At 36.4% G+C, this 57,671-nt stretch carries 67 protein-coding genes (2 of these 67 cut by a window edge); 43 read left to right on the top strand and 24 right to left on the bottom strand.

The window, feature by feature from the left end; genetic code table 11:
- From hisD to CRN97_RS00565, 6 genes are all read left to right on the top strand, one after another.
- Positions 1–52 carry the end of a histidinol dehydrogenase gene (hisD, locus tag CRN97_RS00590; RefSeq protein WP_097075472.1) on the top strand. 1,235 nt of this gene lie to the left of the window's left edge, so 52 of the gene's 1,287 nt are visible here — the last part of the coding sequence; the start codon falls outside the window, past its left edge; the stop codon is at positions 50–52.
- 75 nt (positions 53–127) lie between these two features.
- A complete protein-coding gene (hisB, locus tag CRN97_RS00585; RefSeq protein WP_097075471.1) occupies positions 128–721 on the top strand; it encodes an imidazoleglycerol-phosphate dehydratase HisB in 594 nt (197 codons plus the stop codon).
- Positions 722–743: 22 nt separating this feature from the next.
- On the top strand, positions 744–2,024 hold the full coding sequence (hisIE, locus tag CRN97_RS00580) for a bifunctional phosphoribosyl-AMP cyclohydrolase/phosphoribosyl-ATP diphosphatase HisIE (RefSeq protein WP_074788918.1): 1,281 nt from the start codon (positions 744–746) through the stop codon (positions 2,022–2,024).
- A gap of 7 nt (positions 2,025–2,031) precedes the next feature.
- The gene (locus tag CRN97_RS00575) at positions 2,032–3,897 is read left to right on the top strand and encodes a TIGR03960 family B12-binding radical SAM protein (RefSeq protein ID WP_097075470.1); all 1,866 of its coding nucleotides are present in this window, start codon (positions 2,032–2,034) and stop codon (positions 3,895–3,897) included.
- A complete protein-coding gene (locus tag CRN97_RS00570; RefSeq protein ID WP_097075469.1) occupies positions 3,887–4,603 on the top strand; it encodes a TIGR03936 family radical SAM-associated protein in 717 nt (238 codons plus the stop codon). Before CRN97_RS00575 ends, CRN97_RS00570 begins: the two co-directional genes overlap by 11 nt.
- On the top strand, positions 4,593–5,477 hold the full coding sequence (locus CRN97_RS00565) for a ribonuclease E/G (protein ID WP_097075468.1): 885 nt from the start codon (positions 4,593–4,595) through the stop codon (positions 5,475–5,477). The genes CRN97_RS00570 and CRN97_RS00565 overlap by 11 nt, the downstream gene beginning before the upstream one ends.
- A 13-nt stretch (positions 5,478–5,490) precedes the next feature.
- On the opposite strand, the gene CRN97_RS00560 is transcribed toward CRN97_RS00565, so the two are convergent.
- Complete coding sequence (locus CRN97_RS00560) at positions 5,491–6,570, bottom strand: GGDEF domain-containing protein (protein ID WP_097075467.1); 1,080 nt, start codon at positions 6,568–6,570, stop codon at positions 5,491–5,493.
- A gap of 233 nt (positions 6,571–6,803) precedes the next feature.
- On the opposite strand from CRN97_RS00560, the gene CRN97_RS00555 reads away from it, so the two are divergent.
- From CRN97_RS00555 to rsfS, 8 genes are all read left to right on the top strand, one after another.
- The gene (locus CRN97_RS00555) at positions 6,804–7,172 is read left to right on the top strand and encodes a hypothetical protein (RefSeq protein ID WP_097075466.1); all 369 of its coding nucleotides are present in this window, start codon (positions 6,804–6,806) and stop codon (positions 7,170–7,172) included.
- Positions 7,173–7,309: 137 nt separating this feature from the next.
- On the top strand, positions 7,310–7,618 hold the full coding sequence (gene rplU, locus CRN97_RS00550) for a 50S ribosomal protein L21 (protein ID WP_028236391.1): 309 nt from the start codon (positions 7,310–7,312) through the stop codon (positions 7,616–7,618).
- Positions 7,619–7,620: 2 nt separating this feature from the next.
- Positions 7,621–7,947, top strand: coding sequence for a ribosomal-processing cysteine protease Prp (locus tag CRN97_RS00545; RefSeq protein ID WP_033154120.1), 327 nt, complete (start codon positions 7,621–7,623; stop codon positions 7,945–7,947).
- Between the two features lie 3 nt (positions 7,948–7,950).
- On the top strand, positions 7,951–8,235 hold the full coding sequence (rpmA, locus tag CRN97_RS00540; protein ID WP_015549701.1) for a 50S ribosomal protein L27: 285 nt from the start codon (positions 7,951–7,953) through the stop codon (positions 8,233–8,235).
- A gap of 68 nt (positions 8,236–8,303) precedes the next feature.
- The gene (gene obgE / locus CRN97_RS00535; protein WP_033154119.1) at positions 8,304–9,590 is read left to right on the top strand and encodes a GTPase ObgE; all 1,287 of its coding nucleotides are present in this window, start codon (positions 8,304–8,306) and stop codon (positions 9,588–9,590) included.
- A 12-nt stretch (positions 9,591–9,602) separates the two neighbouring features.
- Positions 9,603–9,890 carry a ribosome assembly RNA-binding protein YhbY gene (yhbY, locus tag CRN97_RS00530; protein ID WP_033154118.1) on the top strand — a complete coding sequence of 96 codons (288 nt, stop codon included), beginning with the start codon at positions 9,603–9,605 and terminating at the stop codon, positions 9,888–9,890.
- Positions 9,891–9,900: 10 nt separating this feature from the next.
- Positions 9,901–11,088, top strand: a complete 1,188-nt coding sequence (gene nadD / locus CRN97_RS00525; protein ID WP_097075465.1) for a nicotinate-nucleotide adenylyltransferase — start codon at positions 9,901–9,903, stop codon at positions 11,086–11,088.
- A gap of 14 nt (positions 11,089–11,102) precedes the next feature.
- Positions 11,103–11,450, top strand: a complete 348-nt coding sequence (gene rsfS / locus CRN97_RS00520) for a ribosome silencing factor (protein WP_033154117.1) — start codon at positions 11,103–11,105, stop codon at positions 11,448–11,450.
- Positions 11,451–11,498: 48 nt separating this feature from the next.
- Here the strand turns inward: rsfS and lexA are convergent, their stop codons facing one another.
- On the bottom strand, positions 11,499–12,113 hold the full coding sequence (gene lexA, locus CRN97_RS00515; protein ID WP_044934479.1) for a transcriptional repressor LexA: 615 nt from the start codon (positions 12,111–12,113) through the stop codon (positions 11,499–11,501).
- A gap of 170 nt (positions 12,114–12,283) precedes the next feature.
- Here lexA and CRN97_RS00510 point away from each other — a divergent pair, with 170 nt between their 5' ends.
- The 29 genes from CRN97_RS00510 (at position 12,284) to CRN97_RS00380 (ending at position 33,498) form a co-directional block, all read left to right on the top strand.
- Entirely contained in the window at positions 12,284–12,613 is a 330-nt protein-coding gene (locus tag CRN97_RS00510) for a LysM peptidoglycan-binding domain-containing protein (protein WP_090393944.1), read from the top strand.
- A 67-nt stretch (positions 12,614–12,680) separates the two neighbouring features.
- On the top strand, positions 12,681–13,427 hold the full coding sequence (locus CRN97_RS00505; RefSeq protein WP_097075464.1) for a lysophospholipid acyltransferase family protein: 747 nt from the start codon (positions 12,681–12,683) through the stop codon (positions 13,425–13,427).
- A 27-nt stretch (positions 13,428–13,454) separates the two neighbouring features.
- Positions 13,455–14,003 carry a DUF3990 domain-containing protein gene (locus tag CRN97_RS00500; RefSeq protein WP_097075463.1) on the top strand — a complete coding sequence of 183 codons (549 nt, stop codon included), beginning with the start codon at positions 13,455–13,457 and terminating at the stop codon, positions 14,001–14,003.
- Between the two features lie 76 nt (positions 14,004–14,079).
- Entirely contained in the window at positions 14,080–14,817 is a 738-nt protein-coding gene (locus CRN97_RS00495; RefSeq protein WP_097075462.1) for an alpha/beta hydrolase, read from the top strand.
- A gap of 23 nt (positions 14,818–14,840) precedes the next feature.
- Positions 14,841–15,023, top strand: a complete 183-nt coding sequence (locus CRN97_RS00490) for a hypothetical protein (protein ID WP_097075461.1) — start codon at positions 14,841–14,843, stop codon at positions 15,021–15,023.
- 152 nt (positions 15,024–15,175) lie between these two features.
- The gene (locus CRN97_RS00485) at positions 15,176–16,186 is read left to right on the top strand and encodes a LytS/YhcK type 5TM receptor domain-containing protein (RefSeq protein WP_097075460.1); all 1,011 of its coding nucleotides are present in this window, start codon (positions 15,176–15,178) and stop codon (positions 16,184–16,186) included.
- Between the two features lie 120 nt (positions 16,187–16,306).
- Positions 16,307–17,767, top strand: a complete 1,461-nt coding sequence (locus CRN97_RS00480) for a carbon starvation CstA family protein (protein WP_097075459.1) — start codon at positions 16,307–16,309, stop codon at positions 17,765–17,767.
- 284 nt (positions 17,768–18,051) lie between these two features.
- The gene (locus tag CRN97_RS00475; RefSeq protein ID WP_143483222.1) at positions 18,052–18,420 is read left to right on the top strand and encodes an amidohydrolase; all 369 of its coding nucleotides are present in this window, start codon (positions 18,052–18,054) and stop codon (positions 18,418–18,420) included.
- 57 nt (positions 18,421–18,477) lie between these two features.
- Complete coding sequence (locus CRN97_RS00470) at positions 18,478–19,002, top strand: 2'-5' RNA ligase family protein (RefSeq protein ID WP_097075457.1); 525 nt, start codon at positions 18,478–18,480, stop codon at positions 19,000–19,002.
- A 469-nt stretch (positions 19,003–19,471) separates the two neighbouring features.
- Positions 19,472–20,830: a sugar ABC transporter substrate-binding protein gene (locus CRN97_RS00465; protein WP_097075456.1), complete on the top strand. Its 1,359-nt coding sequence runs from the start codon at positions 19,472–19,474 to the stop codon at positions 20,828–20,830.
- Positions 20,831–20,943: 113 nt separating this feature from the next.
- Complete coding sequence (locus tag CRN97_RS00460) at positions 20,944–21,840, top strand: carbohydrate ABC transporter permease (protein ID WP_097075455.1); 897 nt, start codon at positions 20,944–20,946, stop codon at positions 21,838–21,840.
- Between the two features lie 12 nt (positions 21,841–21,852).
- Complete coding sequence (locus CRN97_RS00455) at positions 21,853–22,698, top strand: carbohydrate ABC transporter permease (protein WP_097075454.1); 846 nt, start codon at positions 21,853–21,855, stop codon at positions 22,696–22,698.
- Between the two features lie 94 nt (positions 22,699–22,792).
- Positions 22,793–23,779 carry a LacI family DNA-binding transcriptional regulator gene (locus CRN97_RS00450; RefSeq protein ID WP_097075453.1) on the top strand — a complete coding sequence of 329 codons (987 nt, stop codon included), beginning with the start codon at positions 22,793–22,795 and terminating at the stop codon, positions 23,777–23,779.
- A 41-nt stretch (positions 23,780–23,820) separates the two neighbouring features.
- The gene (locus CRN97_RS00445) at positions 23,821–25,293 is read left to right on the top strand and encodes a glycoside hydrolase family 32 protein (protein ID WP_097075452.1); all 1,473 of its coding nucleotides are present in this window, start codon (positions 23,821–23,823) and stop codon (positions 25,291–25,293) included.
- 242 nt (positions 25,294–25,535) lie between these two features.
- On the top strand, positions 25,536–26,099 hold the full coding sequence (locus CRN97_RS00440) for an HD domain-containing protein (protein WP_097075451.1): 564 nt from the start codon (positions 25,536–25,538) through the stop codon (positions 26,097–26,099).
- 33 nt (positions 26,100–26,132) lie between these two features.
- A complete protein-coding gene (locus tag CRN97_RS00435; protein ID WP_097075450.1) occupies positions 26,133–26,732 on the top strand; it encodes a hypothetical protein in 600 nt (199 codons plus the stop codon).
- Complete coding sequence (locus CRN97_RS14300) at positions 26,725–26,853, top strand: hypothetical protein (protein WP_272867637.1); 129 nt, start codon at positions 26,725–26,727, stop codon at positions 26,851–26,853. The genes CRN97_RS00435 and CRN97_RS14300 overlap by 8 nt, the downstream gene beginning before the upstream one ends.
- Positions 26,854–26,881: 28 nt before the next feature.
- Positions 26,882–27,259: a hypothetical protein gene (locus tag CRN97_RS00430; protein WP_097075449.1), complete on the top strand. Its 378-nt coding sequence runs from the start codon at positions 26,882–26,884 to the stop codon at positions 27,257–27,259.
- A complete protein-coding gene (locus CRN97_RS00425; protein ID WP_097075448.1) occupies positions 27,210–27,602 on the top strand; it encodes a hypothetical protein in 393 nt (130 codons plus the stop codon). Before CRN97_RS00430 ends, CRN97_RS00425 begins: the two co-directional genes overlap by 50 nt.
- A gap of 1 nt (position 27,603) precedes the next feature.
- On the top strand, positions 27,604–27,858 hold the full coding sequence (locus CRN97_RS00420; RefSeq protein ID WP_074792306.1) for a TIGR04076 family protein: 255 nt from the start codon (positions 27,604–27,606) through the stop codon (positions 27,856–27,858).
- Between the two features lie 29 nt (positions 27,859–27,887).
- Positions 27,888–28,046, top strand: coding sequence for a hypothetical protein (locus CRN97_RS14075; protein WP_179670630.1), 159 nt, complete (start codon positions 27,888–27,890; stop codon positions 28,044–28,046).
- Between the two features lie 107 nt (positions 28,047–28,153).
- Positions 28,154–28,366 carry a hypothetical protein gene (locus CRN97_RS00415; protein ID WP_090165670.1) on the top strand — a complete coding sequence of 71 codons (213 nt, stop codon included), beginning with the start codon at positions 28,154–28,156 and terminating at the stop codon, positions 28,364–28,366.
- Positions 28,367–28,480: 114 nt separating this feature from the next.
- Positions 28,481–28,924, top strand: a complete 444-nt coding sequence (locus CRN97_RS00410) for a GNAT family N-acetyltransferase (protein ID WP_090478953.1) — start codon at positions 28,481–28,483, stop codon at positions 28,922–28,924.
- A 30-nt stretch (positions 28,925–28,954) separates the two neighbouring features.
- Positions 28,955–29,257 (top strand): nucleotidyltransferase domain-containing protein, encoded by a 303-nt coding sequence (locus CRN97_RS00405; protein ID WP_207653192.1) that lies wholly within the window; start codon positions 28,955–28,957, stop codon positions 29,255–29,257.
- 288 nt (positions 29,258–29,545) lie between these two features.
- Positions 29,546–29,980, top strand: coding sequence for an Rrf2 family transcriptional regulator (locus CRN97_RS00400; protein WP_029070341.1), 435 nt, complete (start codon positions 29,546–29,548; stop codon positions 29,978–29,980).
- A gap of 91 nt (positions 29,981–30,071) precedes the next feature.
- Positions 30,072–30,425, top strand: a complete 354-nt coding sequence (locus CRN97_RS00395) for a cupin domain-containing protein (RefSeq protein WP_097075446.1) — start codon at positions 30,072–30,074, stop codon at positions 30,423–30,425.
- A gap of 65 nt (positions 30,426–30,490) precedes the next feature.
- On the top strand, positions 30,491–31,189 hold the full coding sequence (locus CRN97_RS00390) for a radical SAM mobile pair protein A (protein WP_097075445.1): 699 nt from the start codon (positions 30,491–30,493) through the stop codon (positions 31,187–31,189).
- Positions 31,165–32,088: a radical SAM mobile pair protein B gene (locus CRN97_RS00385; RefSeq protein WP_022755164.1), complete on the top strand. Its 924-nt coding sequence runs from the start codon at positions 31,165–31,167 to the stop codon at positions 32,086–32,088. Before CRN97_RS00390 ends, CRN97_RS00385 begins: the two co-directional genes overlap by 25 nt.
- A gap of 345 nt (positions 32,089–32,433) precedes the next feature.
- Positions 32,434–33,498, top strand: coding sequence for a tyrosine-type recombinase/integrase (locus CRN97_RS00380; RefSeq protein WP_097075444.1), 1,065 nt, complete (start codon positions 32,434–32,436; stop codon positions 33,496–33,498).
- A 19-nt stretch (positions 33,499–33,517) separates the two neighbouring features.
- Here the strand turns inward: CRN97_RS00380 and CRN97_RS00375 are convergent, their stop codons facing one another.
- From CRN97_RS00375 to CRN97_RS00270, 22 genes are all read right to left on the bottom strand, one after another.
- Complete coding sequence (locus tag CRN97_RS00375) at positions 33,518–34,432, bottom strand: RluA family pseudouridine synthase (RefSeq protein ID WP_097075443.1); 915 nt, start codon at positions 34,430–34,432, stop codon at positions 33,518–33,520.
- Positions 34,425–34,955, bottom strand: a complete 531-nt coding sequence (gene lspA, locus CRN97_RS00370) for a signal peptidase II (protein ID WP_044934390.1) — start codon at positions 34,953–34,955, stop codon at positions 34,425–34,427. Before lspA ends, CRN97_RS00375 begins: the two co-directional genes overlap by 8 nt.
- Complete coding sequence (gene aroB / locus CRN97_RS00365; RefSeq protein ID WP_097075442.1) at positions 34,955–36,046, bottom strand: 3-dehydroquinate synthase; 1,092 nt, start codon at positions 36,044–36,046, stop codon at positions 34,955–34,957. Before aroB ends, lspA begins: the two co-directional genes overlap by 1 nt.
- 77 nt (positions 36,047–36,123) lie before the next feature.
- Positions 36,124–36,636, bottom strand: coding sequence for a cell division protein SepF (locus tag CRN97_RS00360; RefSeq protein WP_074790535.1), 513 nt, complete (start codon positions 36,634–36,636; stop codon positions 36,124–36,126).
- A gap of 17 nt (positions 36,637–36,653) precedes the next feature.
- Positions 36,654–37,358 (bottom strand): YggS family pyridoxal phosphate-dependent enzyme, encoded by a 705-nt coding sequence (locus CRN97_RS00355; protein WP_097075441.1) that lies wholly within the window; start codon positions 37,356–37,358, stop codon positions 36,654–36,656.
- Positions 37,359–37,393: 35 nt separating this feature from the next.
- A complete protein-coding gene (locus CRN97_RS00350) occupies positions 37,394–38,785 on the bottom strand; it encodes an HlyD family efflux transporter periplasmic adaptor subunit (RefSeq protein ID WP_097075440.1) in 1,392 nt (463 codons plus the stop codon).
- Between the two features lie 56 nt (positions 38,786–38,841).
- Positions 38,842–39,264: a cupin domain-containing protein gene (locus tag CRN97_RS00345; protein WP_044934379.1), complete on the bottom strand. Its 423-nt coding sequence runs from the start codon at positions 39,262–39,264 to the stop codon at positions 38,842–38,844.
- 78 nt (positions 39,265–39,342) lie between these two features.
- Positions 39,343–40,323 carry a D-alanyl-D-alanine carboxypeptidase family protein gene (locus tag CRN97_RS00340; RefSeq protein ID WP_097075439.1) on the bottom strand — a complete coding sequence of 327 codons (981 nt, stop codon included), beginning with the start codon at positions 40,321–40,323 and terminating at the stop codon, positions 39,343–39,345.
- Positions 40,307–40,702: a methylglyoxal synthase gene (locus CRN97_RS00335; protein ID WP_028236218.1), complete on the bottom strand. Its 396-nt coding sequence runs from the start codon at positions 40,700–40,702 to the stop codon at positions 40,307–40,309. Before CRN97_RS00335 ends, CRN97_RS00340 begins: the two co-directional genes overlap by 17 nt.
- Entirely contained in the window at positions 40,703–41,818 is a 1,116-nt protein-coding gene (locus tag CRN97_RS00330; protein ID WP_097075438.1) for an FtsW/RodA/SpoVE family cell cycle protein, read from the bottom strand.
- Positions 41,818–42,501, bottom strand: a complete 684-nt coding sequence (locus CRN97_RS00325) for a septum site-determining protein MinC (protein ID WP_074790526.1) — start codon at positions 42,499–42,501, stop codon at positions 41,818–41,820. The genes CRN97_RS00330 and CRN97_RS00325 overlap by 1 nt, the downstream gene beginning before the upstream one ends.
- 32 nt (positions 42,502–42,533) lie before the next feature.
- Positions 42,534–45,356: a penicillin-binding transpeptidase domain-containing protein gene (locus CRN97_RS00320; protein WP_242961979.1), complete on the bottom strand. Its 2,823-nt coding sequence runs from the start codon at positions 45,354–45,356 to the stop codon at positions 42,534–42,536.
- A 7-nt stretch (positions 45,357–45,363) separates the two neighbouring features.
- The gene (gene mreD / locus CRN97_RS00315; protein ID WP_074790522.1) at positions 45,364–45,909 is read right to left on the bottom strand and encodes a rod shape-determining protein MreD; all 546 of its coding nucleotides are present in this window, start codon (positions 45,907–45,909) and stop codon (positions 45,364–45,366) included.
- On the bottom strand, positions 45,902–46,765 hold the full coding sequence (gene mreC, locus CRN97_RS00310) for a rod shape-determining protein MreC (protein ID WP_097075437.1): 864 nt from the start codon (positions 46,763–46,765) through the stop codon (positions 45,902–45,904). Before mreC ends, mreD begins: the two co-directional genes overlap by 8 nt.
- Entirely contained in the window at positions 46,765–47,778 is a 1,014-nt protein-coding gene (gene mreB / locus CRN97_RS00305; protein WP_044934366.1) for a rod shape-determining protein, read from the bottom strand. The genes mreC and mreB overlap by 1 nt, the downstream gene beginning before the upstream one ends.
- A gap of 44 nt (positions 47,779–47,822) precedes the next feature.
- Positions 47,823–49,109 carry a methionine gamma-lyase family protein gene (locus CRN97_RS00300; RefSeq protein ID WP_097075436.1) on the bottom strand — a complete coding sequence of 429 codons (1,287 nt, stop codon included), beginning with the start codon at positions 49,107–49,109 and terminating at the stop codon, positions 47,823–47,825.
- Positions 49,102–50,049, bottom strand: a complete 948-nt coding sequence (gene miaA / locus CRN97_RS00295) for a tRNA (adenosine(37)-N6)-dimethylallyltransferase MiaA (RefSeq protein WP_097075435.1) — start codon at positions 50,047–50,049, stop codon at positions 49,102–49,104. Before miaA ends, CRN97_RS00300 begins: the two co-directional genes overlap by 8 nt.
- Positions 50,049–51,953, bottom strand: coding sequence for a DNA mismatch repair endonuclease MutL (mutL, locus tag CRN97_RS00290; protein WP_097075434.1), 1,905 nt, complete (start codon positions 51,951–51,953; stop codon positions 50,049–50,051). Before mutL ends, miaA begins: the two co-directional genes overlap by 1 nt.
- The gene (mutS, locus tag CRN97_RS00285; protein WP_179670647.1) at positions 51,953–54,544 is read right to left on the bottom strand and encodes a DNA mismatch repair protein MutS; all 2,592 of its coding nucleotides are present in this window, start codon (positions 54,542–54,544) and stop codon (positions 51,953–51,955) included. The genes mutL and mutS overlap by 1 nt, the downstream gene beginning before the upstream one ends.
- A 36-nt stretch (positions 54,545–54,580) precedes the next feature.
- On the bottom strand, positions 54,581–56,167 hold the full coding sequence (locus tag CRN97_RS00280) for an NAD(P)/FAD-dependent oxidoreductase (protein ID WP_097075432.1): 1,587 nt from the start codon (positions 56,165–56,167) through the stop codon (positions 54,581–54,583).
- A complete protein-coding gene (locus tag CRN97_RS00275; RefSeq protein WP_097075431.1) occupies positions 56,164–57,378 on the bottom strand; it encodes an aminoacetone oxidase family FAD-binding enzyme in 1,215 nt (404 codons plus the stop codon). The genes CRN97_RS00280 and CRN97_RS00275 overlap by 4 nt, the downstream gene beginning before the upstream one ends.
- Before the next feature lie 4 nt (positions 57,379–57,382).
- Positions 57,383–57,671, bottom strand: partial view of a putative polysaccharide biosynthesis protein gene (locus CRN97_RS00270; RefSeq protein ID WP_242961978.1) — the final stretch only. It continues 1,355 nt past the right edge of the window; only the last 289 of its 1,644 coding nucleotides appear in the window; its start codon lies beyond the right edge, outside the window — the gene reads right to left on this strand; it ends in the stop codon at positions 57,383–57,385.

Below are 57,671 nucleotides of genomic sequence, written 5' to 3'. Positions count from 1 at the left end.
CAACGAGCAGCTCACAGCTCATGCAAACTCAATTAAAGTGCGTTTTGAGTAATATAGTTACTTTAATATTTTGTAATATTTAGGTATAATAAAAAAGGTTGTAAAAATAATTATTTGGGGCGGTGTTATGTCGGAAGAACGTAGAGCACGTGTTGCTAGAAAAACAAAAGAAACAGACATTACCATCGATTTTAAAATAGATGGTTCAGGTAACTGTCAGGTAAATTCAGGCATTGGATTTTTTGATCATATGCTTGATGCATTTACAAGACATGGCTTATTTGATATGACTGCAGAAATCAGAGGGGATTTGCAGGTAGATTGCCATCATACCATCGAAGATACAGGTATAGTTTTAGGCAATGCTATCAAAAAAGCATGCGGCAGCAAAAAGAGCATGAAGCGATACGGTAGTTGCATTCTTCCTATGGATGAGACTTTAGTTCTTGTTGCAGTAGATTTATGCAATCGCCCATATTTATCCTTTGAAGCAGATTTTCCTACAGAAAAAATAGGATATATGGACACAGAAATGATAAAAGAATTTTTCTATGCGATTTCATATTCTGCAGCTATGAACCTTCACATCAAAGTTTTAACACCAGGCAATTCTCATCATATGTGTGAAGCGATTTTTAAAGCTTTTGCAAAAGCCTTAGACGAGGCAACCACAATTGATCCTAGAATTGCAGATACTATGACAACAAAGGGTTCAATCTAGTATTAAAGGAGCGGTATTTACAATGGAGCACAAAAATATAGTTGCCACCATCTACATCAAAGATGGAATGGCAGTTAAAAGTCCAACAGAGCTTGAAAATAAAAAGGACGTCTTAGAGCTTGCATCTGTTTATGATGATAGTGGAATCGATAAAATCATTTGCTACGATTTATCATCTACAGATGAAGAGCACGAGAAAAACATTTTAGCAATCAGAGAGATTAATCGAAACGTTCAGGTTAAGACAGCAGGCGGTGGAAATATTAAGCGTCTTGAGGACGTTAAAAAGCTTTTGTATGCAGGCTGTATCGAAGTCATTTTAAATGGTTCAAAGCCTGAGACAATCGACTTAATAAAAGAAGCATCTGCAAGATTTGGTGCTAACAAAATGCTTGTTTCACTTTCAACTGTAGATTTCCTTTTTAAAACAAAGGATTTCCTTCAAGATAATGTTCACGAGCTTTTAATCATGAACACCACTCTTTTAGAGGGTCTTGAAAATATCACAAGCATTCCATACATTGTCCAGGTTGATAACAATGATTTCAGTTATGTTGAAAAGCTACTTAAGTCAGATCAAATCAGAGGAATCTCCGGTGCATTTATAAATGATACCGATACAGATATCATGCAGTTAAAGAGTGAACTTTCAGATTCTGGCATCAAAATGGACAATTTTGAGCCAAAGCTTAGCTGGTCAGATTTAAAACCAAACTCAGATGGCCTTGTACCAGTTGTAGTTCAGGATTTTCAGACAGGCGAAGTTCTCATGCTTGCCTACATGAACGAAGAGTCATTGAACTCTACAATACGTACTGGCAAGATGACATATTATTCTCGTTCAAGAAAAGCTCTTTGGGTTAAAGGAGAAACAAGTGGCCATACACAGTACGTCAAGTCATTGACTGCTGATTGTGATTTTGATACTATTTTGGCGAAAGTTTCTCAAGTTGGAGTAGCATGTCATACTGGCGCACCAAGCTGCTTCTTCAACGAAATAGTTAAAAAGGAGTATGTTGAGCGAAATCCACTTAAGGTTTTCGAAGATGTTTATGCCATCATTTTGGATAGAAAAAAGAATCCAAAGGAAGGCTCATACACAAATTATTTATTTGATAAAGGACTTGATAAAATCCTTAAAAAGGTGGGAGAGGAAGCTACAGAAATCGTTATTGCAGCTAAGAATCCTGACCCTGAGGAGACTAAATACGAAATATCTGATTTCCTTTATCATATGATGGTTCTCATGGCTGAAAAAGGTGTAACATGGGAAGACATCACATCGGAGTTAGCTCAAAGATAATTTATTTATGAAGAAATTAGCATTACCAGACGATATACTGATGCAGATTGATAAGCCTGCACGTTATATCGGCAATGAATTTAATAGCGTAATCAAAAATCCTGCTGACGTAGACATCAGATTTGCCATGTGCTTTCCTGATGTCTATGAAGTTGGCATGTCTCATTTAGGAATTGCCATCCTTTACGATATGCTTAACAAGCGTCAGGATACATATTGTGAAAGGGTATATTCGCCATGGCCAGATTTACATAATCTGATGAAGGAGCGTAATATACCTCTTTTTGCGTTAGAATCACAGGACCCTATCAAGGGCTTCGATTTTATCGGTATGACACTTCAGTACGAAATGTGTTATACAAACATTTTGCAGATTCTTGATTTAGCTGGAGTTGCATTATTAAACAGCGAAAGAGAAAATGACGATCCTATCGTTATTGTTGGCGGTCCTTGCGCCACAAATCCAGAGCCAATCGCCGATTTTGTTGATTTGGTATACGTTGGCGAGGGCGAAACTAGCTATCCAACACTTCTCGAGCTATACAAAGAACACAAGAAAAAGGGCTTCGATAGAAATTCTTTTCTTAGAGAAGCCAGTCATATTCCAGGCATCTATGTACCATCACTTTATGAAGTATCATACAAGGAAGATGGCACAATTGCTGAATTCAAGCCCATCTATGATGATGTTCCTGCAACTGTTGAAAGACAGGTTGTTAAAGATATGGATTCATCTAGCTATCCAACAAAGATGCTCATCCCATTTGTACGTGCTATTCAGGACAGAGTTGTGCTTGAGATACAGCGCGGATGTATTCGTGGATGTCGTTTCTGTCAGGCAGGAATGATTTATCGTCCAAATCGTGAGAAATCAGTTGATGTTTTGAAGGCACAGGCCAAAGAATTATTAGCATCTACTGGCCACGAAGAAATCAGCCTTAGCTCCCTTTCATCTAGTGATTACCATGCACTTGGTGAGCTTATGGATTTCCTTATTGATGATTGCTTGTCAGAGGGTGTTAATGTATCATTACCATCTTTACGTATTGATGCATTTTCTTTGGATGTAATGAGCAAGGTTCAGGATGTTCGTAAATCAAGTATTACATTTGCTCCAGAGGCAGGCTCTCAAAGAATGCGTAATGTCATTAATAAAGGACTTACAGTAGAAGACATTATCGGCGGTGCTACACTTGCATTTAAGGGCGGATGGAACAAGGTCAAATTCTACTTTATGTTAGGTTTGCCTGGTGAAACAGACGAGGACATGAAAGCTATTCCTCAGCTTGCAAATGAAGTTGCTGCTGCATACTATGATACAGTTCCAAAGGAACAGCGTCAGGGCAGATGCCAGATTACTATATCTACATCTTTCTTTGTTCCAAAGCCATTTACACCATTCCAGTGGGCTCCAATGTACGAAGCAGGAGAATATCTCCGTCGCGCAAAGGTTGTAAATGACGAAATGAAGGCACAGCTCAATCAAAAGTCGCTTAAATACAATTGGCATCATTCTGATGTTACTGTACTTGAGGGCGTATTTGCCCGCGGAGACAGACGTCTTTGCCCAGCGATTTTAGATGCATACAATAGCGGCTGTTTCTTTGATGCGTGGGGCGAGTACTTCGATTTTGATAAGTGGCTTGCTGCATTTGAGAAAAACAATATTTCAATTGATTTTTATGCATACAGACAGCGTGATTTAGACGAAATCTTCCCATGGGATTTCATCGATTGCCATGTAACAAAAGAATTCTTAAAAAGAGAGTGGAATAACGCCATGGCTGGCAAAGTTACTCCAAATTGTAAGATGGGCTGCAGTGGATGTGGCGCAAAATCTATAGGTTCGGGGGTATGTCACAATGCGCGTTAGAGTTAAATTTGAAAAAACAGGAATAATGAGATATGTTGGCCATTTGGATTTAATGAGATTTTTCCAGAAGGCTGTAAAAAGAGCAAATCTCCCAATAAGATATTCAGAAGGTTTCAACCCACACCAGATAATGTCTTTTGCAGCACCTCTTGGTGTAGGACTTACATCTACTGGCGAATATATGGATATCGATTTAAAACAAGAAGTATCTTCCAAAGAAGGCCTTGAAAGCCTTAATCAAAACATGGTAGAAGGCTTGGCAATTACAGGCTTCAAATATCTTCCAGATGATGCAGAAAAATGCATGAGTGCTGTGACTGCTGCCAGCTATATGGTTACTTACAAAAATCCTAAGGATGATGCTTGCTATATCGATAACATCATCGATTTAAAAGAAAAGTTTTTTGATGAAGCTGCTTCTATAAACATTGTTAAGAAAACAAAAAAGGGCGAAAGAGAGCTTGATTTAAAGCCATTAATTTATCGCTTCAACCTTGAAGTAAAGGATAACGTTCCTGTATACGACTTGCTACTTTCAAGTGGTAGTACAGATAATATCAAGCCAGAGCTTGTTATTAAGGCATTTCACGAGTATTTAGGTTTGCCTGAGTTTGACGAGCTTTCCTTAGATATTCAGCGTGTAGATATGTACACAGGTGAGCCAGAGAGCTTTGTTTCTCTAGGAGAAATAGGAGATGAACATTAAAAAAGTTGTAATTACAAAAGGAATATATTTAGATAAGGAGCTTCGGCTCCTTGTTTCTTTTGATGAATTTGATAGGCCTGTAGATTTAATCAATCTGGATGTTACCAAAATCGGCGAGGTATACCTTGCTACAGTAGAAAAAGTGCTTAACGATGTAGACGGTTGTATCCTTAAGCTTGATTCAAACACAAAAGGATATATCGAGAATAAAAAGCTTATTCCAGATTCTTATGTAACAAGGCATTCCGACAAGAAAAAAGTTTGCCAGGAAGATCAATTCTATGTACAGATATATCAGGATAGAAAAGGAATTAAGCCATATTCTTGTAACTTCATAAAGCAGGAAGACTATACTGAGAATCCTACATTCATAAACTATTATTTAGGTAAATATTGTAATTCTGACACCGAAGTTATCACTGATATGCAGGACATCCATGAAGCTAATCCATCATTTAGATATTACATCGATGATTCCTTATCATTATGGAATCTCTATGGATTAACTAAACTATTAGATAATATTTGTTCTAGAATCTGTCATTTGAAATCTGGTGGGAACATCGTAATTGAACCAACAGAAGCTTTGACTGTAATCGATGTTAATTCCGGCAAAAACTACGGAAAACAAAATCCTTATGAGATTAATGTAGAAGCACTGGAAGCAGCTTTCAGGGAAATCAGATTACGTTCTATATCAGGAATAATCCTAATAGACTTACTTAAAGTATCAAAAGCAGAAGAGGAGAAATTGATTGAAGTAGCCAATAGTTTAACCACTGACGATATTTCTCGGATTACAATCCATGGCTTTTCAAATCTGGGGCTTCTTGAGGTTACCCGCAGTAAAATCTTTTCAACCTTTACAATATAAAAAGAAATAGAGCCTAAAAAACGACTCTATTTCTTCCTGCTTGTTTTCCGAAGTATAATTTTTTATCAGCCGCTTCAATGGTTGATACCGTTCCGATGGTTCTTGAATATTCTTCCAAGCCAAAGGTCATTGTCACATTAAAGCTTTTATCTTTATATTTAAAATCAAAATTTCTAACCTTATTTCTCAAATCTTCCAATAGCCTAAGAGCTTCATCCCCATTTTTATTTACAAACACAAATAAAAATTCTTCTCCGCCCCAACGTGCCACAAAATTTGGAAGAGTCATAGAAGACTTGAATAGCTCAGCCAACTCCGAAAGAACATAATCACCGCAATCATGGCCATAGGTATCATTAATGCTTTTGAAGAAATCTATATCACCAATTGCGATAGAGATAAATGATATATCCTCAGCTTTCTCTATATCTTGTAACTCATTCTGTGCGAACCGTCGATTCATAAGACCTGTCAGTGTATCTGTTTCAGACATCAACTTAAGCTGCTTATTATTAATACGAAGTGTTCTTTCAACATCTACATATAAGGTGCAGTAGAAGTATGCCGTGAGAGAAAGACAAATAGAAAACTCTATGATATTTGCCCAAACTAAAAATCTAAATTCTAATGATTCAGGATCTAAGATTGTACCTCCAAAAGGAGTTAAAGTTGATAGTGAAAGAAATATAGCTGTTATTATCAAGCTCAGACTTATTTTTACTTTTAATGAACTCATAGCATCATACCAGAGAACGAGGAAAGCAATATATATCATATTTTGAAAAGAACATCGCCATCCAAATCCATAAGTAAGAATATAAGTAGATGCTATTGTTGTAAGAATAACTATGAAAGCACATGTACGAACTCTAATTTTATAGGAAAGATTTAATGCAATAGCATATATCACAACAGCTATTGCTAAAACTGCTGAATATAAAAAGTAGCCTCTTATAACGGTATAAATCAGAACAGCACAATAATAAGGAATCCACGCAAAAAGAAGATATCTAACAAGAGATATCATACTACTGGAATCTTCACTATGAGCTGGCGCTTTTTTTATCCATTGATTAATCTTTTTAATAGGCATCTTTTATACTCCGCTGTTGTATAAATTATATATTTTATTATAATTTTAGTTGTATGCAATGTAAATAACGTTAGCCTCTACTTTTTTAACAATAAATAGCAATTGGAACTATGAATTATCACAAATTCCAGGCTATAACAGATTAAACATAATATGATGATATAATTCTTATGATTTGGTGCAAAACATTGATTCAGAAAGGAATAATCCTTATCATAGGATAGGCATCTATTATGGAACTAAACGAAATAATTCCTGTAGTAGAGAAAAAGGCTGAACAGATTGCAGACCAGGAGATTGTAAAATATAACAAAGATTTTCCTGAAGTAAACTTAACTGACGATTCTAGAAATGCTGTTAAACAGCGTGCAATTTCACAGCTTACTTTGCAATTGAGCAAGTTTAGATTTAAATCAGACACTGACCTAGAAGAACAATTCGATAAATGGTTTGAAACTACGGAGCAGGATGATTTGCACAGAGCATGTAGACATTGTCTTGAAGATGAAGCTAGAAAAATAAGAGAAAGTAATGGTCATAATCTTTCATCTTTAGATCAATATCTAAAAAAACATCTTGGAGATGTACATACAGTAGAGTAATCTTTAATTAAATTATTGACGATAGCCAATTGCTGTGCTATTATACTTGAGTATGCCGCTCAGTGTGGTTTTTGAAGTGTGTTTCATTCCGAAGCACCACCGAAACTGGCGAGTAATGATAAAAAGGAGGAGCAACCATGTACGCAATTATTGCAACAGGTGGTAAGCAGTACAAAGTTTCTGAAGGCGATATCATTACCATTGAAAAGCTTGGCGTTGAAGCTGGTGAGAAGGTTACTTTTGATCAGGTTCTTGCTGTTAGCGACAAGGATCTCAAGGTTGGTGACCCTACAGTTAAGGGCGCAACAGTAGAGGCTTCTGTTGTTAAAGAAGGCAGAGGTAAGAAGGTAATCGTTTACAAGTACAAGAGAAAAACAGGTTACCACAAGAAGAATGGCCACAGACAGGCTTTCACACAGGTTAAGATTGAAAAGATTAACGGTTAATTATGGTTTCCGTGATTATTTCCAAGCAAGCAGCAGATATTAAACAGATTTCTTTGGACGGTCATGCCGGTTCCGAGGAAGCAGGACAAAACATTGTTTGTGCTGCAGTTTCAGTACTAGCTATTAACACATTTAACAGCATTGAGCGTTTTACTGATGATGCTTTTAGTGTTGAAGCAGCTGAAGATGGAGGACATTTAGTTATGTCTTTTTCAGAAAAGCTATCTGATAGAGCTCAGCTTTTGATTGACTCTATGTTGCTTGGTTTGGGCGAGATTCAAAAACAATACGGTGATGAGTATATTTCACTAGAAATTAAGGAGGTGTAAGACATGCTACAGATGAACCTTCAGTTCTTCGCTCATAAAAAGGGTGTAGGCTCTACAAAGAACGGTAGAGATTCTGAGTCTAAGAGATTAGGTGCTAAAAGAGCAGATGGTCAGTTCGTTAAGGCTGGCAACATTCTTTATAGACAGCGCGGTACAAAGATTCTTCCAGGCAATAATGTAGGTCTCGGTGGAGACGATACACTTTTTGCTTTAGTTGATGGAGTACTTCGTTTCGAGAGAAAGGGAAGAGACAAGAAGCAGGCTTCTGTCTATCCTGTAGAGCAGTAATTATTTGACCCGACTATACGTGTTACGTAAAGTCGGGTCGTTTTTCATTTCAGTATAAGGAGATTTTTATGGCATTTGCTGATAGAGCAAAGATTATTATAAAATCAGGTAAGGGTGGCGATGGTCACGTTAGTTTCCGTCGCGAAAAATATGTACCAAACGGTGGTCCAAATGGTGGCGACGGTGGTAAAGGTGGAGATGTAATTTTCGAAGTAGATCCAGGCCTTAACACACTTACAGATTATAGACATCGTAGAAAATTTGCTGCAGCTCCAGGTCAGGAGGGTGGCAAAGACAATTGTCACGGCAAAAATGGAGAGGATTTAATCCTAAAGGTTCCAGAAGGAACAGTTATCAAAGATGCCGAATCAGGAAAGGTTATTGCAGATATGTCTGGCGATAACAAGCGTCAAATCGTTCTTCCTGGTGGTAAAGGCGGACTTGGAAATCAGCATTTTGCAACTTCTACAATGCAGGCACCTAAGTATGCAAAGCCAGGTGTAGATGCAATTGAATTAGAGGTTATCCTTGAGCTCAAGGTTATAGCTGATGTAGGTCTTGTAGGTTATCCAAACGTTGGTAAATCAACATTTTTATCACGTGTAACAAATGCAGACCCTAAAATTGGAAATTATCATTTTACAACACTTAGCCCAAATCTTGGTGTTGTAGATGTTGATGATATAAATGGTTTCGTTATTGCTGATATTCCAGGCCTTATCGAAGGTGCATCTGAAGGAATCGGACTAGGTCACGAATTCCTTCGTCACATCGAACGAACAAAAGTTATCATTCATATGGTTGATGGCGCTTCAGTAGAAGGCCGAAATCCTGTTGAGGATATTAAAACTATCTCAGCTGAGCTTGAAGCATACGATTCAGCTCTTCTTAAAAAGCCACAGGTTATCGCAGCCAACAAAATGGATGTGATCGGAGAGGAATCTAATCAGGTTCTTGAAGAATTAAAAGCAGAATTTGAGCCTAAGGGCATCAAAGTATTTGCTATTTCTGCAGTTAGCGGTCAGGGCATTAAAGAGCTTTTATACGAGGTTGTAAGACTTCTTGATACATGTGATGATGCTCCAATCGTTTATGAGCAGGAGTTTGATCCTACAATCAGAGCATTCAATGATGAGCCTTACACAGTAGAAATTAACGATGAAGGCGATTACGTTGTTGAAGGACCACGTATTGAAAAAATGCTTGGATACACTAACCTTGAGTCTGAGAAGGGATTCTTATTCTTCCAAAACTTCCTCAAAGAGCAAGGCATCTTGAAGGAGCTTGAGGAAAAGGGTATTCAGGAAGGCGATACAGTTCGTATGTATGGTCTAGTATTTGATTACTACAAATAAAGAGGTATAGAAATGACAAATAAACAGAGAGCTTATTTATCATCTTTAGCAGCCGATATGAGTCCTATTTTACAAATCGGCAAGGCTTCACTTACACCAGAATATACAAATGCTGTTGATGAAGCTTTAGAGGCTAGAGAGCTTATAAAGATAAATGTATTAAAGAATTGTTTTGATGATCCTAAGGAAATCGCTCAAGTATTAGCTGAGCGTACACGTGCAGAAGTTGTTCGTGTTATCGGTCGCAAGATCGTGCTTTACAGAGCTGCTAAAAAGCCTGTTATTAAGCTTCCACAGTAAAGGAGACATCATGAGAATTGGCATTTATGGTGGTACATTTAATCCGATTCATAACACTCATATAGAAATTGCGCAGGCTGCTAAAAGGCAGTTTGACTTAGATATTGTCTATTTCCTTATTTCAGGCACGCCGCCTCACAAGGATACTAGTGAGACAGTTGCTGATTTATGCAGATACGATATGGTGCGCCTTGCTATCGAAGGCATCGACGGGCTAGAAATAGACGACAGAGAAATATATAGAGCTGGAAAAAGTTATTCTTATATTACATTTACAGAATTACATCAAGAGCACCCTGATGATGAATTATTCTTTATTATGGGTAGCGATAGCCTTATCAATTTCAAAAATTGGGTTAAGCCTGAAATCATTTCCCAGTATTGCAATGTGCTTGCAGCACCTAGAGCCGGGGATGATATGGATAAAATAGAGCAATCTATCCATGAATGCAAAAATATCTTTGATGGTGATTTTTTCTTAATTGATTATATTGCAAACGATATTGCATCATCATCAATAAGAGACAAAATCAGAATAAATCCAGATATTAAAAATCAGATGCCTGAAGCAGTCTTTAATTACATAATTGAGCATAATCTATACACTCAAGATTCATACACCATGGAAGACGTTATGCGTCTTGATGATGAAATGAAAAAGGAGTTAAAAGTAAGTAGATATGTTCACACCATAGGAGTAGCTCAAACAGCATACAGCTTAGCAATAAGATGGAATTATCCTGCTGTAAACGCTATGGTTGCTGGTATGCTTCACGACTGCGCAAAATGCATCTCAGATGAAAAACGTATCAGCGTATGTGAGAAAAACAATATTCCTATCACTGATATAGAGTATAAATATCCTCACTTACTTCACGGCAAGGTTGGAGCCTATTACGCCAAGGAAAAGTATAACGTAAAGGACAAACAAATCGCTCATGCGATTGAAGTTCACACTACTGGATGTCCAAATATGAGTTTATTAGATAAAATCATATTTTTAGCAGATTATATTGAACCTGGTCGTGATAAACAACCTCGACTTGATATTATCCGCTCAGTGGCATATAGTGATTTAGATTTATGTGTATATATGATTCTTGAGGATTCTGTTAACTATCTTAATAGCAATCCTGATATGGTAGATCCAACCACAATAGATACGTTTAATTATTATCGTAAATTACTTAATAAATAGAAGAGAGGTACAATATGGATTCAAGAGAAATGGCAAAACTCGTTTGCAAAGCACTTGACGATAAGAAAGCTATCGATGTTAAAGCTATCGATATTTCAAATGTAAGTATCATGGCTGATTATTTCATCGTTGCTTCTGCATCAAACCAGAGTCAGATGAATGCAATGCAGGACGAAGTAGATAGAATTCTTTACGAAAACGGAATTCACGCTAAATCTATCGAGGGTAACAGACAAAGCACATGGGTACTTATGGACTACGAAGATGTAATTGTTCACTTATTCTCTGAGGAAGATAGATTATTCTACGATTTGGAAAGAATTTGGAAAGATGGCATCCTTATTGATGCTGCAGACTTATAGAATTAATAAAAGCCAATCCGAAAGGATTGGCTTTTTTCATAGCTAACATTAGAAGAAACGGAAAACACCGAATACTTTACCAAGGATTTGACAGTCTGGAACAATGATAGGATCCATAGTGTCATTTTCAGGCTGTAAACGAATGTGTCCATCCTCTTTATAGAATGTCTTAACAGTAGCACTGTCATCTACGAGAGCAACTACCATATCACCATTTTTAGCAGTGTCTTGCTGCATAACAATAATAGTGTCTCCATCAAGAATACCAGCATTAATCATTGACTCACCCTTGACACGAAGCATGAAAGCCTGCTGATTAGGCATGTGCTCAGCTGGAATAGGGAAGTATTCATCGATGTTCTGAACTGCAAGAAGTGGCTGACCAGCAGCAACATTTCCAACTACAGGAACATTGACTACCTCACGACGAACAATATTAAAATTATCATCAACGATTTCAATAGCACGTGGCTTTGATGGGTCACGCTTGATATATCCGTTCTTTTCAAGAGTCTCCAAATGAGAGTGAACAGATGATGTAGATTTAAGATTACATGCATCACAAAGCTCTCTAACAGTAGGAGGATAACCTTTATTTAAAATTTCTTTTTTAATAACTTCAAGGATTTCGCGCTGTTTTGCAGAAATTTTTCCGTATGCCATAGGAAAGGCTCCTTTCTTTTTTATTAATTTTACAATAGCACAAAGAACATACTTTTGCAAACACATTTTCCGAAATTTTGTTCGAAAAAAGTATTGACAAAACGAACGTTCGGATTTATATTGATACCAGAACAAAGGTTCCGAACATTTATTTTGGAGGGTTTGATATTATGAAGGTATATAACAAGTCAGAACGTATCGTTAGAAATAGAAAAATCATGTTATTAGCAGCTATCATTGCTTCTTTATTATTTGGCTTTATCTTCTTTTCAAATAGAGCAGCAGCTGAAACAAATCGTCAGGTTTACACCTATTACACTAGCTACGAAATCCAGCCTGGAGATACTTTGTGGTCTATAGCAGATCAGTTCATGGGCCCAGATTATACTGACAAACAGGATTTCATCAGTAATATCAAATCCATGAATCATCTTCTGGACGATGATATTACAGCTGGGAATTATCTCGTTATCGAATACTCTTCATACGATATGTTGTAGTAAGTATTCACAGGGCTCCCCCATTTATGGTACTATCATATATAGAGAATATGGATAGGGAGTTATTATGATTCGTTTTTTTATAGCAATTCTGTTTAACGCAAAGCGTGGACCTGAAATTGTTCCTACTATGCGTAAAATGATAAAACATAAAGAAAAATACCCAGAGAAAACAAGATACGCATATGCACTCCGACTTATACGTTATCTTAAGAAATCTGCCAGAATCACCACAGAGGTATATGGCACAGAAAATCTTCCTGAAGAGGGCGGATACGTGATGTATCCAAACCATCAGGGCAAATATGACGCTCTTGGAATCATGTATGCGCATCACAATCCTTGTACCTTCGTTATGGACAAAGCCAAATCATACGGTTTTCTTGTTCGTGAGATGGTTGATTTGCTTGGAGCCAAGCGCCTAGCATTGGATGACGTACGTCAAAACATTCGCATCATGGCTCAAATAGAAGAGGAAGTAAAGGAAGGAAAACGCTTCATTCTCTTCTCCGAAGGTGGATACGCCAGCAACGGTAATATTGTCCAGCGTTTCAAGCCAGGCAGTTTCAAATGTGCAATGAAGGCTCAGGTGCCTATCATTCCTGTTACACTTATCGATTCTTACCTTGCTTTTAATAGCTTTAAGCCTGGTCCAGTTACCACAAAAGTAATATTTGGTGAGCCTATTTATTATGAAACCTACAAAGATATGAAGACCTATGAGGTTGCAGATATCGTTAGAAATACAATTATTTCTACCATGGAAGAATTTGGAGTATATGTAAATAATCCAGAAAAGGATCCTGAGTATTAATCTGCATTTGAAGTACAGGTATATGATATGAAGTTACAACTTTTCCATACATCCTACGAAGAAATCAAAAATCCAGACATTCATTACGGTCGCAAAAACGCCGATTTTGGTCAGGGTTTCTATACCTCTGATGATTCAGACTTTGCAGGACGTTGGGCTCGTGAAAAGGCAGGATATGACATCATAATTAATAAATACGAAATGGAATTAGACGGACTGCATATTAAGGAATTCAGTCGTAGCTCAGAGTGGGCCGACTATATTTTCAACAACCGCGCCGCCAAGGATGACTATTTATCTGAATACGACGTTATAAAGGGACCTATTGCAAACGATACTTTGTACAATACCTTTGGCATTATAACTAGTGGCTTTCTTTCCAAAAAAGAAGCTCTTGAGCTACTTCTTCAGGGAGGATGTTACTATCAAATAGTATTAAAGACTGATAAAGCAGCAGCTCATCTGAAATGGGTTGGTTCAGAAATTCTCAGTCACGAGAAAGCCCTCTGTTATCAGGATATTGTTAAAAAGGAAGAGGAAGAATACCAGGAAGCAATATCTCAAATACTTTCATAAAATACTGTAAATATGCTCCGCAATCATTTAAAATGGTTTCGGAGTTTTTTTTATTAAAATATAAAGGGGGACAATAATGTTTATTACTGATGACGGCATTAAGCTAAATGCAAAGCTTGATATGCCTACAAATGGGGCTGCTAAATGTCCACTATGTTTAGTATTTCATGGATTCACAGGACACATCGAGGAGGACCACATCCTTGCAGTATCTAAGGGATTAAATGAAATAGGAGTTGCCACTTTAAGAGTAGATTTATATGGCCACGGCAACAGCGACGGTGAATTCAAGAATCACAATCTCTATAAATGGCTTAATAACATTCTTACAGTTGTAGATTACGCTAAAACTCTTGATTTTGTTACAGAAATGTATATGTGTGGCCACTCACAGGGTGGTCTTGCAGTTACACTTGCTGCAGCAATGGAAAGAGATGTAATTAAGGCTTTAATTCCACTTTCTCCAGCCTATGTTATAATAGAAGGAGCAAAAAAAGGCGAATTATTGGGGCAGCCTTTCGATCCTGAAAACATCCCAGATATGCTTCAGTCATGGGATGGAAGAGAGCTTAGCGGCAATTATATAAGAGTTGCTCAGTCCATTGATTTGGATGCAGCAATTAAAAAGTATACCGGCCCAGTTCTAATTGTACATGGCGATGCCGATGAAGCAGTTCCTGTAGAATATGGAATTGAAGCATCGAAGAAATTCGCTAATTGCACATTGAAGCTTATACCTGGTGATACTCATTGCTATGATTACCATCTTGATCAAGCTGTTGAAGCTGTACAGGAGTTTGTTAAAGGTTTATGATTTAATCGCAAGGAGGATAAGTTATGAATGTAGCTCTAATTTATTTAATTGGTTTACTTGTTCTATTAATTGCAGTTGTATTTATCGGATGGATTGCAAGAAAGATTGATTATACACTGCAGGTTAAAGGTAAAATACCCGAACACAAGATTAAAGAAGATATACCATTTGAAAATTCTTCAGAAGAAATAAATGCACAAAAATGATATGACATTTGCAATTGAGGGACAAAGAGCTGCACACCCTCAACCACCAAGATAATACTTTAGGACCTATTCATAGAATAGGTCCTTTTTTCACACCTATTGCAACTTGTGGCGCTGGGACGTAAAATAAAATATGTAAAAGGAGACGGCTTATGGAATTATGTTATGACATGGTTATAAATATAGGGCTGTTGGCTTTAATTGCTCTAGCTTTGACAAAAATTCCATATATTGACCATATTTTATGTCAGGATAGCGGTCACGCCAAGCTAGGACGGTTTGTGCTGGGCGGAATTTTTGGTGGATTTTGCATATTTTCAACCTGCACTGGAGGTGTCGTCCAAGGTGCCATCCCAAATACAAGAGTATTGGGAGTATTAGCTGGCGGGCTACTTTGTGGACCAATAGTTGGCATTACAGCAGGAACGATAGGCGCAATTCATCGTTTTCTATTTGACCCACATGGATTAACCACATTTGCTTGCGCATATTCTACATTTTTAGAAGGAATACTGTCAGCTGTCATATATCAGATTCTTAAAAAGAAGAATTATACATTAAAATGGACCACGCTACTTGTAATTACAGCTGCTGCGGAAGGGTTTCATATGATAAATCTTTTAGTATTCGTGAAACCATTTTCCATAGCAATAGAAATCGTAAAGACGTTAACAATACCAATGGTAATAATTAATTCCATAGGTATGCTATTATTCTTTTCTATTTTTAAAGATGTATATATGAGACAAATGCTTCAAGCAGATAATGAAAGGCTTGAAACAATAAACAACGATTTACTTGAAAAGACAAAAGCCAAGCAAAAGATTGGCCCTTTTGGATTGCAGGCAGGAGATCACACAGAGCTTGTAGAGGCTGATAATATCTATTACATCGAGGCCATTCATAAAGGAGCAAAAATATATTGTAAAAACCAGGCTTATTATAGCAATGAGCCACTAATTGAATGGGAGAAGAAACTAGCATCTGACGACAACTCATTTGTAAGAATTCATAGAAGCTATATTGCAAATCTTACAAAAGGTGATTCCTTACAACCAGATGCCAATAACGGATATGCACTTTGTATGAAGGATGATAATCATACAATTATTCCAATCAGCAGAAAGATAATCCACGAAATTAAGGACTATTATGGCATGTAAATCAGTACCTGTTTTTAGCATTTCAGTCCGAACCCGTTGTTGTAGGTAAAATTAGATACTATACTCCAAGTTAAGAGATGTCCTTATAGGACAAAATAAATGTAACGGGGGTGAATGTATATGATTAGTTTTATTATTTGTCTGGCAGTACTTATAGGAGGGTACTTTGTCTACGGAAGGGTAATAGAAAAACTCTACGGACCAGATGATAGACAAACGCCAGCCGTGAGAATCAATGACGGCGTCGATTTCGTTGTAATGCCAAAATGGAAGCTATTTTTAATCCAACTTCTTAATATTGCAGGACTTGGTCCAATTTATGGTGCATTAGCAGGAGCGCAGTGGGGCACATCAGTTTTTCTTTGGATTACACTAGGTACCATTTTAGCTGGTGGTGTTCATGATTTTTCTGTAGGATTTATGAGCATGCGTCACGATGGGGCCAGCGTATCAGAGCTTACAGGCTTATACCTTGGAAATGTAATGAAGACTGTTATGCGCATATTCAGCGTCGTACTTCTTGTAATGGTAGGTACAGTATTTGCAGTTGGTCCTGCTGGTTTGATTTCTTTATTAATTGGAAATCAGGGTGGTTCAGGTCTTCTGACGAACACGTATTTTTGGTTGGCAATAATCTTAATTTATTATTTCATTGCCACATTTATTCCAATCGATAAAATCATCGGAAAGTTTTATCCAGTATTTGGTATATGCCTTATCGTTATGGCTTTTGGTGTAGCCATAGGTATTTTTACACACGGTTACACAATTCCTGAGATTCATTTAGCAAACTTACATCCAGATAACACACCAATCTGGCCAATGATGTTTGTTTCTGTTGCTTGTGGTGCTATTTCAGGTTTCCATGCAACTCAGTCACCACTAATGGCTCGTTGCTGTTCTTCAGAAAAAGAAAGCCATATGGTATTCTACGGTGCTATGGTTAGTGAAGGTATCATCGCTCTTATCTGGGCAGCAGCAGGTAGTGCAATTTATGCAACGACAGGAGGTCTTACAACTGGTTTAACAGCAATGCTTGCAAATGGCCAGGCAACATGTGTATATGATATTTGTACAAAAACAATGGGTGGTTTCGGTATCGTATTAGCAATGCTAGGTGTTATAGCATGTCCTATTACATCTGGTGATACAGCTTTCAGATCTGCACGACTTGTAATCGCTGACTGGTTCAAGATTGACCAGAAGCCATACCTTAGCCGTCTGTATATTTGCGTTCCACTTCTTGCAGCTGGTGCACTGATTAGCCAATTAAACTATGGTGTAATCTGGAGATATTTCAGCTGGTCAAATCAGACACTTGCAATGATAGCTCTTTGGACCGCATCAATGTATCTATATAAAAATGCAAAGAATTACTGGTTCACAGCAGTTCCTGCAACATTTATGTCAGCAGTTTCTGTCACATATTTCTTCTGTGCGCCAGAGTGCTTACATCTATCTACAAAAATAGCTTATCCAATAGGAATAATTGCAGCCGCTGTTTTCCTTGGATTATTTATAAGAGCTACATTAAAGCAACATGATACAGTTTCTCATTTCAAGATGATGCATCACGTATGATATAATATGAATAAATAGGAGCCGATAAGGTAAGCATATAGTACAAATCAAAACACTTATGGTTGATTAGAAATTTTCAATCATAAGTGTTTTTTAATATACATCTCTCAAAAATATGGTAATTTACGCTTTAAATAATTCCTAAAAACAACTAAAATAAAGACAATTAATGATAAATGAGGTATATGATGACTAAAAATATTCTCAACAACGTATTGAGTATAATCGGTATAATAATTGCGATTATTCTCACTATACCATTATTATTTATATGTTTTATATTAATGCTCACATTTTTACAAGGCGACACAAGAAGAGTTAATGAAGTTTTTGTATCACCTGACGGGTCGTATCAGGTTGAAAGTATCAATAACTCTGCCGGAGCAATGGATTCCGGTGAGAGTTTCCTTTGCATCGAATTTGCTGAAGATGTAAAAAAATATTCAGTAGAAGAGAAAAAGCCAGCAAAAAAAGCAATAGAACTCGATGGTATTCATAGTACTTATGGGGCCGATTACGACATTGAATGGACTAGTAATACATGCTTTACTGTAGAATGGACAGATTGGAAAGCCGAACATATTGTTGATGTGGAGATAGATGGCAAAGAATATACAATAGTGTCAGAGCAGACATTAGAAGACGAGAAATAGGATAATCTCTAAAGCAAATTGAGAATCATAAATCAGATAATCATGTAAGAGGTGTAAATGTATTTAATATCAGCATATTTTGATAAAAATACAACTGAAAAGCTTCAGGAATATATTTGCAAAATAGCAGAGGCATCAGGTAATAGTTTTATGCTAGATAATAATGTGCCGCCACATATGACGCTAACCGCAATAGAAGCTAGAAGCATAGATATACTGGTGCCTACTTTTGAAAACCTTAATAACAAATTACATGGCGGTGATATATCAATAATATCTGTAGGCCAGTTTATGCCGAAGGTAATATATGCAGCGCCATATTTAAACCAGTACTTGTTTAATCTTCAGCAGGATATATGCGAAGCTTTTGCTGATATTCCGGAAACAACTATAAGTAACTACTATAAACCGCTATCATGGTTGCCTCACATTACACTAGCTAAAACCTTAAATAAAGATCAAATGGCTAAAGCTATAATGTGCATGAGCGATTTTAAGGAGCTAAACGCTCAAGTAGTACGTATAGGCCTTGCAAAGGTTAATCCTCACCAAGATGTTAGCGAGATATCCTTGAAAAAATGACATTTATTAAATAAGGTTAGACACAACTAACTTTTAGCGATATAATAAATATAGAGATAGAAGAGGAGGTGTTTACTATGACACTTATTCAGATTCTTTCGATTATATTTATTGTTGGAGCTTTAATTTGGCAGCAATATTATTTACGCAAACATAGACATTAAAGAAATTGAAGAAATACCAATGACAAAAAACAATGTTCTAAACGACATCTTTTTTATCGGTTATGTGTACTCCCCATTTATGAGAGAATAATGCATAAAATGGGGAGTATTTTTTTGTGTAGTATTTGAGCAAAACCTTAAGTGAAAATATTTGACATACAATAATGGATTGGTGTATTTTATAAGCATAGAAGATATGGAACGGGTTCCATATAATATTATAATGACGCAGGACCGGGCTGCGTTTTTTATTGAGGGGATATGGAACGGGTTCCATATATGTTTTTACACTAGGAGGAGAAAAAATGAAAAGAAAAATTCTTTGCTCAGGTCTTGCCATTATGATGGCTTCATCTCTTATGGCGTGCGGATCTTCACAATCTACAAGTGGAGATGCCAGCACAGGTACTGAAGGCGCAACACAAGGTGATATGGACGATGCCGTAATTACTATTTGGTCACCAAGTGATAAAGAATCTATTGAGAATTGGTGGGCAGAAAAGATTGACGAATGGAACACAGCTCATCCAGACATGAAGGCAGCTCGTGAGGCAATTGATCGTTCAGATTCATATGCATATGATAATAAAATCGCAACAGCTGTAACATCAAATAGCCTTCCTTCAATATTCTTTGTAGACGGACCACAGGTTTCATACTATGCAGCTAATGGACTTATTGTTCCAATCACCGATTATTTTAGTGATAGTATTGATGATTTTGATCCTGCAACACAGGCTCAATGTACATATGATGGTGAATTATATGCAATATCAGCAACACAGTCTGGTGTAGCATTCTACTACAACAAGGATTTGTTAAAGGAATGTGGTGTTGATACTGATGACTTGGATTCAAGAACAATTGATAATCCAATAACATGGTCAGAAATGGCAGAAATTGCTGAGAAATGTACAACAGATAGTTATGTAGGAACACATATTATTATGGACCACGGCGAGGGTATTCCTTATGCTCTTGAGCCAATGTATATTTCAGAAGGTAAGGACTATATTTCAGATGATGGAACTACAGCAGATGGCTATGTAAATAGTGACGAATCTGTAAAGACAACTGCATTTCTTGCAGACCTAATTGCAAAGGGTTATGCAAATGTAGATCCTATTACAGATGAATTCTTAAATGGCGCATGCGCTACTGAGTTAGGTGGTTCATGGGATGTAGCTACACTTGAGGCTAATGCAACTTTCGATTGGGGCGTAACATATTATCCAGTTGCTGATGATACTCATAAGGCTGTTTCTCCATGTGGAGACTGGTCAGCAGCTATTTCAAAGGATTGCGAGAATGTAGAGGCTACAGGTGAGTTCCTTAAATGGTTAATGAATACAGAAAATGTTGCTTCATATGCAGATGCAATTGCTAAGCCTGCAACTAGAGCATCAGCTTATGATGAGGAATGTATGGCTTCTTATGCAGAAGGACCAAGAGCTTTATTCGTAGAACAGCTTCAGAATTCAGCTGCTCCTCGTCCAAGAACTCCATCATATGCAACTTTCTCAACAGATTATGCAGAAGCAATGTCAAATATCTTCTCAGAGGCTGCTTCGACAAAAGCTGTTGATGAATCATACATTAAAGAACAGTTAGATTCTGTAGCAGACAGTTTTGCTGAAGATTATAACACTTACTACGCAAATTAATTAGTAAGGCTTGATGATACTATATTAAAAGTCGCATCAATTATGGTGCGACTTTTATATAGCATAGTTAGTGGCTTAACAGTAAAGGAATTCTAAAAATAGGAGCAATACCGATGGCAAAAACAGAGCAAATGTCTGGAAGAAAACGGGATGAACGAATTGCTGGATATGTTTTTTCATTGCCTGCAGTAGCATTACTGATAGCGTTTTTAGTTGTACCGATTATATATACAGTGTACTATTCAGTATTCCAGTATCAAGTTATGAGACCAAACGATATAACATTCATTGGTTTTGAAAACTATCACAAATTGATTACTGATTCTGACTTCTGGATTTCATTAAAAAATACTTTTTATTTCACTATTGTAGTTGTGCCAGTCCAATGTGCATTAGCATTGATATTGGCAATGCTAGTATCTAAAAAATTTAAAGGTGTAGCAATATTTAGAACTATGTATTTCAGTCCACAGTTGACATCTATGGTTGTAATTGCTGTTCTTTGGACTGTTTTATACAACTCTAATCCTAATACTGGATTAATTAATGCGTTATTAGTAAATCTTGGTCTTGAACCAATTAACTTTTTGACCAATGAGAGAACAGCGATGAATTCAATCATCTTTATGTCTGCATGGCAAGGAGCAGGCTACCAGATGATGATTTTTCTTGCAGGATTGCAGGGCATTCCAAGAGATCAATACGAAGCTGCCTCAGTTGATGGTGCAACACCTTGGCAACAGTTTTGGTTTGTCACAATACCAAATCTTAAAGGAACAATTAAGTATGTCATTATGATTACTATGATTCAGGCGATGAAGCTATTCACACAGCCATATGTAATGACACAGGGCGGTCCAAGAAATTCCACAAAAACCATGGTGTATTACATCTACACCCAGGGATTTCAAAAAGGAAATTTTGGATATGCCTGTTCAGTTGCAGCTGTATTCTTTGTGATTGTTGTGGCAATGTCGTTAATTATGCAAAAAATAACATCAGAAGAATGAAAGGAGTAGCTTATGAAATCTTTAAAAGCACAGAAAGCACTTCAGAAAATTCTATTCTATGCTGGTAATACAATAATTGGAATTATCTTTGTTTCTCCTTTGATTTGGATGATTTCAGCATCGTTAAAACCAGAAGCAAAAATATTTGCTAACATGAATTCAATACAGACTTTTGTTCCTGAAGATGCAAGCTTTGATAACTTTATTGAGGTTTTCAGACGAGTTGATTTGATGAACGTGTTTGAGAACACTATCACATATATTTTGCTTATTTTAGTATTTGATTTATTAATCAATTCAATATGCGGATATGCATTGGCAAAATTTCGTTTCAAAGGAAGAAAGCTAATTCTTAGCTTTGTAGTTGCATTAATGGTAATGCCAATGGAGGCAATTTTGCTTCCAATGTACATTGAAATGTCACAGCTAGGTTGGGTAAATTCACTGCCAGCATTGGTAGTTCCATCAATTGCAAAATGCTTTTCAATATATATGTTTTACAACTTTTTCAAGGATATTCCTGATGATTTATTGGAAGCAGCTTCAATTGACGGTAGTTCACCAATCAGAACTTTCTTTAGCATTGTAATGCCTATATCAAAAACGGTATATGCTACAGTATTTATTTTGGATTTTGTTGCTCATTGGAATGATTTCATGTGGCCATTCTTGATAATGACAGGTAAGGAAAATCGCACTATACAGCTTGCAGTTCAGTCATTTTTTGGAACACAGCCTGTACATTATAGTGCTATCATGGCATCACTGGTATTATCTGCAATTCCTATGATAGTTATGTTCATATTTATGCAGAAATACTACGTTGAAGGTATAGCATCTTCGGGTATAAAAGGATAAAAAATAAATATAATAAAAGCAATAAATTAACTTGAAAATTTGCCCAAAAACAGATATCTTAAACTAAAATATCCACATGAAAGGGTAAGAAATTATGGCGACAATTAGAGATGTTGCGCAAAAAGCTGGAGTAGGTGTAGCAACTGTATCTCGTGTACTTAGTGAAAATGGGTATGTAAAAGAGGAAACAAAGCAAAAGGTTATGGAGGCTATCCGTGAACTTAATTACACCCCAAATGAGATTGCTAGAAATTTATATTATAAAAGAACAGGTATAGTTGCAGTTATCATCCCTCAGATTTCTCATCCTTTTTTTGCAGAATTCGTTGATAAACTGGTAGTAGAGCTGCTCGCACATAATTATAAAGCTATGATTTGCAATACATGGTCAGAGGAAAGCTATGAGCTACAGTACTTTGATATGTTAAAACGCAATATGGTTGATGGTATAATCTGCGGTACTCACTCTGTTACTAATGAAGAATATTTTAATATCAATCGTCCTATTGTTGCTTTAGATCATACATTTGGTCGCGGTATACCATGCGTGTCAGTAGATCATAAGGAAGGTGGACGCCTTGCGGCGATGGAATTAATACAGGCTGGCTGTAAAAATGTACTACAGTTTCGTGGCTCCTCAAACGTGGATTCACCAGCGTCATTAAGACACGACGTATTCGAAAAAATAATACGTGAACACGGACTTGGTTATCAGGAAATTATTACAGATATGAATGATTTATCTGAAGCAACAGCAGACAGAAATGCATATGAATTCTTCGAAAAATATCCTGATGTAGATGGCATATTTGGAACGGATTTCACGGTGATGTCTGCTATGAAAAGAGCTCATGAGCTGGGAATTGATATTCCAGGAAAGCTAAAAGTAGTAGGTTACGATGGAACAAAAATTAGTAGATTGGCTAGCCCTGGATTGACTACTGTATGTCAGCCTATTGGTGATTTGGCCAAGCAATCAGTGAATATTATGATGGATTTAATAAACGGTAAAACTATTGACAGTAGTGATGTACATTTATCTGTTAGTTTACATCGTGATCAATCAACAGCTATTAACTAATCTGATTTAGGCAAATTTATAAAAACGATAATGGAGTTTTTATGAATAGTAAATCATTAATTAAGGCACGAGAGTATGAACTACAGGAAGAGGCTAAAGTCAATGTAAATGACAGAGCAGCCTTTCACCTTACTCCTAGAGTTGGATGGATGAATGATCCTAATGGATTCTCCTATTATAAGGGAAAGTACCATTTATTTTATCAGTATTATCCATATGATACTAGCTGGGGACCAATGCATTGGGGGCATGCTTGCACAGAAGACTTTATTAAATGGGAATATTTGCCAGCCGCATTGGCGCCAGATCAAGAGTATGACGATTTTGGTTGTTGGTCTGGTAGTGCTGTAGAGTTAGCTGACGGAACTCATGCATTGATGTACACAGGCGTAGTTGAGGATCCTCAAACAAAAGAATTTACCCAGACACAGTGCTTAGCTGTGGGAGATGGTATTGACTATATAAAGCTTGAAAATAATCCTGTTATAGATGGTTCGTTGCTCCCAGAGGGTGGTAGCAGAGCGGATTTTAGAGATCCTAGAATCTGGTACGACAAGGACGATCAATTATATTATTTGGTCGTGGGAAATAGAACAGAGGATGGCAGTGGAGCCATCTTATTATTTCAAAGTCCTGATGTGAAGCAATGGGAATATGTAACAACCTTGGATCGTAGTGATAATAAATATGGAAAAATGTGGGAATGCCCAGATTTCTTTTCGTTGGATGATACACAGGTTTTGTTAGTTTCACCTCAGGAAATGCGAGCTCAGAAATTAGAATTTCATAATGGAAATAATTCTATTTGTCTTTTAGGTAGTTACAATAAAAAGAAACACAAATTTGAACGTGAGCGCGTTCAAAGCGTTGATCAGGGGCTTGATTTTTATGCTCCTCAAACGGTGGAGACACCTGATGGCAGAAGAATACTTATAGGCTGGATGCAATCTTGGGAATCAAGTAGAAATCAACCCCATGACAATAAGTTCTTTGGAACTATGTCAATACCAAGAGAGCTATCTATTAAAGATGGAAGGCTTTTGCAGAAGCCTGTTAAGGAATTAGAAAAGTATCGTGATAATCGAGTATCTTATCAAGGTGTGACATTCAAGGAGCCTATGCAATTAGATGGTATTAATGGGCGAATTCTTGATATGGATATTTGCTTACAAATGCCAGAGGCAACAACCAATGATGTGGTTACAATTGCCTTTGCAAAAGACCATGAAAATGAGACTATAATACAGTATTTTCCCCACAGTGGATTATTACGATTTGATAGAAATAACTGTGGATTTGACTGCGACATTCTCAATGTAAGAGATGTTGAAACAACCCCTTATAAATTGAAGCTACGGATTCTATTAGACCGTTACAGTTCAGAAATCTTCCTCAATGAAGGTGAACGAGTACTTTCAAATACTTTTTATACACCTATTCAAGCAACAGATATTACATTCCATGCGACATCAGAAGCATATATGGATATTACTAAATGGGATTTGATGCTGTAACCAAAAATATAGTCATTTTCACTCTTCATAATTCTCATATATAAATCAGAGGTGGAAATTCGCTAAAAAGTGAATTTCCACCTCTGTGTTTTTTCTATATGCAGATTGTTTTAACATGTATATATGAAACAAAAATGAGAAATATGGTAATTAAAACTTTTATTTAGCTTTCTAATCAACTAAAATAAAGGCATTAACAAATCGAAATTTGTAGGACAGGCACAACGAATGGGAGGATAACTATGGATGCTAGAGAGTATTTGGAAATATTGCATGTTGCGGAAAGGCTAAAAGATACCCCAAGACATTGCACAACAACAAAGCGCAGGACAGAAAGCGTAGCTGAACATAGTTGGCGCATTTCGCTTATGGCTTTTTTGTTAAGACACGAATTTAAAGATATAGATATAAATAAGGTAATTGATATGTGCCTTATACATGATCTTGGCGAGTGCTTTACAGGCGATATCCCAACTTTTGTAAAGACTGACTCTGATAGAGAAATTGAAGATTCATTATTAAATCAGTGGGTAAAAACGCTTCCTGCAGAATTATCTGAAGACATAGCGGCACTTTATAAAGAAATGGATGCACAAGAAACTAAGGAAGCTAAGCTTTATAAATCACTAGATAAACTAGAAGCCTTGATTCAGCATAATGAATCACCACTTGATACTTGGTCTGAAAATGAGTTTGAACTCAACAAGACCTACGCATTCGATACAGTAGCGTTTTCCTCTTGGCTTACAGAATTGCGAGAGGTAATTTTAGAAGACACTATGAAAAAGATAGAATCTGGGAGTTAAACAACTATCTTTTATATATGAGGACAATAAATAATGAAGCAACAATTAAAGATATTACTTGTAACCATGTTATCCGTTTCATTGTTCACTGCATGTGATGAAAAAAAGGAAGATTTTTCAGATAGTATTCCAATCATTAATAGTTGCTCTTTTTATGGAAATAGCGACGGAAATGATTCTTCTCAAATAATTCCTTATTCGTCCACTCACAAGATGAAATATACATTAAATGATTGCTACAAAAGAAACGATTATTATGAAGCTGTTTTTCGCTCTTATGAAAATATTTTAGGATATAGTGAATATTATGAAATAGAGCAGGTAAATTATACTCTTGATGAGTTGATGGAAAATAGAGTAGAACACTATCATTTCATTGTTATGGATGCAGAAGATCCTTGTTTGCCAAATATTAACAATGACTACAAAACGCTAGTCTTTGATGTTGAAACTGGAGATTATTGGGCTGGTACAAATATTCAGAGTTTAAATATTTATGGTAAATGCCAAAACAATGACTATGATGCTGACTCACAATTGATAAGTTACGTGGAAGGATACTGGGAATTTCCTGAATATGATAATTTCTACGAATATCTAGCATCAATGGATTGGTTAAAAAAGGATGATTAGCGGAAATTTTGGAAAAGGTGGCTATGATCCATATACCAGTGACAATCATGGAATAGTAGAATATCATCATATGGATGAAACTGGTGAACACTACTTAGATAGTTGGACTGAAGCATTTTAGTATAGAGATTTTTGGATGGGGGATGTTTATGACAGATGTATTTACAGATATTATCATACGGATTGAAGGGTGGGGATATGTACTGATTCCTGCTTTTTGCATTATTATGATGGTCCTTTTGCGTAAGAGATGGATCTACTCTCTTTGCACGGTTGCAGTGACTGTCTTTTATGCATGGGTGGAGCTAAAGTTTATAAATTACAGGGCCCAGTTTTCTACTGATGTTGGGGGCATAGCACTTGCGCAGCTTATTTTCCCTGGGCTGTACATCATTTTGGGACTTGTTTTTTTTACTTATAGGTCTCATTGTCTTGACGAAAAAGAAAATTTGACTATCGTTCAACAAGGAGAAAAAAGTGTCAATTCAAGGATTAAATCAAGCAGACAAAATAATCTCAATGGCTAAAGAAGGGGCTAACTGGAAAAAAATGCCTCAAAAAAAAGGTCCTAGAAAGAAAAAATACAAAGGATCTGAAAAATATATATGTAATAAATATGGAAAAACAATAGTAGTATATAGTGATTACAATCCAGCTGAAATATTCTGGAACCCTTTAAATCTTTTATTTTTGATTCCATTTATACCAATTATGGTTTTTCTAACTCTTGGGTATTATAAATACTTGAATGATAGCAAAGGCATATTATTTCTCATTTTGGATATTATTATTTTTATTTTATCTCTATGGACAATAGATATTTCGTTGCTAATAAAATATTTTAGATATAAAGATTTTAAGGAGGCTTGAAGTGAATTATACAGATAATAAGGTAAAGGTTACAGTGGTAGAAAGTCATTGCCCAAAGTACAAAGTAGGAGATGTTATTCGCTTTATAGGTAGTGACCTTGATAAAGATAACAGCGATAAGGTTTGCATGGTTGCAATGCAGGCAATATATCCTTTCATTTATGCATTTAGAAGAGGGGGAAATTTAAAAAATGGACCTTATCAGTGTATTGATTGCGGAGAGACTGTAGTATTTAATATAGAAATTGAATCATAAAAATAGAAATTTAACGGAATTGCAGTAGCATGAAACATCAAAAATGTTGGATTGAATATGAAAACTATGAGCATGGCGGAAGATTCGAATCAAAGTTTGATAATGAGGAAGAAGTTATATTGGAGTTACTTGATGATGTAAAAGGGAAAGCATTGTTAAAAGTACGCTACGATAGGATGCATTCATAATAAAAAGGACCATATCACTGCAGCCATTGCATACATATGGAGATTTTAGTAGCTTAGGGCAAATGTATGGCTTATTGCTAATTAAAGTTATATATGGAGATAATAGGATGAAAAAGAAAGAACTATTAAAGATAGTAGGTTGCTTTGTATTAATTTGTTTATCATTTTTTGTCGCTGCAAGGTATTATTTTGAAAATAATACAATCTGCACTATATGCTGGATTGTCATTGGTTCAAGAAATGTATTTGAGCTAGTCCGCCGAATCAAAAATTCAAAGAAAGAAGATTATGAAATAAATTCAAATAATCATGCAGATTAAATGATATGAATATACCTATATTTTTATATAAATGACAAAGATAAATTCAAATTTGTAGATTAAATTAAGTGGAAGTTATTATGCAGAAAATTAACTAGAAGGAGATAACAAGAATTGGGAACTTTTGATGTAAAAGAATGTAATGATATTGAGGTGGCAAAAGCATTATTCATTGAGTATTCTCAGATAAAAGGTGCCGAGGGATGCTTTGTTTCTTTTGATAAAGAATTGGCCGATTTAAATAATTTTTACAAGGGTGGAGCAATTCTCATTGGTTATGAAAATGGTAAACCTGTAGGCTGTATAGCTATAAAAAAAGTAGATGTCACAACCTGCGAAGGAAAACGATTGTTTATTAAACCAGAGTATCGTGGGAAAGGGTATGCAAGAGTTCTACTTAATTCCATGATAGAAAAGTCGCGAATGCTTGGGTATGACCAACTGACATTTACTACTAAACCAGAAGTAATGAAAACAGCCTATGAATTATATAAGCGTATGGAGTTTGAGGAATTAGGCTGTGAAAATGGAACGGTATCTATGAGAATAGTATTATAGGGCTTAATATAATCAATTAGGAGTAACACAATGCTTACAGAATTACATGAAAAAGTATTGCTAAAGATATGTATGCTATTACATGATTCCGGTAAGGATGTTTGCTGGGGATTAACAGGAAGTACATCTTTTGCACTTCAGGGGATGGATTATGAGCCTCATGATATAGATATTCAGACTGATGAAGCAACGGCTTATATCTTAGGCAAGTTGTTAAAGGGATACGAGGTACAGCCTGTAACCTTTAGTGGTAATGAAAAGATTAGATCTCACTTCGGAAAGTTTTTAGTGGTGGAATGGATATCAGGTTCCGGTGTTGAAACTTTCATATGAAGCTGAAGCCTATAGAAAGCTGGGACGTTTAGAGAAGGCAGAGCAACTAGAACGATTTGCACGGGAAAGACAACTTCATATTTGTCTGACTAAATAAACATATCATTTAACGATACCGTCACTTCCAGAGGTAAATGCAAAAAATCCTATATACCATGATTTTACAAAGGTTACTGCAAAAAATGTGGTAGCCTTTTTTAGTTGACAGGAACGGAAAAATAGTATCTTGTTGTGACTATTGTAACTACAACGAAAATGATTTAAGATAGAGTCGATGGAGGTGTCAGAATGCAGATTTCAAGCAGATTTACAATAGCGGTTCATGTGCTTATAGCAATTGAAACATTTAAGAATGACCATAAAATCACCAGTGAATTTCTTGCGTCCAGCGCAAATGTAAATCCGACGGTAATCAGAAGACTCTTGCAGCAGCTGAAGAAGGCGGAGATTGTAACAGTGAAGCGGGGAAGCGGCGGTGCCGATATAGAGAAATCCTTGACGGAGATAACGCTTCTGGATGTTTACAATGCTGTGGAGCCTGTCGAAAATGGACAGTTGTTTCATTTCCATGAGAATCCGAATGAGTTATGCCCTGTGGGACGTAACATTCACAGGATCATGGATCACAGGCTTGAAGAAATACAGAATGCCATGGAAGATAAAATGCGGCGAATAACCATAGCTGATGTAATGGCGGATGCGAACAAGCTGATAGAATTTTAAAAAGTTTTGTTGTAACACTTGACGTCACAACGGGGGTGGTGGTACACTTCTGTTGTATCAATCAATATCACAACAAATGGAGGTATCAGAAATGTCTAACTATAGTAAGGTAAGTGTTGCAAGCAATCCGAGAACTGAACTACATGATCAGCTGGGACTTACAGGGGCTGAGATCAGCATCAACCATCTTCCGGCAGGTGCGAGTGTTCCTTTTGCTCATTATCATAAGACCAATGAAGAGATTTACATCATTCTTTCCGGCAAGGGAAAAGCGGTAGTTGACGGTGAGGATATAGAGCTTTCTGCCGGTGATATCGTGCGTATTGCGCCGGATGGGAAAAGACAGTTCTTCGCGGCAGATGATTCTGAGATCAGCTATGCCTGTATCCAGGTGAAGGCAGATTCTCTTGAAGCGTATACCGCCGACGATGCAGTAATCGAGTAAGTATGAGTTTTAAAGTTGTGGGCATTTCTGCAAGCAGATGTCCATAACTTTTTATGTGGAGAGCTATGAGTATTTGTATTAAAGATCAGATTCAGAACATGAATCTTGTTATAGGATGCACTGTTGGATGTCCGTACTGCTATGCCAGAAACAATACGAGGCGTTATCACATCATAGATGATTTTGAAAAGCCACAGTTTTTTCAAGGAAAGCTTCGTATGATGGAAAAGAAAAAGCCGCAGAATTTTCTGCTGACCGGCATGAGCGATCTCTCGGGCTGGCATGAGGAATGGAGAGAGGAAGTCTTTAAAAAGATAGCAGAGAATCCTCAGCACCAGTTTCTTTTTCTTACCAAACGACCGGATCTTCTGTCTTTTAAAACAGATCTTGATAATGCATGGTTTGGCGTTACAGTTACGAGAAAGTCTGAGTTATGGCGTATTGATGCACTGCGGGGCAATGTTAAGGCAAAAAAATATCATGTTACCTTTGAGCCTTTGTTCGATGATCCGGGTAAGGTTGATCTTACAGGCATTGACTGGATTGTGGTGGGAACCATGACAGGTGCAAAGAGCAGGACTGTTAAAACAGATCCCGAGTGGGTTTATTCATTGACAGAACAGGCTCATGAACTGAAAATTCCTGTATTCTGGAAAGAAGATCTTGTTCCGATTATGGGAGAAGAAATGATACAGGAAATGCCGGATGCTTTTAACAAAGTGTTGGAGGAACAGAGGATATGGAACAACCAGAAATCAAAGTAAATCATATAGAAACAAAAAGTGTAATGACAAAATCGAATACTCCTATTGGAGGATATTCGGTGAATCCCTATGTGGGGTGTCCCCATGCCTGTAAATACTGCTATGCATCTTTTATGAAACGCTTTACAGGGCATACGGAGGAATGGGGAACTTTCATGGATGTGAAAGACTGGCCTGAAATAAAGAATCCAAAGAAGTATGCCGGTCAGAAAGTAATCATTGGAACAGTTACGGATGGTTATAATCCGCTAGAGGAAACATATAAAAATACAAGAAGACTTCTAGAAGAACTAAAGGACAGTGGTGCGGACATACTTATCTGTACAAAGTCAGACCTTGTACTAAGAGATCTGGATCTGCTAAAAGAGATCAATGAAAATAGCAGACTTACAGTATCATGGTCAATCAATACTCTCGATGAAGAGTTTAAAGATGATATGGATGCGGCAGTAAGCATAGAAAGAAGGCTTGCTGCAATGAAAGAGGTATATGCGGCAGGCATTCGTACAATTTGCTTCATTTCACCCGTGTTCCCGGGGATTACGGATATAGAGGCAATCATAGACAGGACAAAAGATCAGTGTGACCTTGTATGGCTTGAGAATCTAAATCTTCGTGGAGGGTTTAAGGCAGATATCATGAAATACATTTCCGATAAACATCCGGATCTAGTGCCACTGTATGACGAAATCTATAACAAAAAGAACCGCAGCTATTTTGAAGCGCTGGAAAAGAAAGCAGAAGAGCTGGCTAAAAAGTATGATTGCAGGTTTGTTGATAATGAAACTCCGTATGAGAGAGTAGAGAAAGGACATCCAACAATCGTAGATTACTTTTACCACGAAGAAGTAAGAGGAACTGCTAATAGTGGAAAGAGAAATGTAATACATAATCCTTGATTGAAGAAAAAAACCGGAAGTTAATCGCACAAATTCAAGTTTGTCTAACTAAATAAACATACTATAAGGAGCTGGTTTAGCTCCTTTATTTATGCATATTATTTCCAGAACTAAATGCAACAGTAATGTATGTTTTGCTTTTACCTGTAAAAATTTGCATTAAGTATCGGAATTTTGCATTTAATAAAAAAAGTTACTAATATCACTTGATAAAAATCGCAGAAGAGAGTAAAATGTATCTATCGGATAAACATCTGTTTATCCGATAGATAGTGTTAAAAAAGGCCGAAAATACGGCATTTCTATCTATCCCCTGTTTTTCAAATTTTTGGGAGGATTTACAATATGGGTAAAGATTCACAGTTCTATAAAGACAAAACAAAGAATCAAAAAATCAAATTACGTGAGTTAATCTCACAGCTTCCTAAGTGTGCTTCTGATTATATTTATTCTAAGGAACATACAACTCAGCCTAGCACCTTAATTTCATATTCATATGATCTACTAACTTTTTTTCGATTTTTAGGAGCCTCCAACCCTACAATTGATGGTTCAGACCTCAAAAAAATTGATTACGGCGTTTTAAATAAAATTACAGCTGATGATATTATTGAGTACCAACGTTACTTAGAATTAAATGTTGTAGGTGAACAACACGAAAATGATAAAAAAGCAATTGCTCGTAAAATGTCTCCATTACGCGGTATGTTCAAGTATCACTATACCAGACACAATATTGACGATGATCCAACGGCTACAGTTGAATTACCAAAGCTCAAAAAAGACAAAAACATCATTAGAATGAACAATTATGAGGTTCAAGCAATTCTAGACGCCATTGATAACGGAACTGCCTATACATCTGAGCGCCAACGCATGTATAATCAAAAAACACGTGGCCGCGACCTGGCAATCCTTACTTTGATGCTAAATACTGGAATCCGTGTCAGCGAATGTAATGGCCTGGATTTAAATGATGTAGATTTTCATGTTAATTCTTTAACAATCGTTCGAAAGGGAGGCGGACAGGACGTTATCTACTTCAATCAGGAGGTTGCAGACGTTCTAAAAGACTATATAAATGGCGAACGCCAATATATAAATCCTATAGAAGGCCATGAAACTGCTCTCTTCTATTCCCTTCAAGGAAAAAGAATTAGTGTAGATGCAATTGAAAATCTTGTTAAGAAATACGCCAAAATAGTGGTTCCAAACAAAAAAATCACGCCTCATAAGCTACGAAGCACCTATGGCACTGCCCTCTATCGTGAAACCGGCGATATCAGGCTTGTAGCTGATGTACTAGGCCACGAAAACATTAATACAACTATCGACTACTATGCTGCTATTGAAGATGAGCACAAGCGACAGGCCCGTAACGCAGTAGATTTCCGAAGAAAAGATACATAAAAAATGGTATAGGAATTTCCTATACCATTTTTCTATATTTATTAAGTAAATCTTCAAAATAAGCAGGCAACGGAGCATCTACTTCAACATATTCTCCAGTAGTAGGCTGAACAAATCCAATTGTTTGAGCATGAAGCGTTTGCCCCTGAAGATTCTTAACTGGCTTTCCATAGACATCATCCCCAAGCAATGGATGGCCTATATGAGCCATGTGAACACGAATCTGATGGGTTCTTCCGGTTTCTAGCTTAAACTGTACATAAGAATAGCCTTTATATTGTTCTAAAACCTTGAAATGAGTGATTGCCTCTCGACCATCGCTTACTACAGCCATTTTCTTTCTATCTTTTGGATTTCGCCCAATTCTAGCATTTACAGTGCCTTCGTCCTCTTTAAAATTCCCAATAACGATTCCCTTATATATACGATTTACTGAATGCACTTTAATTTGAGCTGCAATATCATTATGAGCTTTATCGTTTTTGCAAACTAAAAGCGACCCCGTAGTATTCATATCTATTCTATGTACAATTCCTGGTCTAATTTCTCCATTAATTCCAGATAATGAATCTTTGCAATGATACATAAGTGCATTAACAAGTGTACCAGAATAATGACCTGGAGCTGGATGCACAACCATTCCCTTAGGCTTATTAACAACAATTACATCCTGATCCTCGTAAAGGATTTCAATAGGAATATCCTCAGGCTGAATATCTATCTCTTTTACAGGCTCGATGCTTACAACAATATCATCACCAAGTTTGGTCTGATATTTAGACTTGACCTGTTTTCCATTAACTAAAACAAAGCCACTATCAATGGCTTTTTGATAGTAGCTTCGTGATTTCTCAGGTAATGCTTGAGCTAAATATTTATCTATTCTGACTCCACAATCTGCAGAATCCTCAATTGATAAAGTAAATTCATCCATTCTTTGTAATCTTTAATCCTTTTTTAATATCATCTAAATCTTCATCTGTATAATACCACATAATAAGAATTAACAGTAAAATAACAGAGACTGTAACGTAGCAATCTGCAACATTAAATACAGGAAAATTAATAAGGGAAAAATAAATAAAATCAACAACATAGTTATTCATGATTCTATCGATATAATTGCCTATAGCTCCTGCAATCAAAAACACAATAATATAATCTAAAGCCTGGTATTTCTTAGTCTGAGGCATCTTTACCAAAATATAACAAAGAGCCACAAGAAGAATCGGTGTAATAATTGCAAATACAATCTGCTTTCCCTCTAAGATTGAAAAAGCTGCGCCTGTATTCTCCAAATAATGCAGCTGCAATACATTTGGAATAAGAATTATATCTGCTTTATTCATAAGATGTCTCACAGCCAAAACTTTAGTAAACTGATCGAGAGCAATAAGTAAAACTGTAAGTATTAAACTATAAAGCAATGAAACTGATTTTTTATATTTGTAAAACATTAAACTAGCACCTTATCTATAGCCCAAAGCAAATCTTCATCGGAAAAATCCAAATATGAATCGGCCTGACCTACCGCCTTTAATATAGTAAATTTAATCTTGTTCCCAGTCATTTTTTTATCTGACTTGGTAGCTGCAAGAACTTCTGTCGGATTCAAACCATCTACACTAACAGGAATATCAAACTCCTTCAAAGTCTCAATAATATCAGAAACCTCATCATCCGATACGCAAGATAATTTGTTAGATAAATAAATTGCTGAGACCATACCAAGTCCAACACACTGTCCGTGTCCCAATGTAAAATTCTTAAGCTTCTCAATAGCATGGCCAATGGTGTGACCAAAATTAAGATACGCTCTGATACCTTTTTCCTTTGGATCAATTTCTACTACATGGCCTTTAATTCCACAGCACTTTCCTACAGCATATGCCAAGGCATCATAATTGCGCTCTTTTAACAAAGTAGAATTAGCCTTAAGCCAATTATAGAAATCCTTATCAGCAATAAGAGCACTCTTTACAACTTCACCCATACCACAAATAAAGTTATTATCATCCAGTGTATTTAAAGAACCAATATTCATATAAACAAGCTTAGGCATATAGAACGCACCAACCATGTTTTTATATTGATTGAAGTCAACTCCTGTTTTGCCACCTACAGAACTATCAACTTGAGAAAGCAATGTAGTAGGAACTTGAATAAAATCAATGCCTCTTAAAAAAGTAGCCGCAGCAAAGCCAGTTAAATCACCAACAACACCGCCACCCAAAGCAACAAGCAGGGAGTTTCTGGTAAATTTATGGTTTATTAAATGCTGATATAACATATTAACAATACTAAGATTCTTAGATTCTTCTCCAGCATCAAAGCTAAATGAGTATACTTCCGAATCAGCATTCTTAAATCCTGATATAATTTCATGTAAATATAGCTTAGCTACATTGGAATCCGTAACAATACAAATCTTATCGTATTGATGGTTTACTTCTGAGTTAAATACATTTATTAAATCAGAAAAATCTGGTCTAAATACAATTTTATAACATGGCTTGTTCTCGTAATTGATTAGTAATTCTTGAAGCATTTTATTCTCCCGTAATGATCAAAAGCAAGTCAACATAAGTCAAAAGAAAAAGCACCAGATAATCTGGTGCTTAAAATTTAAAAGCCTGTTTGAATTCCTGTAAAGTCAAAGGCATCAACGATTCCTGCTAAATCACCAGATAGCTCAACTCCTGCAGGTGTGATAATGAAGATGTAATCTTCGATTCTCTGAAGGTTACCATCGATTGCATAACATGTACCACATGTGAAATCAATGATGCGCTGAGCAACTCCTAAATCCAAACCTTTCATATTAAGTAAAACGGTTCTATCAGCTAAAAGTGTCTCAGAAATCTCTCTGGCATCCTCAAATGAAGATGGCTTAATAACACAAACCTCCATAACGGTTCCTTTCCCTTTATTTCTCATAGGTGTAATCTTTGGAGCTGGTTTAGCAGCTCTAGTCTCTTTTTCAGAAGGCTTGTTCAAAACTGGACGTCTTTCTTCGTCTGAATTCTTTCCGAATTTGTTGAAGAAGGATTTATCCTCTTCCTCATCATATAATTCATCATCATCATATTCGTCGTAGTCGTCACTAAGATGCATCGCGTCAAGCATTCTTTCAAACATAACATACTCCTCTTTATTTAAATATTATAGTTTCTCTCGCCGAAGATTGCTGTACCTACACGTACATGAGTAGCACCTTCTTCTATGGCAACTTCAAAATCATTTGTCATTCCCATAGATAAAATTCTCATATCTACATTATCAAGGTTTTTACTTGCTATGTCAACCGATAAAGCCTTTATTTTGTTAAAAATTGGTCGATTTTCTTCAGAAACCACTACATTTGGTGCTATAGTCATTAATCCTTCGATGTGAACATTCTCCAAATGAGAAATTTCTTCACAAAGCTGTAATGTTTCTTCAAGCTTAACACCAAACTTTGTAGATTCGTTAGCTGCATTTACTTCGATAAGAATTGGTACAACTATTCCATGTTTTTTAGCCTGAATATTAATCTCTTCAGCTAATCTGTAACTATCTACAGAATGAATAAGCTTAACCTTATCTACAATATATTTAACTTTATTACGCTGGAGGTGACCGATTAAATGCCAATCAATATCATTTGGCATCTCAGGAATCTTTCCTGTAAGTTCCTGAACTTTGTTCTCACCAAAGCTGCGAATACCTGCGTCATAAATCACCTGCAAATCCTCTACAGGCTTTGTCTTACTAACTGCAATAAGAGTAACTTCCTCTCTTGCTCTACCAGCTCTCTTGCAAGCAGCCGCAACTCTTTCTTCTACATTTGTTAAATTCTCTTTTAATTCTTGTTCTCTCATTCAAAAGCTCCTTAATTAAATCAAGATTGTATTTATTAATTTATGATTGAATTTTCTTCTACTTCATCGCCCTGTAATACAATATGGTCATACATGGATATACCATAGTTTGTACCTGTTTTAATTATTGAATAATCATCATTCTGATAAAGTATTTCTATCTGCTTAAATACTGCATAGCCTTTATTGACATTATATACGCCTTCCAATTTATCAGTGGTAGAACCAACTACATACTGCTCATTAGAATTAGGCTTAATCAACTTATCACCTCTGGTAACAATTTCATCATCTATAAAGTAATACTCATCAGACTCATAATATATTGTTGGAGTAATATACATATTTTCTGAACCAGATTGAAGAAGGAAGCCAGCATCATCAGTATTGTTTCCCTGCATCATATAGTCCTTTGGTATTGTATAGAACTCTTTCTCAACGATTGACGAATTAGGAATCTTTAAGCCAGAAATATTGTTATTAATAATCTTCACATGTACATAACGAGAATCAGCGAAGCGATCCATGGAATCGTCCAAAGTTAAAACAAGATAATATTTTCCGGCCTTCTCCTGAAATTCAAGATTTGTCCAGGTTTCTGTATCATCCTCTAGGAACTTTATTTTTAAATAAGATTCACCTTGAAGAGAATCATATAAATTCTCGTCTACTTCCAATACTAAATTCCAATGATCCGATGTAATAAGCTTATATACAGGCTGACCTACAACAACAGATTCTTGTGCTTTAAGATTCTCAGTAGAATATTCTGAAGTATCAAAAGAATCTGCGGTAAATGTATCAGTCGTTAAATCTTCCATTCCATCAATGGAATATACTACCAGTCCAGGTGTAGCACTGTTATAAATACTAAATGAACCAGAAGCTATTGCAGAGTCCAGTGAATCTCCCATAGATTCCATAGCCGAAACTGTATATAATTGTTCAACCTGAGATTCTAAGTCATTTTTAAATGAATATGTCTTAGTAAAATTAATACCGTCATAATCAATTAAATAATTAGAAACTGTAGATTGAATCTTAGAATAATCTTCTTCATCTAAAACTATCTCTGAATCATCACCAGAGTTCTCCAGTGAGGATAAGATTTCACCTGTGGTGTCTAACGCATACACCTGGGATTTTGAGCCAACTTTACCAAAATTTTCAGCAAGGTACAAAATATCTCCAGAATTATCCGCATACACAATCTGCTCTTGTCTGATAGCAAGTGCATTATATTCAAGATTTGAAGATATAGAACCCTGTGACACCTCATAAACAGTAATGTTATCTGCAGTGACATAAGTAAATAAATGATACATCATATAGATAAACATTACGCCTATGACGATAAAACCAATAGAAAAATGGTATTGCTTTGGGTATTTAATTATTTTGTTATCATTTTTCTTTTTTCTTTTCATATATTGTCTAACATAATTATAGGGCACGCAAACCGTGCCCTAATATACTCATTAAATTATAAAGAGATAATGATTTTGCCTTTCGCGTTTTCTGGCAAATCCTTTTCATTTTTACTAACTGATAAAACGAATTTAACATCATACATGTTGCAAATCTTATCAAGCTTATTAAGGGCTACATTAAGACCATCTGATGAATCAACGTAGGAAACAGTAAGAAAACTATCAAGAAATACTTCTTGAATATCCGCATTCTGAGATAAAACTCCACTAAGGAAACCTAAAAACTCATCTGTAGATTCAACTGGATAATCCCCCATGTTTATCAATCGAATCTTCGAATCAAGTTCGTACATGTGCTTCGTATTCTTGTCAATGTAAACAACAGATCCATCAACCTTTTTGACATCACTGTTAACCTTGTCAAGTAAATACTTTGTCTTGCCTTTACCCTTTTCGCCTGAAATAATTTCCACCATGTCAAAATACCTCCCTTAAATTTTTAGTTATATCAATTTTAACATAATGCTGTTAAAACCTAAATACTAAATGCCAAATTATAGGCAATAGTTACTAAGTATTTCATTCATGAGCAGATATAAATTAGAACGACAATCTGCGTTAAAAACTATCGATATTATTTTGTCGTGGTCTTCATTTTCTGAAAGAAGAACCAAGCAATAGCCTGCAGCTCCTGTTGTACCAGTTTTACCACCTAAAATAGTGAAGCCTGAAGGTGTATTTACATTTCCAGTAATGTATTGATTTGTGGTCTTCCACTCCTGAGTCTTTGCTTCTCCACCACTTGTATAGCTAGCCGTGTATGTGCTTGCTGTAAAAATAGTATAGAACTGTTCATTAGACATCGCTGCATTTAATATTAAATACATATCATAAACAGTTGTGTAATGGTTTTCATCATGCAAACCATTAGGAGTAATAAAATTTGAATTTGTTGCACCAAGAGATTTGGCTGTGCTATTCATAAGAGCCGCAAATGTATCTACATCGCCACTGATACCTTCTGCAATAGCAACTGCAGCATCATTTCCAGACCTAAGCATCAAACCATATAGCAAATCTCTCAGGGAAATTACATCCCCTTCTTTAAGATTAATAACTGATGAATCGCTAGCTTGATCAACTGCATTTGCGCTTACCGTATAATAATCATCTAAATTACCATATAAACAAGCTATATAAGCCGTTAAAATCTTGGTAGTAGATGCAGGATACATTTTTTCATGTAATGACTGTGCATATACCACTGATTGCTCTGTAGTATTGAAAGCACCTGCAGCGCCAGCCACCTGTGAATCTACTCCTGAAGTCCCTAAATCATCCGTACCAGCAACACAAAGATTCTTAGCAAATAACTGAACATTAGATGTAGAACCATTATGTGTTATACCGTATGTAAAGGAAGTATCATACATCTGATAGGATGTAACCGATTCATCGGTGCCGCCACATGCAACAAATGGTAAAGATATACAAATAATCAGTACAAAGCTTAATAATTTATTTATACATCTCACGCCACTCAAGATCTCCTCTATCAAGTGATTTAATAAGTAACTCAGCTGTTGCTAAATTAGTAGCAAGAGGGATGTTATTAGCATCGCATATACGAACAATGTTATTAACATCTGGCTCGTGAGACTTAACAGTAAGTGGATCTCTAAGGAAAATAACCAAATCAATCTCATTCTGCTCAATCTGAGCTCCTAATTGCTGTGTGCCACCTAAATGTCCAGCCAAGTATTTATGTACACTAAGATTAGTAACTTCCTCTACAAGTCTTCCAGTAGTACCTGTTGCAAAAATTTCGTTCTTGCTAAGGATACCTCTGTAAGCAATACAAAAATTTTGCATAAGCTTCTTCTTAGAGTCGTGTGCTACCAAACCAATATTCATTTAAAAAAGCCTCCCGTTGTTATTTTTGGACTGAAGCCCTACATTTAAAACAATACCTATACCAAAATATACTGTTACAAGTGAGGTCAAACCATAACTAACAAATGGCAATGGCAAACCTGTATTTGGCATTAAGCCTGTAACTACGCAAATATTAACAAAGCTCTGGAATCCAATAAGAGCAGCCATACCTATGCAGATAAGCTTGCCAGCAATGTCCTTTGCATTCTTAGCTATCATTAGTATTTCGATAGTTATAAAAAATATAAGTATTATTATAAGTGCCGAACCAACAAAACCTAACTCTTCTCCCGCTACGGCAAAAATAAAATCTGTATGAGGTTCAGAAATATAATTTCCGTTTTTAACCGAGTCAAACGCCTGATTTCCAAGACCTTTTCCCAATAGCTGGCCTGAACCAATGGCCATGATAGAATTCTGCTGCTGATATGAGCTTGCAGGATATTCATCAGGCTTGAGCCATGCAAGGATTCTAAGACCCTGATATTCATCGAGAATCGTCTGACCTTCTCTAGTTACAAGAAACAGTAATAATGCAATACCAGGTACAGTAACACCTAAGACTGCTCCTACTAACTTGTAACTAACTCCCGTTACAAATATCATAACACAAATAATCATCATTGTGACAATTGTGGTTGATAAATCTGGTTCTTTTTCAATCAAAAGTAGTGGAAGCATTGATAATGCTATTGTAATCACTAATGTTTTAGGCTTATTAATATCTTCTTCATGCATCATAAAGAACCATGCAAAAAACAGAATAAGCAAAATCTTTGCCAACTCAGAAGGTTGGAATCTGATACCAACATCAATCCAACGTGTTGCACCACCTGATTTTTCACCAAAAAGCAAAACAGATGCCAAAAGGCCTAATACAAGAAAATAATATACCCAATGAAAATGTAACAGGAAATCATAGTCTAACAGCGCCATACCAGCCATTACAAAGATTCCCAAAATCATTCCTAAAATCTGTTTTTGCTGATTTGCTTCATTTGCACTTCCAATAACGAAAATACCAATGATGGTAAGGGTTATAACAGCAATTATTAACTTTACATCGAGATTTTTAAACTTATAATTGTGAAACATTAATTTTTAATCCTTCTAAGTAATCCACTGCTAAGAGGCTCAGCCAAGAGCTCTCTATTCCATACAGATACGCCCATAGGCTCTATCTCTTTCTTATGAACTCTAAAAGACCATTTCTCCTGAATTCTTATAGCGCCATTAACAGTACCAATCTGAATGTTGTTGCTATCTAAAAGGCCAGTTGCTATATAACATCCAGTATTATCTGGATATCCGGCATAAGCTGCGCCTTCCAAAGAACCTAAGACAATAATATTTCCCTTAGCCTGAACTGATGCCTTAGACTTAACGTCTCCAAGAATAACAAGGCTTGAATCTGAAGTGATAGAATCATTCTTCATAACAGAGCCTCTAATGATTTTGGCGTTTTCAAAAATCTCATCAGAATAGAATTTATCCATCTGACCAATCATCCTCGTATCTTTCAGCTCGTTATTTTCATGGATAAGGATAATTTTGATTTTAGAATTCAGCTCAATAGCTTGAATAATAACCATTCCCTCTTCTGCAGAAAGCTCTCTACCTTGAGTTTCCAAAATCATCTCAGTCTCTCCGAAGAAATCGGCAGACTGAGCAAACTTTTTACAAACAGCTCGTACAAGATCTTCAAATGGAATAGTCGCATCCAACTGAAGAGTTAATCCGTATTTATTACTTTTTAAAATGACTGGGTCATTGCTCATAATATATTCTCCCTTTATTGTTAAAAAGTATTTTAATCTGTAAATTCATTTTCAGAATTTGAAACAGTGCTAGCCTCACCACTAAGTAAGTCTTCTGTTGCAGATACACCAAAGTAATAAGCCAAAATATCCTTTGAAACCTCGGCAGCATTATGTGATGTATAACCATAAGCAATACGCGTAGCGATAGAAATCTCTGGATCACTATATGGTGCAAAGCCAATAAATAAAGCGTGGTTAGGACGAGATGCAACCTGCTGAGCTGTACCAGTCTTACCAGCAACTTCAACAGAAAATCCGTTAAATGACGAAAGTGACTCGCATACCATTCTCATTCCGTAATGTATTGCATCCCATTCTGATGTATTAAGTACATCTATTTGATTTCTAACTGAAGGGCTATAGCTTTCTATAACATTACCTTCAGAATCTCTAACACTATCAAGAAGTGTAAGGTTATATACTGTTCCCTCACTTGCAATAGCTGCAGCATATCTTGCCAAACCAATTGTGGTGTAGTTGTTATCTGACTGACCGATTGCAGCCATGACAGGATACTCTGTAGCAATATGAGGTGAGTTTTCTTCTATTTCGATTCCAGTTGTCTCATCTAATCCGTAAAGCGATGCATATTGTGTAATCTTATCAATACCAGTAGCATCATCATATGCGCCATCACCACCAGCCAATCTCCAACCAACTTCATAGAAGAAGTAGTTACAAGAGTCTCTGATAGCTTCAGAAACATTGATGCTACCATGGTTACTAGGATAAATCCAACACTTAGGATTATTTGATACCTTAGTATACTGTCCTAAATCGACGATTTCAGAAGTTGTTGTAATAACATTTTCTGCCAAACCAGCTGTAGAGCTGACAATCTTGAATGTAGAACCAGGGGCTGTTCTCTGCTGAGTAGCATAGTTGTACAAAGGATTAGCAGCACTAAAAGTAAGATATGCATAATAATCAGCATCAACGGAATTGGCAAGCTTGTTATTGTCGTATCCAGGATAAGTAACCATTGCAAGGACTTCACCTGTTTTTACATCGATAAGAACAGTTGAACCTGAACAAGGATCAAGCGCAAGCTGACCTGGTGTAATTTCCAAAGACTTAATCTTCGAAAGCATGAATTCATATGCTGTAATTTGACCACCTGCAAGCTTTGTGTAGTCCTCATCATCTTCCTTGGAAAGGACACCCTGCTCATATAAAATCAAACAAAGCTGGCTTCCAGAAATATTATCATCCAAAAGAAGATATTTATAAACTAGCTTTTGGAATGATGTATCAGTTGAAAGATAATCAATTATATAATCAACTAAATCTGCGTACAGCTCATCTGTATCTGCATACTTTGCTTCTGATTCATACTTTGTAATATCTATCCAGTTTTGCTCAATTGCATAGATAAGGTATTTGTTTACAGCCATCTCCTCTGATGTCCAGCTTGTCTGTACATCTGAAGAAGTATCAATGGCACTAGCATCAAAAATACCAAGACTCTTAAGTGTAGTAACGATATAAGTTGAATATGCCTGATACTCATCTGGAAGCTGATTGTAAACTGTCTCATTAGAGGCCTTTAACTGGCTCTTTAAAGTTGCCAAAACCTCTTTTTCTTTAACCTCATATGCACTCAAAACATCCTTTTCAGTCTGTGAGGCATTAGGATCAGAGAATGCATTAATATCGATGATTCCATTTTTTATCAAAGAATAATAAACATCGTAAATAGGAACAACTACATCACTAGACGATGTTGTGCTGTACTCTTTGATGTTTTGAATCTTTGAATAGAGGATACCAGCTATCTCCTGCTCCAAAAGAATATAGGCCGCTTTTTGTAAATCCATATCTATAGAAAGATAAACGTCATTTCCGGAAACAGCCGCCTGGTAATCTCCCTCTGCGATAGTATTACCTACACTATCAACGTACAAAGTTTCAAAGCCCTTTGTACCAGAAAGGTAATCATTCATATATTTTTCGATACCAGATTTACCAACGATATCTGTTGTTTCAATGGTGTTATCTGTTGCAGAAAGCTCTTTGTATTCTGAAGTAGAAATCTGACCAGTATATCCAATAATATGAGCAAAGTATTCGCTGTCTACATAGCGACGAAGGGACTTTTGCTCTACATCTACGCCAGTGAGCTCGTTAATATTTTCCTTGATGAATGCAACTGATTCATCCGATACATCTGATGCAATAACTGTTGAAATATATTTCTGATATGAGTTCTGGCCCATATTATAACGAACAACCATAATCTCATAGCGAAGCTTTTTAGAATATTCATCAGAGATGTTATATACTTTTTCACCTTCAAGATATTCCACAATCTGATCAGCAGTTGCGGTTGCTTCGTCTATTCCAAGCTTATCGTTATATTCCAAATCATCAATGCTATTCTTGCCAAATACATCTGCTCTAAAACGCTGTAATGCAGAGCCGGAACTTAAAAACTGGAATGAACCTGATGAATCAATATAAATTCCAAAATCGTTATCAATGGTATCTCCATTGCTTTCAAGCTTAGAAATAATTTCAGCAATTTCTGTATTTAAAGATTGACTTCTCTCTTTTGTAGAAGAATAAGTTCCAGTATCTTGAATAGTAACGGCATATACCAGCTCATTATAAGCTAGCAAATTTCCGTTTCTATCGTATATATTTCCTCTTGTAGCAGCAATTGATTCAGTCTTTTCAAGTTTTAAATTGTAATTATCCTGATATTCACTACCATTTAATATTTGCAAATAAAAAAGACGTGAAATAAGAATAGTAGCAAAGGCAATCATTGCTACTATAACCACGCGAATACGTGAAGAAAATGCATTTTCCAAAAAGTCCTTAATAATATCCAATTCTATCAGAACCTTTCTTTTCTAGTTTTTCGACCCAATTGTTTATGTGAAGAATTGCATAATAAACAAAAATGGATACAAGTAAAGTGTAAACAACCTCAGGTAAAATGATATTCAAAAGATAATAAGAAAAATCATACTGAGATCTAATTGCAAACAAAGCGAGATAAGTGGCTACGCCATAGATTAAATCGCTTGTTCCAATAAGAATCATTGGAAGACGTAAATCGTCACCAAAGAACTGCTTTTTAAACAGGCCATTTAGAAGACCTATATACATATAAATCAGAGCGTACATTCCAAAAAGTCCGCCTGAAAAAATATCCAAAAGAATACCAACAAAAAAACCAATTAAGATACCGTATTTACGGCCTTTCATAAAGCCGTAAGTAGATACCACACAAATCAAAACATTAGGTGTAACACCTGCAAGTCTATATCTGGAAAAAACACTTGTCTGCAGTAAGAAGCATACATAGATGACAAGGGCTATAATCAATATTTTCTTTAAATATTGCTTAAAATCACTCACTTTCGTATGACTCCTTTAACTGCTTAATAACAAGGACATTTGATAAATGTTTAAAATCTACAATTGGTGTGACTGTTCCAGATTTTGTAAGTTCATTTTCATCCAAAGAAACAGATGAAACATATCCTATCATCAATCCCGGAAGATATTTGTCAGAAATGTTAGATGTAACGATAACATCGCCAATAGCTACCTCATCATCGTCATCATCCAAATCTGAAAACAAGATAAGATTGCTGGCTGTCATGTTCTCAAGAGAGCCTGACACAATACAGTTATCTTCAGTAGATGATATAGTTGAGCTAACATTAGATGTGTCATCAATAATCGCACGAACAACTGCATATGAATCTCCAACAGAAGTAACGATACCTACAAGACCGCCATCTGCGATAACGTTCATATCTACTTCTATTCCATCCTTGGTACCTTTATCAATAGTAAATGTATTGAACCAATTAGATGTGCCTTTGCCGATGATTCTGGCGCCAGTTGTCTCATAATCGTAGTAAGTTTGATCTAGCTCGTATAATTCCTGTAATTCGTCTAATTCTTTTAGCTTAAGCTCATAGTTGTTGATAGTAGAATTGAGCTCATCAACCTGAGCCTGAAGCTCTTCGTTTTCAGCAACCAATTCCTCACGAGTCTTAGTATCAGCTGAAGAAATGGCTATAGAGCTGCCAATGTAATCTATACCCTTTTGCATTGGAATAAAGATATGATTGGCAATTGTCTCTAATGGACCACCTGAAAAACCAGTTGAATAACTGAAAAACAAAAGCATTATACAAACAATAGATAAAATCATTAGCAAATATTTACTTGGAATACCGCCATTTGCTTTTCTTTGTCTCATTATTTGAAAATCCTTGCCCTCATGCTATATCCATAAATTTTGTATTTAGAATCTGAAAGAACCTGTCCTAAACCTCTAACACAAGATTCCTGTGGCTCATCCATCACGTTAACCTTGATGTTTGTAACCTCTGAGAATAAGTCTGTCAATTGATAAAGCTGAGATGTACCACCTGTAAGATAAATACCAGAGTGAACAATATCCTTTGCAAGCTCTGGTGGAACCTTTTCAAGAATAAGCTTTACATTTGTGCAGAAGCTCTCTAAATCATTCTTGATAGCGTTGTAGATTGTATCGCTCTCAACTTCCATCTCGATAGGAAGACCGCTAACTACATCACGTCCTACAACAGTAAGCTTCTGTCCTCTTCCTTCCTGAGCTGAACCGATTTCTTCTTTGAGCTGCTTTGCAGTCTTTTGTCCAATAACAAGATTAAAGTTTCTCTTGAGGTATGTAACGATTGACTCGTCGATTTGATTTCCACCAAATGGAAGAAGCTCTGATAAAACAAGACCGCCAAGGGAAATAACGGAAATCTCTGTTGTGTCTGCACCAAGATCTACTACCATAACTCCTGTAGGCTCTGAAACATCAAGTCCCATACCGATAGCGCTGGCAATAGGCTTCTCACAAACTCTGATAGAATGTGGCTTGTTCTTTGCTTTGCTAAATAAATCAGAGAAAGCCTTCTTTTCTACCTCAGTAATGTCAGTAGGTACCGCAACAACAATGTCGCTACCCTTAATCTTGCCCTTTAAGTCCTTTTCGATAACTTCGAAAAGCATAGTTTGCATATTATCGAAATCAGCAATAACACCAGAAACAATTGGGAATGAAACATTGATTGTGTCTGGAGCTTTTTCGTACATAGAATAAGCTGCATCACCATATGAATACATCTGATTCTTGTTAACGATTGCTATAGTATTTTTTATGTCAGTAATTTGATTATTAGAACCGCTAAAAATCTTAAGATTCTGGGTTCCTATATCAATACCAAATGAATTGGCCATGGTTTTCCTCCGTATATATTTTTATATAAAACATCCTAAAAATTTTAACACAGTTGAGACTTCATCACAAGGCAAGCATCCACTAGTTTTTGGAGTGAATTAAGTATACCAAGCTTAGCATGATTCCATGTAAGACCGCCCTGGAAGAAGGCTGTATATGGTTCACGAAGTGGGCCGTCTGCTGATAATTCAATTGATGAACCCTGAACAAATGCACCGGCCGCCATGATAACCTTACTATCGTAACCAGGCATATCCCAAGGCTCCGGAGTAACGTATGAATCAACAGGAGCAGCTGCCTGAATTCCTTCACAGAAAGCAATAAGTCCTTCTGGCTTAAGGAATGAAACAGCCTGAATAATATCATGTCTTGATTCTGTAGAATTTGGAACGCAAAGGAATCCCAGCTTCTCATATACATTTGCTGCGAAAATAGCACCCTTTAAAGCACCAGCAACAACTGTAGGTGCAAGGAAGAATCCCTGATAGAATGACTGCATAATTCCAAGTGAAGCACCAACTTCCTTTCCAAGTCCTGGAGAAGTTAATCTGTGTGCAGCATTTTCAACACATTCCTTAGTTCCTACGATATATCCTCCAATAGGAGCAAGTCCGCCGCCTGGATTCTTGATAAGAGAACCTACGCACATATCAGCACCAACCTCTGTTGGCTCGATTCTCTCAACAAATTCTCCGTAGCAATTATCTACCATGCAGACAACATCTGGCTTAATACCTTTGATGAATGAAATAAGCTCTCCGATTTGTGAAACTGATAATGTAGGACGATTTGCATATCCCTTAGAACGCTGAATAGTTACAAGCTTTGTCTTTTCATTAATAGCTGCTTTGATTCCATCGTAGTCAAATCCGCCATCTTCAAGCAAATCGACCTGTGCATATGTAATGCCATACTCAGCTAAAGAACCGTTTGAAGGACGAATTCCAATTACCTCTTCAAGTGTATCGTATGGCTTTCCAACAGGTGAAAGTAGTTCATCACCTGGTCTAAGATTACTCATTAATGCAAGAGCAAGGGCATGTGTACCACATGTAATCTGTGGACGAACAAGAGCATCCTCTGTTTTAAAAACTGATGCATACACCTTTTCCAATGTATCACGTCCAACATCATCATAACCGTATCCAGTAGATGTGTTGAAGCACTCAGCTGCAACCTTGTGTTCCTGCATAGCCTTAAGAACTTTCAACTGATTATACTCTGCTGTTTTATCGATTTCCTCGAATCTATCTTTAAGACCTTTTAGAATCTCCTCACCATAATCATAAACTTCTTTAGAAATACCAAAATCCTTATAAATACTAAACACTTTCTATAATTCCTTTCTCTTTCAAACAAGTTAAAATCTTTTCAAGTAAAGCATCACTTGTCGTATAAACTGTTTTATCAAGCCAAATGACTTCTTTTTCTCTTCTAAACCAAGTGAGCTGTCTCTTGGCGTAGTTTCTAGAGTTCTTTTTGATAAGCTCTACTGCCTCATCTAAAGATATTTCGCCATCCTTGTAAGACAATAATTCTTTATAGCCAATGCCATCCATGGAAGTCATACCTTTTTTGACACCCATAGCAAGTAAGCTATCGATTTCGGATAACAAGCCATCCTCCATCATTATATCAACTCTTTTATTAATTCGATTATATAGCAATTCCCTATCGTCATTTAATACAAAATAAGCAAAGTTATAAGGGCTAGTTTTTTCTCTTTGAGTAGCATTGTGAACAGAGAACTTTTCACCTGTCTGCTCATAATACTCGATAGCTCTAATCACCCTTTTTCTATTTGCAGCCGGAATAGTTTCTGCCGACTCAGGATCAATTTCATTAAGCTTTTCATGCAAAGCATCATTTCCATACTTATCAGCAAAATCTTCTAGAGACTGACGGTAGGATTTATCGATATCATTTTCTGTAAAATCAATATCATACAAAATCGCTTGTATGTAAAATCCAGTTCCTCCGCAAATGATAGGTATTTTGCCTCGGGAATAAATATCTGCCATGGCATCCTTTACCATTTGCTGAAACTTTACAACGTGATAATCCTCAGTAGGCTCAATCACATCAATCAAATGATGTGGAACCCCGTCCATTTCTTCAGGTGTAACCTTCGCTGTACCAATATCCATTTTTCTATAAACCTGCATGCTGTCAGCAGAAATAATCTCGCCATTTATAGCCTTGGCGAGATTAATTGATAGTGAAGTTTTGCCGACCGCAGTTGGTCCAGTTAAGATTACTAATTTATCCATTAAACAATCCTTTTAAATTTCTTTGCTAATTCGTATTCTGAAAACGAAATCATTGTAGGTCTACCATGAGGGCAATGATATGGATTATCCAGCTTTAATAAATCATCGATTAAGGTTTTAATCTCTGGAATAGAAAGCTTATTATTACCCTTTACAGCAGCCTTACAAGACATTGATGCTACTCTCTCAACTATCATGTCAAATGAATCTGATGCCTTGAAGCTTTCACAATCTGAAAGTATCTCAAGGAAAAATGTCTTTGGATCCAGATTTAATAAGTTACCTGGAACTCCATTGATAGCAAGCTCATTACCTCCAAAGGATTCCACTCTAAATCCAAGCTTTTCAAAAGCCTCATGATAGTTTTCAAACAAAAGAACATCCTGAGGTGACAATGAAATAATAACTGGTGGGCTAACCATCTGAGATGTCATTTCATTGTTTTTGAGACGAGCCATTGTCTTTTCAAAAAGGACTTTCTCATGAGCAGCATGCTGGTCTATGATATACATATTTTTATCATATTCAATAATCCAATATGTATCAAATACCTGACCGATAATTTTGTGCTCTTTAACTGCTTCCTGCTTTAAAAAGCTAATCTGCTCGTACTTTGTTTTGTCTAGATTGTTCTCAGCAAATTTCTTTTCGTAAGGTGTGTCCTGTCGAATTTGACTTGTAACCTGAGCTTTTATCTTTTCAAGTCTATCCCTTTCGAATGGTTCAGGAAGCTTTACCTTCACAGGAGGGATAATCTCTGGCTCCTTTTCAGATACGGAATCATTGGACACTTCATATGAAGATGAATCTGATTCCTGTTCTACAGCTGGCTTAGAAACAAACTCTGAATATGTTTCAATAACAGGTGCTGGAGCAGATGCCTTAGGCTCATCAATATGAGCTTCAAGAACATCTTCCCTTTTTCTAAGACGATCATTTATTACTTTAGTAAGAATCTCAAGTATAAAAGCCTCATCCTCAAATCGAACTTCCTGCTTTGTTGGATGCACGTTAACATCAACAGCACCATCTTCAAAATTGATATTAATTACAAAGAATGGATACTGATGTCCCATCAAAAAGCCGTAATATCCCTCTTCGCAAGCTCTGGAAAGATTATTGCTTTTAATATATCTATTATTTACAAAGAAATGCTCAAAAGCTCGATTTCCTCTGGCAATAACTGATTTACCAATAAAGCCGTTGATTGAAACTCTCTCATCTTTGTAATTTATCTCCAAAACATTGGATGCAATCTGACGTCCATAAATCTGATATATGGTATCAGAAAGCACACCATTACCTGAAGTCATAAGCTTTTCTTTGCCGTTAAGTAAGAACTTAAATGAAATCTCTGGATGGGATAAAGCCAAATGCTCAACAACATCAAATACAAAGCTTCCCTCAGTGCTTTCAGACTTTAAAAACTTCTTTCTAGCTGGTGTGTTAAAGAACAGCTGTCTGATAATAAAGGTAGTGCCATTAGGTGCTCCAATATCTGTAAGAGATACTTCCTTTGCGCCTTCGATAATGTAGGATGCACCAAGTAGAGAGTCCTTAGTTTTTGTAATAAGCTCGACTTTAGCTACAGCAGAAATGCTGGATAAAGCCTCTCCTCTAAATCCCAATGATCTAACATTAGCTAAATCAGCAGCGTTTTCGATTTTGCTGGTTGAATGACGCAAAAATGCGATTTGGATTTGATCCTTATCAATTCCAGAACCATTATCGGTTATACGAAGATATTCAATTCCTCCGCCCTTTATCTCAACAGAAATAGCAGTGGCTCCAGCATCAATACTGTTTTCAATAAGCTCTTTTGCAACAGAAGCAGGTCTTTCAACAACCTCTCCTGCTGCGATTTTGTCAATAGTTTCCTGGCTAAGTAAATTAATTTTTCCCATTATTCTTTCACCTTATTGTGATACTCAAACAATATGTTCATAGCTTCAAGGGGAGTTATCTTTGTAACATCAAGATTCTTTAGCTCTGTAATTATCTGTGCCTCAGATTCAGAAATCTCTAATCCTGTAGCTTCTTTGAGCTTTTCTTCGAATTTTTCCTGCAGAGCAATCTTATCCGAAACTGCAGCAATATCATTTTCATTTAAAGAATCTACGATTGTACGTGCCCTTGAAAGCACCTCCTCAGGTAAGCCTGCCAGTCTGGCTACCTGTATACCGTAACTTTGATCTGCGCCACCAGAAATGATTTTTCTAAGGAATATAATATCCTCTCCCATTTCCTGTACTGCGATGCAATAATTATGTACTCCTTTTATCTGACCTTCCAGTTCTGTAAGCTCATGATAATGTGTTGCAAATAAAGTTTTTGCACCAATATTGTAAGCCACATGTTCAACAACAGACCATGCAATCGAAAGTCCATCATATGTGGAAGTTCCACGGCCTATCTCATCAAGAATTAAAAGTGATTTGCTAGTAGCATTATGCAAAATATTAGCTACTTCATTCATCTCTACCATGAATGTAGACTGACCAGTTGATAAATCATCTGATGCACCTACTCTGGTAAAGATTCTATCTACAACACCAATTGTTGCGCTAGTAGCTGGAACGAAGCTACCGATTTGAGCCATAAGCACAATAAGTGCAACCTGTCTCATGTATGTAGATTTACCAGCCATATTAGGGCCTGTAATAATTGCGATGGTGTTGGAATCCTGATCCAAATAACAATCGTTAGATATGAACTGGTCGGCATTTATCATCTGCTCAACAACAGGATGACGCCCTTCCTTGATATCTAATACTCCACGATTATTGATTACCGGTCTCGCATAGTGATTCTTTTCAGCAACAACAGCAAGTGAAATAATTGCATCAAGTGTTGCGATTGCCTTTGCACTAATTTGAATTCTATCTACCTCGCCAGCAATTGTATCTCTGACTGCTTTGAAGAACTCATACTCGATAGTATTTAATCTATCCTCAGCTCCTAAAATGCTATCTTCCAGCTCTTTTAGCTCTGGTGTGTAATATCGCTCAGCATTTGTAAGAGTCTGCTTTCTTACGTAATAATCAGGAACTAAATCCTTATATGAATTTGTAACCTCAAGATAAAATCCAAAAACCTTGTTGAACTTTATCTTTAGATTTTTAATTCCAGTCTTATCACGCTCTTTTGCTTCAAGCTCAGCAAGCCACTGCTTGCCATCTATCTTAGCAGAACGAAGTCTGTCTATTTCTTCGTTGTATCCAGTCTTAATAATATCGCCATCACGTGAGCTGATTGGAGGCTCCTCTGCAATGGCATTATCAATGAGCACATATAAATCCTTAAGATCATCGATACTTGCATTCAAATCCCTGATTAGATGTGAATGGAAGCCGTCAAGCAATGTTTTGATTGGAGCAAGCATGCCTATAGATTGCTTAAATGCTATCAAATCTCTTGGGTTAGCTGATTGATATGTGATTTTAGTAATAAGACGCTCTAAATCATAAACTGATGAAAGATATTCTCTGAGCTCTTCTCTGTCAATTAAAGAGCCATTAATATCTTCGATAGCATCCTGTCTTTTAATGATTTCATCTACCGATACAAGCGGCTGTTCAATAAAGCTCTTAAGCTGTCTTGCACCCATGGCAGTTTTAGTTTTATCCAAAACCCAAAGAAGTGAACCACGCTTTTGCTTATCTCGCATTGTCTCAGTCAATTCAAGATTTCTGCGAGTAGAGCTGTCAATCAGCATGAACTTGCCATCTGTATATGGAGTGATATGTGTTAAATGTGTAAGCTCTGATTTCTGTGTCTCTTTTAAGTAAAGTAATAATGAACCCGCAGATACCTTTCCAACAGTAAAATCTATCAAGCCCAATCCCTCTAAGGAATGAGCTTTAAAATGATTCAAAAGCTCACGTGTGCTTAAAGTATCATCAAAGTAAGATTCATCAAGCTGAGTAAGAGCGATATTTAATTTGTCCGCGTAATCAGTAATATCAATTCCTGATTCATAGATTGATTTGCTGTAGATTATTTCAGCTGGAGTGAATCTGTAAAGCTCATCTGTAAGCTTTCTAGTTTCGTTAACTTCAGTCAAATAGAAATCAGCAGTAGAAACATCACAACAAGCAATTCCAATCACACCCTTTGTATAATATAAGGACATGATGTAATTATTGCTTCCTTCTTCTAGTGCAAGCTGATCAATGTTTGTACCAGGAGTAACAACTCTAATTACTTCTCTTTTAACAAGCCCCTTTGCTTCTTTTGGGTCCTCCACCTGCTCACAAATAGCAACTTTGTAGCCCTTTGCAACCAAGCGATTAATATATGTGTCTGCAGCATGGAAAGGAACGCCGCACATAGGTGCACGTTCTTCTGCTCCGCAAGACTTTCCTGTAAGTGTTAATTCAAGTTCTCTAGATGCAGTCTTTGCGTCTTCAAAAAACATCTCATAAAAATCACCTAGACGGTAAAACAAGATACAATCTTCATATTCCGCTTTTGTTTTAAGATACTCCTGCATCATTGGAGTGTATTCAGCCAATTATTATCCCACCTATTCTTATAAATTCATGTTTGATATAACAGCCTCTGCAACTTTCATTCCGTCCATTGCAGCAGATGTTATACCGCCTGCATAGCCTGCACCCTCTCCGCAAGGATATAGACCTTTTATGTTAGCCTGATAGAATTCATCACGACTAATTCTTACTGGAGAAGAAGTTCTACTTTCAACACCAGAGAAAATCGCATCATCTCTATCGAACCCTTTTATTTTAGTCCCAAAAACACCTATGCCGTCAATAACAGACTGGTATATTTCCTGAGAAAATATATCAGATAGCAATCCAAATGATGTCTGCCCCTTTGTTTCAGAAGAAAAATCACCATAGCTAGAAGACAATTTCTTTAGTTTAAAATCTCCAAGCAACTGCTGTGGAATTTTTCCATTACACAAGCTAAATGCTTTTTCTTCAAGGGCGCGCTGATATTCTACGCCTGCAAGAGGATTTGTTTTATCAAACTCTCGCCCACCAACTGATACGACTATGGCGCTGTTGGCATTTCTGCTATCACGTTTGGAGTAGCTCATTCCATTAACAACAAGTCTGTTTTCCTCAGATGAAGAATTAACTACAAAACCACCTGGACACATACAAAATGAATAAACGCCACGACCATTATCAAGATTAGTAGCAAGCTTGTATGGAGCAGGCTCAAGGTTTTTGTAGCCATCTGCATACATACTGCGAGAAATCATCTCCTGAGGATGCTCGATTCTAAATCCAACAGCAAAATCCTTTGCCTCCATATAAACGCCAGATTCGTGAAGAATTTTGAATGTATCTCTTGCACTATGTCCTACTGCAAGAATCACATGGCTTGATTTGTAGGTTTTATCACCAGCTTTTACACCAATGATTTTCTCATTTTCAATAATAAATTCATCGACAGCTGTACCAAAGTAAAACTCACCGCCAAGTCTGATTATTTCATCTCTCATGTTGGCAATAACATTCTTTAAAACATCAGTGCCGATATGAGGCTTGTAATCATATAAAATATTACTGTTAGCACCAAATTTCACAAATGTATCCAGAACGAATTTGTTACGTCCAAATTTGTCATTTACAAGGGTGTTTAGCTTACCATCAGAAAATGTACCAGCACCGCCCTCGCCAAACTGTACATTAGATGTGGTATCAAGAATTCCAGTCTCCCAGAATTTCAAAACATCAGCAGTTCTTTCATCAACCTTTTTTCCTCTTTCAAAAACTATAGGATTAAGATTGTTTAAAGCAAGAATATATGCTGCAAATAATCCAGCAGGTCCAGCACCAATTACAATAGGTCTATCGCCAGTCCAATCTGATGCTTTTGGCATATAGTAAGCTTTAGGAACATAGCTATTTATATTGTTATCTTTTTTTAATTTAGCCAATATTCTCTTTTCATTATCATTTGATAATTGAACAATTATCGAATATACGAAGTAAATAATTGGCTTTTTTCTGGCATCTACAGACTTCTTTAAAATCTCTAAAGACTTGATTTCACCTTCGCTGACTTTTAACTTCTTTGCAATTACCTGTTTTAAATCAGCTTCTTGTCCTGATACCTCTACCTTAACTTGATCAATTCTAATCATTGTAATTCCTTTATAATCGATTTAGATGCAATATCAGCAGATGTATATGCCCAGTTGAGATTGTAGCCTCCGCATATTCCATCTACGTCCAACACTTCACCTGTAAAATACAAACCTTTACACTTTAGTGATTCCATTGAAGAAGTATCGATTTCTGATAAATCAACACCTCCAGCCGTAACTTGAGCACTGTCGAATCCCTTTGTCCCGTCTACAGGAACAGAAAAATTCTTGAAATAGTAACCAAGATTATCTACATCCTCTTCATCTAATCGGTCAACAGTGGTGTCACCATAAATTCGAGAATAACTAACCACCTGCTCAATAGCTTTTTCATTACAAAGCCCTACTAGTGCAGTCAAAATTGTGGCTTTGGGATTACGATTAAATCTTTTAGTTAGCTCATCCTTCAATTGTTCTGCTGAAAGATAAGGAATAAAATCAATTCGTATATCCGATAGCTTTTTATCCAACTCATCAAAGCCGATAAAACGACTAATGCACATGATAGGATATCCTGATACGCTATCTTTATTGAATTGGATTTCACCCTCACAACTGTAATCCTTGTATGAAACTACTCCCGTCGCTCTAACTCCTGCTAATTCTTTTAAGCACTGGCTAGAAGATTTAACACCAACAAGGGATGGCGAAAGCTTGGTTGTTTTCATTTTAAAGCTTTGTGCTATTTTATAACCGATTTTAGAAGAACCAAGAGTTGCAGCCGCAAGCCCACCTGAAGCAACGCAAACCTTCTTCGCATTTACGATAGTTCTAGTGGTAGTAACTTTAAATAAATCTGCTTTTGAAACTTCTGTAACTCTATTATCAAGAAGAACATCGATTCCAAGAAAACTAATTTCATTTTCAAGTGCTTCTCTAACTGTCTTAGCTTGATGTGTAATTGGATAATAATATCCATCCAAATCCTTGTCGTATACCCCTAATTCATTAAGAAATTGGCGTAAATCATTATGATTATCTGAAATAAAATCAAGGCTGTGATTGCTGTAATAATATTGAGCCCCCATTCTACTGTTTGTGAAGTTACATCGACCATTGCCAGTAGATAAAATTCTTCTGCCAACCATACGATTTAATTCCACTAAACAGACCAAAAGACCTGCTCTCGCAAGTTTGATTGCGAGAACAAGTCCTGAAAATCCGGCACCTATTATACAAACATCATATACCTTTTCATCTGTATTCATAAAACTACCTCAACAAATGTAAATTATATGCTATCTGACAAAGTCTTGTTCCACCTGGGAATTTTAATAGTGTTTCCTCATCTATACCTTTAAAGAGAAGCATAGCTACAAAGTAGACTACCGCTCCAACAACTATAGAAATAACACATGCAAAAAGGTTTGCTACCTTTTCTGACATGCCAATAACCAAAATGGCATCAAGCATATGATAAATGAGATAAACAACTAGTCCCATAAGTGCTGATGCTTCAAGTGGCGCAAGTACAACCTTTTTAATATCAATCCTTGCTCCA

Source organism: Pseudobutyrivibrio ruminis DSM 9787 (assembly GCF_900218035.1).
Lineage (GTDB): Bacteria > Bacillota > Clostridia > Lachnospirales > Lachnospiraceae > Pseudobutyrivibrio > Pseudobutyrivibrio ruminis.
The sequence above is the reverse complement of the archived record's forward strand: the minus strand, read 5'-3'. Positions and strand labels throughout refer to the sequence as shown.

Coding starts and splice junctions, on each gene's coding strand:
- hisB (WP_097075471.1), top strand. CDS start 128: ATGTCGGAAGAACGTAGAGCACGTGTTGCTAGAAAAACAAAAGAAACA.
- hisIE (WP_074788918.1), top strand. CDS start 744: ATGGAGCACAAAAATATAGTTGCCACCATCTACATCAAAGATGGAATG.
- CRN97_RS00575 (WP_097075470.1), top strand. CDS start 2,032: ATGAAGAAATTAGCATTACCAGACGATATACTGATGCAGATTGATAAG.
- CRN97_RS00570 (WP_097075469.1), top strand. CDS start 3,887: ATGCGCGTTAGAGTTAAATTTGAAAAAACAGGAATAATGAGATATGTT.
- CRN97_RS00565 (WP_097075468.1), top strand. CDS start 4,593: ATGAACATTAAAAAAGTTGTAATTACAAAAGGAATATATTTAGATAAG.
- CRN97_RS00560 (WP_097075467.1), bottom strand. CDS start 6,570: ATGCCTATTAAAAAGATTAATCAATGGATAAAAAAAGCGCCAGCTCAT.
- CRN97_RS00555 (WP_097075466.1), top strand. CDS start 6,804: ATGGAACTAAACGAAATAATTCCTGTAGTAGAGAAAAAGGCTGAACAG.
- rplU (WP_028236391.1), top strand. CDS start 7,310: ATGTACGCAATTATTGCAACAGGTGGTAAGCAGTACAAAGTTTCTGAA.
- CRN97_RS00545 (WP_033154120.1), top strand. CDS start 7,621: ATGGTTTCCGTGATTATTTCCAAGCAAGCAGCAGATATTAAACAGATT.
- rpmA (WP_015549701.1), top strand. CDS start 7,951: ATGCTACAGATGAACCTTCAGTTCTTCGCTCATAAAAAGGGTGTAGGC.
- obgE (WP_033154119.1), top strand. CDS start 8,304: ATGGCATTTGCTGATAGAGCAAAGATTATTATAAAATCAGGTAAGGGT.
- yhbY (WP_033154118.1), top strand. CDS start 9,603: ATGACAAATAAACAGAGAGCTTATTTATCATCTTTAGCAGCCGATATG.
- nadD (WP_097075465.1), top strand. CDS start 9,901: ATGAGAATTGGCATTTATGGTGGTACATTTAATCCGATTCATAACACT.
- rsfS (WP_033154117.1), top strand. CDS start 11,103: ATGGATTCAAGAGAAATGGCAAAACTCGTTTGCAAAGCACTTGACGAT.
- lexA (WP_044934479.1), bottom strand. CDS start 12,113: ATGGCATACGGAAAAATTTCTGCAAAACAGCGCGAAATCCTTGAAGTT.
- CRN97_RS00510 (WP_090393944.1), top strand. CDS start 12,284: ATGAAGGTATATAACAAGTCAGAACGTATCGTTAGAAATAGAAAAATC.
- CRN97_RS00505 (WP_097075464.1), top strand. CDS start 12,681: ATGATTCGTTTTTTTATAGCAATTCTGTTTAACGCAAAGCGTGGACCT.
- CRN97_RS00500 (WP_097075463.1), top strand. CDS start 13,455: ATGAAGTTACAACTTTTCCATACATCCTACGAAGAAATCAAAAATCCA.
- CRN97_RS00495 (WP_097075462.1), top strand. CDS start 14,080: ATGTTTATTACTGATGACGGCATTAAGCTAAATGCAAAGCTTGATATG.
- CRN97_RS00490 (WP_097075461.1), top strand. CDS start 14,841: ATGAATGTAGCTCTAATTTATTTAATTGGTTTACTTGTTCTATTAATT.
- CRN97_RS00485 (WP_097075460.1), top strand. CDS start 15,176: ATGGAATTATGTTATGACATGGTTATAAATATAGGGCTGTTGGCTTTA.
- CRN97_RS00480 (WP_097075459.1), top strand. CDS start 16,307: ATGATTAGTTTTATTATTTGTCTGGCAGTACTTATAGGAGGGTACTTT.
- CRN97_RS00475 (WP_143483222.1), top strand. CDS start 18,052: ATGCTCACATTTTTACAAGGCGACACAAGAAGAGTTAATGAAGTTTTT.
- CRN97_RS00470 (WP_097075457.1), top strand. CDS start 18,478: ATGTATTTAATATCAGCATATTTTGATAAAAATACAACTGAAAAGCTT.
- CRN97_RS00465 (WP_097075456.1), top strand. CDS start 19,472: ATGAAAAGAAAAATTCTTTGCTCAGGTCTTGCCATTATGATGGCTTCA.
- CRN97_RS00460 (WP_097075455.1), top strand. CDS start 20,944: ATGGCAAAAACAGAGCAAATGTCTGGAAGAAAACGGGATGAACGAATT.
- CRN97_RS00455 (WP_097075454.1), top strand. CDS start 21,853: ATGAAATCTTTAAAAGCACAGAAAGCACTTCAGAAAATTCTATTCTAT.
- CRN97_RS00450 (WP_097075453.1), top strand. CDS start 22,793: ATGGCGACAATTAGAGATGTTGCGCAAAAAGCTGGAGTAGGTGTAGCA.
- CRN97_RS00445 (WP_097075452.1), top strand. CDS start 23,821: ATGAATAGTAAATCATTAATTAAGGCACGAGAGTATGAACTACAGGAA.
- CRN97_RS00440 (WP_097075451.1), top strand. CDS start 25,536: ATGGATGCTAGAGAGTATTTGGAAATATTGCATGTTGCGGAAAGGCTA.
- CRN97_RS00435 (WP_097075450.1), top strand. CDS start 26,133: ATGAAGCAACAATTAAAGATATTACTTGTAACCATGTTATCCGTTTCA.
- CRN97_RS14300 (WP_272867637.1), top strand. CDS start 26,725: ATGATTAGCGGAAATTTTGGAAAAGGTGGCTATGATCCATATACCAGT.
- CRN97_RS00430 (WP_097075449.1), top strand. CDS start 26,882: ATGACAGATGTATTTACAGATATTATCATACGGATTGAAGGGTGGGGA.
- CRN97_RS14075 (WP_179670630.1), top strand. CDS start 27,888: ATGAAACATCAAAAATGTTGGATTGAATATGAAAACTATGAGCATGGC.
- CRN97_RS00415 (WP_090165670.1), top strand. CDS start 28,154: ATGAAAAAGAAAGAACTATTAAAGATAGTAGGTTGCTTTGTATTAATT.
- CRN97_RS00405 (WP_207653192.1), top strand. CDS start 28,955: ATGCTTACAGAATTACATGAAAAAGTATTGCTAAAGATATGTATGCTA.
- CRN97_RS00400 (WP_029070341.1), top strand. CDS start 29,546: ATGCAGATTTCAAGCAGATTTACAATAGCGGTTCATGTGCTTATAGCA.
- CRN97_RS00395 (WP_097075446.1), top strand. CDS start 30,072: ATGTCTAACTATAGTAAGGTAAGTGTTGCAAGCAATCCGAGAACTGAA.
- CRN97_RS00390 (WP_097075445.1), top strand. CDS start 30,491: ATGAGTATTTGTATTAAAGATCAGATTCAGAACATGAATCTTGTTATA.
- CRN97_RS00385 (WP_022755164.1), top strand. CDS start 31,165: ATGGAACAACCAGAAATCAAAGTAAATCATATAGAAACAAAAAGTGTA.
- CRN97_RS00380 (WP_097075444.1), top strand. CDS start 32,434: ATGGGTAAAGATTCACAGTTCTATAAAGACAAAACAAAGAATCAAAAA.
- CRN97_RS00375 (WP_097075443.1), bottom strand. CDS start 34,432: ATGGATGAATTTACTTTATCAATTGAGGATTCTGCAGATTGTGGAGTC.
- lspA (WP_044934390.1), bottom strand. CDS start 34,955: ATGTTTTACAAATATAAAAAATCAGTTTCATTGCTTTATAGTTTAATA.
- aroB (WP_097075442.1), bottom strand. CDS start 36,046: ATGCTTCAAGAATTACTAATCAATTACGAGAACAAGCCATGTTATAAA.
- CRN97_RS00360 (WP_074790535.1), bottom strand. CDS start 36,636: ATGTTTGAAAGAATGCTTGACGCGATGCATCTTAGTGACGACTACGAC.
- CRN97_RS00355 (WP_097075441.1), bottom strand. CDS start 37,358: ATGAGAGAACAAGAATTAAAAGAGAATTTAACAAATGTAGAAGAAAGA.
- CRN97_RS00350 (WP_097075440.1), bottom strand. CDS start 38,785: ATGAAAAGAAAAAAGAAAAATGATAACAAAATAATTAAATACCCAAAG.
- CRN97_RS00345 (WP_044934379.1), bottom strand. CDS start 39,264: ATGGTGGAAATTATTTCAGGCGAAAAGGGTAAAGGCAAGACAAAGTAT.
- CRN97_RS00335 (WP_028236218.1), bottom strand. CDS start 40,702: ATGAATATTGGTTTGGTAGCACACGACTCTAAGAAGAAGCTTATGCAA.
- CRN97_RS00330 (WP_097075438.1), bottom strand. CDS start 41,818: ATGTTTCACAATTATAAGTTTAAAAATCTCGATGTAAAGTTAATAATT.
- CRN97_RS00325 (WP_074790526.1), bottom strand. CDS start 42,501: ATGAGCAATGACCCAGTCATTTTAAAAAGTAATAAATACGGATTAACT.
- mreC (WP_097075437.1), bottom strand. CDS start 46,765: ATGAGACAAAGAAAAGCAAATGGCGGTATTCCAAGTAAATATTTGCTA.
- mreB (WP_044934366.1), bottom strand. CDS start 47,778: ATGGCCAATTCATTTGGTATTGATATAGGAACCCAGAATCTTAAGATT.
- miaA (WP_097075435.1), bottom strand. CDS start 50,049: ATGGATAAATTAGTAATCTTAACTGGACCAACTGCGGTCGGCAAAACT.
- mutL (WP_097075434.1), bottom strand. CDS start 51,953: ATGGGAAAAATTAATTTACTTAGCCAGGAAACTATTGACAAAATCGCA.
- mutS (WP_179670647.1), bottom strand. CDS start 54,544: ATGATGCAGGAGTATCTTAAAACAAAAGCGGAATATGAAGATTGTATC.
- CRN97_RS00280 (WP_097075432.1), bottom strand. CDS start 56,167: ATGATTAGAATTGATCAAGTTAAGGTAGAGGTATCAGGACAAGAAGCT.
- CRN97_RS00275 (WP_097075431.1), bottom strand. CDS start 57,378: ATGAATACAGATGAAAAGGTATATGATGTTTGTATAATAGGTGCCGGA.